At 67.3% G+C, this 57671-nt stretch carries 39 protein-coding genes (1 of these 39 running past the window's edge); 18 read left to right on the forward strand and 21 right to left on the reverse strand.

The genetic code is table 11. The features are described 5' to 3' along the window. Positions 1-188: 188 nt before the first annotated feature. The 5 genes from DFR50_RS25250 to DFR50_RS25270 are packed head-to-tail and all read left to right on the forward strand — an operon-like array spanning position 189 to position 5109. Positions 189-1421 (forward strand): branched-chain amino acid ABC transporter substrate-binding protein, encoded by a 1233-nt coding sequence (locus tag DFR50_RS25250; protein WP_113892043.1) that lies wholly within the window; start codon positions 189-191, stop codon positions 1419-1421. A 52-nt stretch (positions 1422-1473) separates the two neighbouring features. Beyond that, positions 1474-2409: a branched-chain amino acid ABC transporter permease gene (locus tag DFR50_RS25255; protein ID WP_113892044.1), complete on the forward strand. Its 936-nt coding sequence runs from the start codon at positions 1474-1476 to the stop codon at positions 2407-2409. After that, positions 2406-3656: a branched-chain amino acid ABC transporter permease gene (locus tag DFR50_RS25260; protein WP_245428134.1), complete on the forward strand. Its 1251-nt coding sequence runs from the start codon at positions 2406-2408 to the stop codon at positions 3654-3656. Before DFR50_RS25255 ends, DFR50_RS25260 begins: the two co-directional genes overlap by 4 nt. Continuing rightward, complete coding sequence (locus tag DFR50_RS25265) at positions 3653-4405, forward strand: ABC transporter ATP-binding protein (RefSeq protein ID WP_113892045.1); 753 nt, start codon at positions 3653-3655, stop codon at positions 4403-4405. Before DFR50_RS25260 ends, DFR50_RS25265 begins: the two co-directional genes overlap by 4 nt. Positions 4406-4413: 8 nt before the next feature. Further along, complete coding sequence (locus tag DFR50_RS25270; RefSeq protein WP_113892084.1) at positions 4414-5109, forward strand: ABC transporter ATP-binding protein; 696 nt, start codon at positions 4414-4416, stop codon at positions 5107-5109. Between the two features lie 982 nt (positions 5110-6091). Here the strand turns inward: DFR50_RS25270 and DFR50_RS25275 are convergent. The 3 genes from DFR50_RS25275 to DFR50_RS25285 form a co-directional block, all read right to left on the reverse strand. Continuing rightward, positions 6092-6868 carry a carboxymuconolactone decarboxylase family protein gene (locus DFR50_RS25275; RefSeq protein WP_113892046.1) on the reverse strand — a complete coding sequence of 259 codons (777 nt, stop codon included), beginning with the start codon at positions 6866-6868 and terminating at the stop codon, positions 6092-6094. Positions 6869-6933: 65 nt separating this feature from the next. Continuing rightward, positions 6934-7935, reverse strand: a complete 1002-nt coding sequence (locus DFR50_RS25280) for an aldo/keto reductase (RefSeq protein ID WP_113892085.1) — start codon at positions 7933-7935, stop codon at positions 6934-6936. Positions 7936-8360: 425 nt separating this feature from the next. Further along, complete coding sequence (locus tag DFR50_RS25285) at positions 8361-9437, reverse strand: NAD(P)-dependent alcohol dehydrogenase (protein ID WP_113892086.1); 1077 nt, start codon at positions 9435-9437, stop codon at positions 8361-8363. A 124-nt stretch (positions 9438-9561) separates the two neighbouring features. On the opposite strand from DFR50_RS25285, the gene DFR50_RS25290 reads away from it, so the two are divergent. From DFR50_RS25290 to DFR50_RS25300, 3 genes are all read left to right on the forward strand, one after another. Further along, positions 9562-10455: a LysR family transcriptional regulator gene (locus DFR50_RS25290; RefSeq protein ID WP_113892047.1), complete on the forward strand. Its 894-nt coding sequence runs from the start codon at positions 9562-9564 to the stop codon at positions 10453-10455. Positions 10456-10606: 151 nt separating this feature from the next. Beyond that, positions 10607-12370: a B12-binding domain-containing radical SAM protein gene (locus DFR50_RS25295; protein WP_113892048.1), complete on the forward strand. Its 1764-nt coding sequence runs from the start codon at positions 10607-10609 to the stop codon at positions 12368-12370. 226 nt (positions 12371-12596) lie between these two features. After that, the gene (locus DFR50_RS25300) at positions 12597-18995 is read left to right on the forward strand and encodes a beta strand repeat-containing protein (protein WP_113892049.1); all 6399 of its coding nucleotides are present in this window, start codon (positions 12597-12599) and stop codon (positions 18993-18995) included. A 121-nt stretch (positions 18996-19116) separates the two neighbouring features. Here DFR50_RS25300 and DFR50_RS31685 read toward each other — a convergent pair whose 3' ends face one another. Then, a complete protein-coding gene (locus DFR50_RS31685; RefSeq protein ID WP_147262915.1) occupies positions 19117-19521 on the reverse strand; it encodes a hypothetical protein in 405 nt (134 codons plus the stop codon). A gap of 358 nt (positions 19522-19879) precedes the next feature. Here DFR50_RS31685 and DFR50_RS25305 point away from each other — a divergent pair, with 358 nt between their 5' ends. The 5 genes from DFR50_RS25305 to DFR50_RS25325 all read left to right on the forward strand — a co-directional run bounded on the left by DFR50_RS25305 (position 19880) and on the right by DFR50_RS25325 (position 25134). Then, positions 19880-20533, forward strand: coding sequence for an ABC transporter ATP-binding protein (locus tag DFR50_RS25305; protein ID WP_113892050.1), 654 nt, complete (start codon positions 19880-19882; stop codon positions 20531-20533). Between the two features lie 18 nt (positions 20534-20551). Continuing rightward, positions 20552-21808, forward strand: a complete 1257-nt coding sequence (locus DFR50_RS25310) for a KpsE/RkpR family capsule polysaccharide export protein (RefSeq protein WP_113892051.1) — start codon at positions 20552-20554, stop codon at positions 21806-21808. Further along, a complete protein-coding gene (locus tag DFR50_RS25315; protein WP_113892052.1) occupies positions 21805-22884 on the forward strand; it encodes a hypothetical protein in 1080 nt (359 codons plus the stop codon). The genes DFR50_RS25310 and DFR50_RS25315 overlap by 4 nt, the downstream gene beginning before the upstream one ends. Next, on the forward strand, positions 22884-24170 hold the full coding sequence (locus DFR50_RS25320; protein ID WP_113892053.1) for a KpsE/RkpR family capsule polysaccharide export protein: 1287 nt from the start codon (positions 22884-22886) through the stop codon (positions 24168-24170). The genes DFR50_RS25315 and DFR50_RS25320 overlap by 1 nt, the downstream gene beginning before the upstream one ends. Positions 24171-24327: 157 nt before the next feature. Continuing rightward, the gene (locus DFR50_RS25325; RefSeq protein WP_113892054.1) at positions 24328-25134 is read left to right on the forward strand and encodes an ABC transporter permease; all 807 of its coding nucleotides are present in this window, start codon (positions 24328-24330) and stop codon (positions 25132-25134) included. Between the two features lie 215 nt (positions 25135-25349). Here DFR50_RS25325 and DFR50_RS31690 read toward each other — a convergent pair whose 3' ends face one another. Further along, positions 25350-26327 carry a hypothetical protein gene (locus DFR50_RS31690; RefSeq protein ID WP_147262916.1) on the reverse strand — a complete coding sequence of 326 codons (978 nt, stop codon included), beginning with the start codon at positions 26325-26327 and terminating at the stop codon, positions 25350-25352. Positions 26328-26529: 202 nt separating this feature from the next. On the opposite strand from DFR50_RS31690, the gene DFR50_RS25335 reads away from it, so the two are divergent. Continuing rightward, the gene (locus DFR50_RS25335; RefSeq protein WP_113892056.1) at positions 26530-27888 is read left to right on the forward strand and encodes a right-handed parallel beta-helix repeat-containing protein; all 1359 of its coding nucleotides are present in this window, start codon (positions 26530-26532) and stop codon (positions 27886-27888) included. Positions 27889-27957: 69 nt separating this feature from the next. Here DFR50_RS25335 and DFR50_RS25340 read toward each other — a convergent pair whose 3' ends face one another. From DFR50_RS25340 to DFR50_RS25350, 3 genes are all read right to left on the reverse strand, one after another. Continuing rightward, positions 27958-29832 carry a rhamnan synthesis F family protein gene (locus DFR50_RS25340; RefSeq protein WP_113892057.1) on the reverse strand — a complete coding sequence of 625 codons (1875 nt, stop codon included), beginning with the start codon at positions 29830-29832 and terminating at the stop codon, positions 27958-27960. 3 nt (positions 29833-29835) lie between these two features. After that, positions 29836-31230, reverse strand: coding sequence for a glycosyltransferase family protein (locus DFR50_RS25345; RefSeq protein ID WP_147262917.1), 1395 nt, complete (start codon positions 31228-31230; stop codon positions 29836-29838). Positions 31231-32005: 775 nt separating this feature from the next. Next, positions 32006-34948, reverse strand: coding sequence for a hypothetical protein (locus DFR50_RS25350; RefSeq protein WP_147262918.1), 2943 nt, complete (start codon positions 34946-34948; stop codon positions 32006-32008). Between the two features lie 233 nt (positions 34949-35181). Between DFR50_RS25350 and DFR50_RS25355 the strand changes: the two genes are divergently transcribed. Continuing rightward, positions 35182-35913: a sulfotransferase gene (locus DFR50_RS25355; protein WP_113892060.1), complete on the forward strand. Its 732-nt coding sequence runs from the start codon at positions 35182-35184 to the stop codon at positions 35911-35913. Between the two features lie 17 nt (positions 35914-35930). Here the strand turns inward: DFR50_RS25355 and DFR50_RS25360 are convergent, their stop codons facing one another. The 3 genes from DFR50_RS25360 to DFR50_RS25370 all read right to left on the reverse strand — a co-directional run bounded on the left by DFR50_RS25360 (position 35931) and on the right by DFR50_RS25370 (position 39211). Further along, positions 35931-36704, reverse strand: a complete 774-nt coding sequence (locus tag DFR50_RS25360; RefSeq protein WP_210209042.1) for a sulfotransferase family protein — start codon at positions 36702-36704, stop codon at positions 35931-35933. A gap of 193 nt (positions 36705-36897) precedes the next feature. Next, entirely contained in the window at positions 36898-38421 is a 1524-nt protein-coding gene (locus DFR50_RS25365) for an acetate--CoA ligase (protein ID WP_113892062.1), read from the reverse strand. A gap of 64 nt (positions 38422-38485) precedes the next feature. Next, a complete protein-coding gene (locus DFR50_RS25370) occupies positions 38486-39211 on the reverse strand; it encodes a DUF8198 family protein (RefSeq protein ID WP_113892063.1) in 726 nt (241 codons plus the stop codon). 111 nt (positions 39212-39322) lie between these two features. Between DFR50_RS25370 and DFR50_RS25375 the strand changes: the two genes are divergently transcribed. After that, positions 39323-40729 carry a wax ester/triacylglycerol synthase family O-acyltransferase gene (locus DFR50_RS25375; RefSeq protein WP_113892064.1) on the forward strand — a complete coding sequence of 469 codons (1407 nt, stop codon included), beginning with the start codon at positions 39323-39325 and terminating at the stop codon, positions 40727-40729. Positions 40730-42068: 1339 nt separating this feature from the next. Here DFR50_RS25375 and putA read toward each other — a convergent pair. Continuing rightward, on the reverse strand, positions 42069-45761 hold the full coding sequence (putA, locus tag DFR50_RS25380; RefSeq protein WP_281017437.1) for a trifunctional transcriptional regulator/proline dehydrogenase/L-glutamate gamma-semialdehyde dehydrogenase: 3693 nt from the start codon (positions 45759-45761) through the stop codon (positions 42069-42071). Between the two features lie 361 nt (positions 45762-46122). On the opposite strand from putA, the gene DFR50_RS25385 reads away from it, so the two are divergent. Continuing rightward, entirely contained in the window at positions 46123-46758 is a 636-nt protein-coding gene (locus DFR50_RS25385; protein ID WP_113892066.1) for a DUF2239 family protein, read from the forward strand. 182 nt (positions 46759-46940) lie between these two features. Continuing rightward, positions 46941-47858 (forward strand): alpha/beta fold hydrolase, encoded by a 918-nt coding sequence (locus tag DFR50_RS25390; protein ID WP_113892087.1) that lies wholly within the window; start codon positions 46941-46943, stop codon positions 47856-47858. 730 nt (positions 47859-48588) lie between these two features. Here the strand turns inward: DFR50_RS25390 and DFR50_RS25395 are convergent. From DFR50_RS25395 to DFR50_RS25435, 9 genes are all read right to left on the reverse strand, one after another. Then, on the reverse strand, positions 48589-50724 hold the full coding sequence (locus tag DFR50_RS25395) for a multicopper oxidase domain-containing protein (protein ID WP_113892067.1): 2136 nt from the start codon (positions 50722-50724) through the stop codon (positions 48589-48591). A 489-nt stretch (positions 50725-51213) separates the two neighbouring features. Then, complete coding sequence (locus DFR50_RS25400; protein WP_113892068.1) at positions 51214-51876, reverse strand: PEP-CTERM sorting domain-containing protein; 663 nt, start codon at positions 51874-51876, stop codon at positions 51214-51216. A 54-nt stretch (positions 51877-51930) separates the two neighbouring features. Next, positions 51931-54018 carry an alkaline phosphatase family protein gene (locus DFR50_RS25405; RefSeq protein ID WP_113892069.1) on the reverse strand — a complete coding sequence of 696 codons (2088 nt, stop codon included), beginning with the start codon at positions 54016-54018 and terminating at the stop codon, positions 51931-51933. A gap of 217 nt (positions 54019-54235) precedes the next feature. Continuing rightward, on the reverse strand, positions 54236-55135 hold the full coding sequence (locus tag DFR50_RS25410) for a type II secretion system minor pseudopilin (RefSeq protein WP_147262919.1): 900 nt from the start codon (positions 55133-55135) through the stop codon (positions 54236-54238). 8 nt (positions 55136-55143) lie between these two features. Beyond that, positions 55144-55803 carry a general secretion pathway protein GspJ gene (locus DFR50_RS25415; RefSeq protein ID WP_147262920.1) on the reverse strand — a complete coding sequence of 220 codons (660 nt, stop codon included), beginning with the start codon at positions 55801-55803 and terminating at the stop codon, positions 55144-55146. Between the two features lie 83 nt (positions 55804-55886). Beyond that, on the reverse strand, positions 55887-56294 hold the full coding sequence (locus DFR50_RS25420) for a PulJ/GspJ family protein (RefSeq protein ID WP_281017425.1): 408 nt from the start codon (positions 56292-56294) through the stop codon (positions 55887-55889). Next, entirely contained in the window at positions 56266-56724 is a 459-nt protein-coding gene (locus DFR50_RS25425) for a GspH/FimT family pseudopilin (RefSeq protein WP_425376093.1), read from the reverse strand. Before DFR50_RS25425 ends, DFR50_RS25420 begins: the two co-directional genes overlap by 29 nt. A gap of 7 nt (positions 56725-56731) precedes the next feature. Next, positions 56732-57184: a type II secretion system major pseudopilin GspG gene (gspG, locus tag DFR50_RS25430; RefSeq protein WP_113892074.1), complete on the reverse strand. Its 453-nt coding sequence runs from the start codon at positions 57182-57184 to the stop codon at positions 56732-56734. Between the two features lie 20 nt (positions 57185-57204). Then, positions 57205-57671 carry the final stretch of a type II secretion system F family protein gene (locus tag DFR50_RS25435; RefSeq protein WP_113892088.1) on the reverse strand. The gene runs 751 nt beyond the window's last position, so the window shows 467 of its 1218 coding nt (coding positions 752-1218); the start codon falls outside the window, past its right edge; its stop codon occupies positions 57205-57207.

Below are 57671 nucleotides of genomic sequence, written 5' to 3' on the forward strand. Positions count from 1 at the left end.
GCGGGGTGTCCATGGGGAGTCTCCGAATCAGGAGCGCCCATGGAGTCAGCCTTCGCGCAATTCGTAAATCCCGTTAACCCGAGTTCGGAGCCCTGGGGTCTGCGCAAGGAGACTGGACAACTTCCGGCCGCGCGATCATGGTTGGGGACAAGGGCCGCGGTCAGGCGAGAGCGGCTAGGGAGGAACGTATGAAGTTGAGGACGCTGGTCGCCGCGCTGGGCGCGACACTGTTGGTCGCGCCCGCGCTCGCGGACGAACCCTTGAAGCTCGGCTATATCGACCCGCTCTCCGGCGGCGGCGCGTCGATCGGCGCGATCGGCCTGAAAACATTCCAGTACCTCGCGGACGAACTCAACGCCGGCGGCGGCGTGAACGGCCAGAAAGTCGAGATCGTCCCGCTCGACAACAAGACCAACCCGCAGGAGAGCCTGATCCAGGCGCAGAAGGCCGCCGACCAGGGCGTCCGCTTCATCACCCAGGGCAACGGCTCGTCGGTCGCTGCGGCCCTGACCGACTGGGTGGCGAAATACAACGACCGCAATCCCGGCAAGGAGATGCTGTATTTCAACTACGCGGCGGTCGATCCGGTCCTGACCAACGACAAATGCTCGTACTGGCATTTCCGCTGGGACGCCAACTCCGACATCAAGATGGCGGCGCTGACCACCTATATGAAGACGCAGCCGGAGATCAAGAAGATCTATCTAATCAACCAGGATTATTCCTTCGGCCACTCGGTCTCCCAGACGGCGCGCGCCATGCTGAAGGAGAAGCGCCCGGACATCGAGATCGTCGGCGACGAATTCCATCCGCTGCTCAAGGTCACCGATTTCTCGCCCTACATCGCCAAGATCAAGGCGTCCGGCGCCGACAGCGTCATCACCGGCAACTGGGGCCAGGACTTCGCGCTGCTTCTCAAGGCGGCCGCCGACGCCGGCCTGCAGGCCAACTGGTACACCTATTACGCCGGCGGCGCCGGCGGCCCGACCGCCGTCAAGCAGACCGGCCTGTCGCACCGGGTGTTCGAGATCACCGAGGGCGTTCCCAATGCCGCGACCCCGGAGGCGCAGGCCTGGGAGGCGGCCTTCCGGGCGAAGGAAGGCGTCACGCTGTTCTATCCGCGGGCGGTCAATGAAATGCGGATGCTGGCCAAGGCGGCGACGGAGGCCAAGTCGACCGACGCCAAGGCCGTCGCGGCGAAGCTCGAGGGCATGAAGATCCAGGTGTTCGACGGCGGCGAGGGCTTCATGCGCGCCGAAGACCACCAGTTCTTCCAGCCGATGTACATCTCGAGTTTCGGCGTCCAGGACCCGGGCGCGAAGTTCGACGAGGAAGGCACCGGCTGGGGCTGGAAGCTGGTCGGCGCTGTCAAGGCGGAAGACACCGTCCTCCCGACCACCTGCAAGATGGAGCGGCCCTGAAGGCCCGGGGCCGGAGCGACGCGCTCCGGCCCCGCGAAGGGGGCGGCTTCCCATGCTGGAGATCCTCGCGTTCTCGACGCTGAACGGCGTTCTGTACGGCATGTTGCTGTTCATGCTGGCGAGCGGGCTCACCCTCGTGTTCAGCATGATGGGCGTGCTGAACTTCGCCCACGTGAGCTTCTACATGCTCGGCGCCTATTTCGGCTTCGAGATCGAGCGCCGCCTCGGCTTCTGGCCCGGGTTCGTGATCGCGCCGATCGCCGTCGGCGCGATCGGCGCGGCGGTCGAGCGGTTCGGCCTCAGGCGGCTGCACCGGCTCGGCCACGTCTCGGAGCTCCTGTTCACCTTCGGGCTGGCGTTCGTCATCGAGCAGCTCGTCGAGATGATCTGGGGCAAGCTGCCGGTCGACTATCGCGTGCCGCCGTCGCTCGACTTCGTCGCCTTTCGGCTGTTCGACACCACCTACCCCGCCTACAAGGTGTTCATGCTCGCAACGGCGGTGGCGATGTTCGCGGCGCTGTTCGTGGTCCTGAAACGGACGCGGGTCGGGCTCGTCATCCAGGCGGCGCTGACCCATCCCGAGATGGTGGCGATGCTCGGCCACGATGTCCCGCGCGTCTTCATGCTGGTGTTCGGCGCCGGGGCGGCGCTCGCCGGGCTCGCCGGCGCCATCGCCGGCCCGGCGCTGGTGACGCAGCCGACGATGGCCGCCCTGCTCGGCCCGATCCTGTTCGTGGTCATCGTCGTGGGCGGGCTCGGCTCGCTCGCCGGCGCCTTCGTCGCGTCGCTGCTGATCGGCCTCGTCCAGACCTTCGCCGTGGCGATGAACGGCTCGCTCGCCGCTCTGTTCGGGCCGGTCGCGCCGCCCGGGCTCGGCGACCTCTGGCAGGTGACGGTCGCCCAGCTGGCGCCGATCCTCCCCTATCTCCTGCTGGTCGTCATCCTGATCGTCCGGCCGACCGGCCTCATGGGGACGCGCGAAACGTGAGGGCGGCGGTCCAGTTCTTGTGGCCCTGGGCGGGTCTCGCCGCGGCGTTCCTGCTCGCCCCCGTGGTCTTTTCCTCGCCGACGGCGCTGACGATGGAATCGGTCATGGGAATCATGATCATCTTCGCGCTGTCCTACAACATGCTGCTCGGGCAGACGGGCCTGCTGTCGTTCGGCCACGCCGTCTATTACGGCCTGGGCGGCTTCGTCGCGATCCATGCGATGAACGCCGTCATCCACGACCGGCTCGCCGTCCCGGTGGTCGTCATTCCGCTGGTCGGGGGCCTCGCCGGTCTCGGCTTCGGAATCCTGTTCGGCCTCGTGTCGACGCGGCGCGCCGGCCTCGTGTTCTCGATGATCTCGCTCGGGCTCGGCGAACTCGTGTCGTCGAGCTCGTTCATCTTGCGCGGGTTCTTCGGCGGCGAGGAGGGCGTCACCACCAACCGGGCGAAGCTCGCGCCGCTCCTGGGCCTCAAGTTCGGGCCGCAGATCCAGGTCTACGGGCTGGTGGCGGTCTGCTGCTTCCTCTGCATCGCCGCAATGTACGCGCTCACCCGCACGCCGTTCGGACGCATCAGCAATGCGGTGCGGGACAATCCCGAGCGGGTGCAGTACATCGGCTATTCGGCGCGGCGGATCCGCCTGATCGCCTTCAGTCTGTCCGCCTTCTTCGCCGGCGTCGCCGGCGGCCTCGCGGCGATCAACTTCGAGATCATGAACGCCCAGCAGCTCGGCGCGCAGCAGTCGGGCGTGGTGCTGTTGATGACCTATATCGGCGGCGTCGACACGTTCGTCGGCCCGATCCTCGGCGCGATCATCGTCACGTTCCTGCAGATCAATCTCTCCGATCTGACGAGCGCCTGGCAGCTCTATTTCGGCCTCATGTTCATCGCCGTCGTGTCCTTCGCCCCGGGCGGCGTCGCGGGACTGCTGTTCCGCCATTGGGAGGCGGCGCGCTCCGGCGCGTGGCATCGTCTCGCTCCCGCTTACGCGATGGTCGCGCCCGGCCTCGTCGCCGCGCTGATCGGCGTCGTGATGCTGATTGAACTCGGCAATCGCCGGCTGACGGACGAAGGTTCGCCCATGACCATGTTCGGCGTGGCGATCGACCCGTCGTCGATCGCGCCCTGGGCGACGGCGCTCGGCCTGTTCGCCGTCGGCGCGGCGGCGACCCGGCTCCTCTGGCCGAAGGTCGCCGACGCCTGGGCCCTGGTCGACAAGGGGCTTCAGGCGAGGGGGCGCGCATGAACCCGGCGCTCGAACTGACCGGCCTCACCAAGGCGTTCGGCCTCGCGCAGATCATCCGCGGCGTCTCGCTCGAGGTCGCGGCGGGGGAACGGCACGCGATCATCGGCCCCAACGGCGCCGGCAAGTCGACCCTGTTTCATCTGATCAGCGGCCGCATCCGGCCGACGTCGGGCGAGATCCGGCTCGACGGCCGGCGCATCGACGGCCTCGAGCCGTTCGAGATCTATCGGCGCGGCCTCGCGCGCAGCTTCCAGATCACCAACGTCTTTCCGAAGCTCACGGTGTTCGAGAACCTGCGCTGCGCCACCCTGTGGTCGCTCGGTTACCGCTACGACTTCTGGCGGCCGGTGGAGCGCCTGCGCGACGCCCGCGAAAAGACGGACAGGCTGATGGAAGAGATCGGGCTCGGCCCGCGGCGCAACGTGCTGGCGGGCGTGCTGAGTTACGCCGAGCAGCGCGCGCTGGAAATCGGCGTCACCATCGCCGGCGGCGCGAAAGTCATCCTGCTCGACGAGCCGACGGCCGGCATGAACGCCGCCGAAAGCGCGCATGCGGTGGCGCTGATCCGCAAGGTCGCGGCGGGCCGGACGCTGATCATGGTCGAGCACGACATGGGGATCGTGTTCGATCTCGCCGACCGCATCTCGGTGCTGGTCTACGGCCGGATCGTCGCCAGCGACACGCCCGAGCGGATTCGCGCCAACGCCGAGGTGCAGGAGGCCTATCTCGGCCAGGCGGCGGGCCCATGACGGCCCCCCTGCTCGAGGTCGCCGACCTCAACGCCTGGTACGGCAAGAGCCACATCCTGCACGGCGTCACGTTCCGGATCGAGGCCAACGAGATCGTCAGTCTCCTCGGCCGCAACGGCGTCGGCCGCTCGACCACGATCAAGGCGGTGATGGGCGACGTCCGGCCGAGGGGCTCGATCCGGTTCAAGGGCGAGGAGGTCGCCGGGCTCAAGCCGCACGAGACGGCGCGCCGCGGCCTCGGCTACGTCCCCGAGACGCGCGACATCTTTCCGGGGCTGACCGTGCGGCAGAACCTGATCCTCGGCGAGAAGCCGGGCCGGGCGAATCGGCGCTGGACGATGGCCGACATGTTCCGCATCTTCCCGCGGCTCGAGGAGCGCGCGGACACGCCCGGCGGCGTGCTGTCGGGCGGCGAGCAGAAAATGCTGGCGATCTGCCGCACGCTGATGGGCGACCCCGATCTGATCATGGTCGACGAGCCGACCGAAGGCCTGTCGCCGATGATGGTCGAGCATATGGGCCGGCTTCTGGAGGAGATCGCCCGGCGCGGCGTCGCGATCCTGCTGGTCGAGCAGAAGCTGACCATCGCGCTGAAGATCAGCCACAGGCTGTATGTGATGGGCCATGGCCGGATCGTCTGGGAAGGCGCGCCCGCGGCGCTCGAGACCGCGACCGACGTGCGCAGGGAATGGCTGGAGGTCTGATACGCCGGCCGGATGACGGCTTCGAGCTGCTAGGCTCGAATGCGGCGCCCGAAGGGGGCGGGCAAGCAGAGCGCCCGGCAGACAATTCGTTGCGAAAAAGAGAAACATGGACTATGGTAATTTCGATTGGGCGTGAATCGCTTGCGACGAAGGCGCCCGGCTGTCTGACATCCGGAAGCAGAGCCTGCGACAGGCCCGCGCCCGTCGTCCGCCCGCCTGAAGACGCGGCCGCTGACCGAGCGTCGGGCTCGAGGCGCGCGGCGACGGCCGGGTCGCCCGCAACGGCCAGGGCATGCGTAAGAGCGGTGGGCGCGACGTTCGACAGAAGGGCGGCGGGGCCGCCCTCCCGGGGCGCGCCCTGTCCGGCTCCTCGCGCACAACCGCCCAGGCGGTTACAATCGCCCGTAACTGCCAAGCCGGCGCCGCCCTCTCCCTCAGGGAGAGGACAGGCCGCGAAGCGGCCAGGTGAGGGTGCGCCACGCCGACTGTCGGCGTTGCGAGCCCTCACCCTGCCGGGCTTCGCCCGGCTATCCCTCTCCCTGAGGGAGAGGGATTGCCCACTGCCTCACCCCGGCTTAGAAGTTACTATCGCCCGTAACTCCCAAGCCGGCAGCGAACAGCGCCGTCATCGCGAGCGAAGCGAAGCGATCCAGGGCCGCTGGGCCGCTGTTGCGCCCTCTGATCGTCCCGCCGCCCTTCGTTGCGAGCAGGAGACGGAGCGATTTTTTCCGCAGGAGGCAAGCGGCGGCATGGGTTGCTTCGTCGCTTCGCTCCTCGCAATGACGGGGTTGGGAGTAACTATCGCCCGAAAAACTCGGCGCAAACTGTTGAAGACGCTCAAAACCGGCCGACATCGGGGCGCGCTTCCGCGCTCGGGCGCGGCGTTCGGCTCCGGATCCGCCGCTGCGATCCCGTGGAAACCGTATGACAGTTACGGCTTTGGAAATTGCGCCTCGGATGGATCCGGCCTCACAGCTGCCGGTCAGGTCGAAGGCTCCGAAGGTCCCGCCTCCGGCAGGACTTCGTTCAGGCAGGCGATGGCGTTCAGGGCTCTGGGATAGCCGATGAACGGCAGCAGCTCGGTCACGGCCGCGAGCAGGAACGCCTTGTCGTTGCCCACGTTGACGTTGCCCTGGATGTGGCCCTTCAGTTGCGGTTCGCAGCCGCCGAGCGACAGCAGAATCGAGAACGTCAACAGCTCCCGCGTCTTCACGTCGAGGCCGGTTCTGGTCTGGTGGTCGCCGAAGCAGTTGGCGGAGAGCAGCCGCTGAATGTGGATCTCGCTCTCGGGCGCGCGCTCGTACAGCTCGTCGATGCGGTCGCCAAAAATCGCCTTCTGCAGCGCGAGCCCCTTCTCGAACCGGTCGGCCGGCGTGGTCGTCGACTGGCCGGGGAGAGGAAGCGCCACGCCGTGCGCCGTCAGAACCTCGTTGGTCGCATGGATGAACGCGAACGCCTTCGCGATCCCGACATACGGAACCGCGTGATAGAGGATTTCCCTGGCCTCGACCGGCGTCACGCCGGCGGCGAGAGCGGCGCCGAGCATGACCTCGTACTCGGCGAGCGTCTGCTGGGCGATCAGGGAGGCCAGGATCGCCATCAGCCGGGTCCTGGCGCCGAGGCCGCCCGGCCGGAGCACTTCGTCGAAGGCGAAATTGTCGAAGACTTCGATCAATTCCGGGTCGGTGGTCGCCAGCGTCGAGCGATGGTTCGGGAACAGCGCCTCATGATTTTTCCGCGCGGTCTCGGTCAAAGGCATCGGTTTTCCTCTCGACTTGGCTGTGCGCCGACGGGACGGCTGTCTCAGTCGCCGCGCTCTTCGGATCAGCGGCCGGTGGTCGCGAGCAGCGCCGGCGGGTAACGCTCGCCCTCGACCGAGATCGCGCTCGCAGCGCGCTCGATGTCGGCGAGGTCTTCCGCAGTCAGGTCGACCGCCGCCGCGCCGAGGCTCTCCTCGAGGCGAGCGAGCTTGGTCGTGCCCGGGATGGGGACGATCCACGGCTTTTGCGCCAGAAGCCAGGCGAGCGCCACTTGCGCCGTCGTCGCCGCCTTCCGCTCTGCGATGCGCTTCAGAAGGTCGACCAGCGCCTGATTGGCGGCCATCGCTTCGGGGGTGAAACGCGGCAGGATCGCGCGGAAATCGTCGGCCGCGAGCGTCGTCCCCTTGCCCATCGCCCCGGTCAAAAACCCCTTGCCGAGCGGGCTGTAGCAGACGAAGCCGATCCCCAGTTCCTCGCAGGCGACGAGAATGCCGTTGGTCTCCGGCCCCCGGGTCCAGAGCGAGTATTCGTTCTGGAGCGCCGCGACCGGCTGAACCGCATGCGCCTTGCGCACGGTGTTCGCGCCGGGCTCCGACAGGCCGAAATGCTTGACCTTGCCCTCGGCGATCAGGGCCTTCACCGTCCCGGCCACCTCCTCGATCGGCGTCTCCGGATCGACGCGGTGCTGATAGAGGAGATCGATCGTCTCGACCTTCAGGCGCCTGAGCGAACCTTCGACCGCGGCGCGGATGCGCGCCGGGCTGCTGTCGATGCCGATCTGCTTGTTCGTCTGCGGATCGAAGCGGAAACCGAACTTGGTCGCGATCACGACCTCGTCGCGGAACGGGGCCAGGGCCTCGCCGACCATGTCCTCGTTGGTGTAGGGCCCGTAGACCTCGGCGGTGTCGAAGAAGGTGACGCCGCGCTCGAAGGCGGCGCGGATCAGCTTGATCCCCGTCTCCCTGTCGACGCTGTTCTCACGGCCGTAGCCGAAATTGAGCCCCATGCAGCCGAAGCCGATGGCCGAGACTTCCAGGCCGCTGCGGCCGAGTTTGCGCTTTGTCATCATGCTGCTCCTCGTCGTTTGGCCCCCGAATGCAAACCGCGGGCGCTCAGTCATTGCCTGGGCGGGCGGCTCGCGCCGGCGGAGGCCGAACTCGGGCGGACCCCGCCGGAACGCTGATTCTTGACCGAGCCTCCGCGGTTTCAAACCCGTAACGGGCGGATGGCGAGACGATACGATCTCGATTGGTTACGCTGGACGTCGGGACAACCGGGGCGGATTCCCGGACAATAGGACAAGCCGTCATGGCCACGCGGCCGCCGGCCGCGGAACGCCCTCACCGAGCGCGGCGACAAACAACGCCGACGCGCTCTCGAGCGCGGACGAACGGGGCGTTTCTCTTTTCCACAAGATATTGCTTCACGGCCTCGCCACGGAGTCCGCGTTGCGCTCGGCGCCGACCGTCCCGTCGGCGCCGAGGCCGTCCGTCAGGGGGCGACGGCGGCCGGCCGGCCCAACGTCGCCATGTCGATCACGAAGCGGTACTTGACGTCGCCCTCGACCGTGCGGTCGTAGGCTTTGTTGATCTCCTCCATGGCGATCGTCTCGATGTCGCAGACAATGGCGTGCGCGCCGCAGAAATCGAGCATCTCCTGGGTCTCGGGCAGTCCGCCGATCAGCGAACCGGCCATCGAACGGCGCCGAATGATGAACGGCACGCCACTGACGTTGGTCAATTTCTCGACCGCCCCGACGATCACCATCGTCCCGTCCCGTTTCAGCAGGTTCATGTAGGGATCGGTGTCGTGCCCGACCGGAATCGTGTTCAGAAGAAAATCGAAGCTGCTCGCGGCGGATTTCATCGCCTCCGCATCCTTCGAGATCAGCACCTCGTCCGCGCCGAGCTTCCTGGCGTCCCGACCCTTCTCGGGAGACGTCGTGATCATCACCACGTGCGCCCCCATCGCATGCGCAAACTTCACGCCCATGTGGCCGAGACCGCCGAGGCCGATGACGCCGACCTTTTGTCCCGGCCCCACCTTCCATCGCTTCAGCGGCGAATAGGTGGTGATGCCCGCGCAGAGCAGAGGCGCGGCGGCGGCCGGGTCGAGGGTGTCCGGTATGCGCAGCACGAACCGTTCGGCGACCGTGATCTTGTCGGAATAGCCGCCGAGCGTGGTCTGGTGGGGCGTGCCGCCGACCTTGTCCTCGCTGCCGTAGGTCAACGTGAAGCCGTGATCGCAATATTGCTCGAGCCCGTCGTCGCACGACCGGCAGCGACGGCAGCTGTCGACGAGGCACCCGACTCCGACCAGATCGCCGACCTTGAATTTGGTCACGTCGCCGCCGACCGCCGACACGCGTCCGATGATTTCGTGGCCGGGAACGCACGGGTACTGCGTCCCGCCGCCCCATTCGTTGCGCGCCGTGTGGATATCCGAGTGGCAAACGCCGCAAAACAGGATGTCGATGGCGACGTCCTCGGCGCGCGGCGCGCGGCGTTCCAGGGCGAAGGGCGTCAGTGGCGAGTCCGCCGATCGGGCGGCGTATCCGAACGCTTTCATGAACTCTCTGTCCTCGATGAATGGCTTGCGGTCGCCCGAAGCGCGCCGGACCACATTGTTAGCCTCCATGCGTCGCGCGGACTAGCTGCTATAGAACGCATGAGCTTATGTCTGGAGTTCATGAATGCGCCGCGAGGACCTGGTCGACCTCAACGCCTTCGCGACCGTGGCGCAGGAACGAAGTTTTACGCGCGCGGCGGCGAAGCTCGGGACGTCGCAGTCGGCGCTGAGCCACACGATCAATCGGCTGGAGGCGCGCGTCGGCGTTCGCCTGCTGACCCGCACGACCCGCAAGGTCGCCGCGACGGAAGCCGGGGAGCGGATGCTGCGCGCGCTCGGGCCGGCGTTCGACGCCGTCGCCGAGGCGCTGGGGTCGGCCCGCGAACTGCGCGACAAGCCGGCCGGGACGATCCGCATCACCACCCTGAGGCAGGCGGCGGACGCCGTGCTGTGGCCGGCGCTGGAACGGCTGCTGCCCGACTACCCCGACATCCGCGTCGAACTGCTCGTCGAGCAGAGTTTCACCGACATCGTCGCGGAGCGCATCGACGCCGGCGTGCGACTCGGCGAGTCGATCGCCAAGGACATGGTCGCCGTCCGCATCGGACCGGACCTGCGCATGGCGGTGGTGGGCTCGCCGGCTTATTTCGCGGCGCATCCGGCGCCGCGAACGCCGCAGGATCTGGCTCAGCATCAGTGCATCAACCTGCGCCTGCCGACCGCCGGCGGTCTCTATGCGTGGGAACTGCAAAGGGGGCGCCGTGAACTCCACGTTCGCGTCGACGGGCGGCTCGTCTTCAACGACGCCGCGATGATGCTGCGCGCGGCTGCGGCGGGCTTCGGCCTGGTCTGCCTCCCCGACGACCACACGGCGGCGATGATCGCCGACGGCAGGCTCGTCAGGGTGCTGGAAGAGTGGTGTCCGCCGTTCGCCGGCTACCACCTCTACTATCCCAGCCGCCGCCAGCCTTCGGCCGCGTTTTCGCTGCTGGTGGACGCGCTGCGTTACCGGGTTTGAGCGCGAGCGCGTCGCCGTCTCTCGGAACGCCACGCGGTTCCCCGTGTCGATTGTGCCGCCGTGTCCGGCCTGCTAGATCTGGCGTCTCAAAGCGTTTGCCGAACCGACGACCGTAGCCCGACCGAGACGTCTTCGAGGAGACGATTCGACCATGCCGGACATCGCCAACCGCCGCAGGTTTCTGCTCTTTCTGATCAAGCCGTCGCACTACGACGACGACGGCTATGTGATCCAGTGGTTCCGGTCGGCGCTGCCGTCGAACTCGCTGGCGTGCCTCTACGGCATCGCCCGGCCCGCCGTCGAAACCGGCGCACTCGGGCCGGACGTGGACGTCGAGATCTTCCCGATCGACGAAACCAACACCCGGGTCCGCCCGGGCCGCATCGCGCGGGCGATCGCCGAGGCCGGCGGACGGGGTCTCGTCGGCTTCGTCGGCGTGCAGTCGAACCAGTTCCCGCGCGTGATGGACCTCGCGAGGCCGCTGCGCGCGGCCGGCGTGCCGGTCTGCATCGGCGGGTTTCACGTCTCGGGCTGCCTCGCCATGCTGCCCGAGACGCCGCCTTCGCTCAAGGAGGCGCTCGATCTCGGAATTTCCCTGTTCGCCGGCGAGGCCGAAGGCCGCTTCGCCGACGTCCTGCGCGACGCCGCCTGCGGGACGCTGAAGCCGGTCTACAATCATCTCGACGCCTTGCCGGCCCTCGACGGCGCGACGGTCCCCTATCTGCCGCGGGAAAAGGTCGAGCGGTCGCTCGGCATGATCTCGAGCTTCGACGCCGGCCGGGGCTGTCCGTTCCTGTGCTCGTTCTGCACCATCATCAACGTGCAGGGGCGCAAGTCGCGCTACCGCACCGCCGACGACGTCGAGCGGATCGTGCGCGCGAACCACGCCAACGGCGTGCGCTATTTCTTCATCACCGACGACAATCTGGCGCGCAACCGCAACTGGGAGGCGATCTTCGACCGGTTGATCGTCTTGCGCCGGGAGGGCCTGAACGCGCGCTTCGTGATCCAGGTCGACACGATGTGCCACAAGATCCCGCGCTTCGTCGACAAGGCCGCGGCGGCGGGGGTCAAGCGGGTGTTCATCGGCCTTGAGAACATCAATCCCGACAGCCTCACCGGCGCGCGAAAGAAGCAGAATCACATCGCCGACTACCGCGAGATGCTGCTGGCCTGGCGGAAGGCGCGCTGCGTCACCTACTGCGGGTACATCGTCGGATTCCCGAACGATACGCCGGAGTCGATCGTGCGGGACGTCAAGGTCATCCAGCGCGAGCTGCCGCTCGACATCCTTCAGTTCTCCTGCCTCACTCCCCTGCCGGGGAGCGAAGACCACGCCAGAATGACGGCGTCCGGGGCCGCGATCGACCCCGACCTCAACAAGTTCGATCTCGAGCACGTCGTCTGCGATCACCCGCGCATGAGCCGCGCGCAGTGGCAGGAGGCCTACCGTCTCGCGTGGCGCACCTATTACACCGACGAGCACATCAGGACGGTCGTTCGTCGCGCGGCCGCCGGCGGCCCCCGGCCGGACACGGTCGCCTTCCTGATGGTCGCGTTCTGGGCGGCGAGCACGCTCTACAACATCTATCCGCTCGAGGCCGGGCTGCTGCGCCGGAAATATCGCAGGGACCGCCGGCCCGACCTCGGGCTCGAACATCCGCTGGTGTTCTATCCGCGCGAGGCCGTGCGGTTCGCGGCCAATCACGCCAGGATCGCGATCAAGTTCGCGAGAGTCTGGTGGTTCCTGCGCGGCGCGCTCGCCGATCCGAACGCCAAGACCTACACGGACGAGGCGCTTTGCCCGTCCGGACCCGTCGACGGACGGGAACTCCATCGCCTTTCCGAGTCCGCCCGCGCCGCCGCCGCGATGGGGAAACGGCGGAGCCGGTCCGGCGCCCAAGCCGCCGGGTAGGCCGCCGCACGCACGCGCGGCGCAAGCCCTTGCGCTCCTTCGCCGGCGCCCCCGGCGGTCAGCCGCCGACCCATCGAATCACGCAGCGCCGGTCCGCCCCGTCGGCCGCCGCCGCAAGCCTAAGTCGGTTCGTTATTAAAAGTAAATTTATCGATTGCGCTGTTTTCAACACCGAGATGATATGGTTAACTATTGAGGCGTCGCCGTCAGGGTCAGGAGATTGACGATGGCGGGTCTTCCTTCCGGCGCCGTCTACCTTGGCGGCGCCGGCGCGGTCAGCTTTTCCTACGACGTGGTCGACCAGACGGGATTCGTTTACGCGGTCCGCCAGCCCGCCGACGCGGTCACGCCGGTCATCGAAGTCGCCTGGCTCCAGATTCAACCGGCGGCGACCGTCACTTATCTGACGACGTGGGACAGTCTCGGATGGATCGAAGTCGAGTGCGGCGGGGCGCTGCTGCTCTATAGTTCGGACGGTTCGGAGGCGGGCACGCAGTTGCTGGCTCGCCTGTCCGGCTCGCCGCAGTCGAATTCGGCATGGATCCTCGGATCGCTCGGCGGGCGCCTGCTGCTGGCGGCCGAGACGGACGACACGCTCGAAATCTTCGGCGCCGACACCACGGGATCGGCAACGCTTATCCTGGAGCAGGCCTGGGATCCGTCTTCGAGCGCGAGCGCAACCGTCGCGACGTTCGGCGACGTGGGCGGCCGCGTCGTCTTCGCCATCACGAGCGCCGACACGGTGTCGGTCTATGGCTCCGACGGAACCGCATCCGGGACGGAGACGCTGACCCAGCTCTCCTGGACATCGACCTCGACCGTCGGAGGGGTTGCGCGATCCTTCGGCTGGATCGACGGACACATGCTGTTCTGGGTCGGCGACGGCGACACGCTCGGGGTCTACGGCTCCGACGGCTCGGCCGCAGGCACGCAGAGGCTAGCCCAGTTCCCGGGACAGACGACCATCGTCACGCTGGCGACGCTCGGCCAGGCCGCGATTTTCGTCGCGAACGTCCCCGGGGGCGGCGCGCTGGTCTACAGCACCGACGGCGCCGGTTCTGGAACCCGCCTGCTGGAGACGCTCGCCTCCGGGGCCGTCGTGACGAGTCTCGGCGCGGTCGGGCAGAGAGCGCTTTTCCTCGCCTCCGACCCGCGCGGCGGCGCCTGGATCTACGGAACGGACGGAACGCTCGCCGGCACGGCTTCGCTCGAACTGTTCTCCGGCGGCGCGACGGCGAATTGTGTCGGCCTCGTCGGAGGCCGCATGGTTCTCCTCGCCGACACGGCGAGCGGCGCCGTTCTTTACGGCGTCGACGGGACCGCCGCCGGCAGCCAGATTCTCGGGACCTTCGCCATCGGCGCGACCGTCTCGACCCTGGGAACCCCGCAAGCCGGCGCCGTTCTGCTCGAGGCGCGCAGCGGAGGCGATACCGTGGTCTACGGGACCGACGGGACATCCGCCGGCACACGCCTGCTCATCGACGCCGGGAGCGGGTCGGTGCAGGTGATCTTCTCCGGTTCGGGTCGAGACCCCTGGCTTTTCACGGTGACGACGGGCGCGCTGGTCACCCTCTACGCGACCGATGGGACGACGGCCGCGACGGTTGCGACCTACAGTCCGGGAAGCTCGGTCACGGTCGTGTCCGACAGCGGCAAGGACGACGTCGGCGTCACGCCGGCCGGCGCCGCGACCCGGCGGTTCTGGGTCAACGAGGCGACCGGCGCCGTCTCCGCGGCGGGAGACGAGTACCTCTGGACGGGTCCGATCTCGGGCGGCTGGAGTGCGGCGTCGGATTGGACCAACGAGACGGCGAGCGCAAATCCTGCGCCGACGGCGCCGGGAGCGAACGACTCGGTCACGATCGGGACCTCCTCGGACGCGGCGACGCAGGCGGTCGCCGGGACGGGCGCAGCCGCCTATCTGACGATCGCCGGGCCGACGGCGCTCGAGGGGCTGTTCGTCGCGGGCGCCCTGAGCGCGACGGCGGCGCTGACGGTCGGCTCGGGCGATGCTCTGACGGTGTCGGGCGCTGCGACCCTGGCCGCCACCGGCGACGCGCTGACGGTCGACGGTTCGCTGACGGCCGCCTCGATGGTCATGAACGGCGGCGTCTACACGGTCGAGACCGGCGGAACGCTGTCGGTCTCCGCAAACGTCACGACCACCGAGGCCAACGCCTGGTCCACGATCGCGGTGTCGGGCGGCCGTTTCACGGTGGGCGGAACGCTCTATTCCGACGGAGCGACCGCCGATTCGTCGTTGTCGGCGACCGCCGACGCGGAGGTCCGACTCGGCGGCCTGTGCTACGGCCAGACGTCCGCAGGAACGGATTCGCCGCTCCTGACGGGGGTGGGCCTGGCGACGGACGCGACCTCGTCGATCGAGATCGGCTCGGCGGGCGGCGCGGCGGCGGGCGCGATCACGATCGACAGCGGCGTGACGGTGGACGAGTTCGGGACCTTCGCCGCGGCGAACGTGATCGACAACGGGGTGATCGCGGTCACGCCCGACCGCACGTTGACGCTGTCGGGAACGGGCGCCGGCGGTCTGGCCGGGAACGGCGAGGTCGCGATCGTGGCGGGTTCGACGCTGATCGTGACCGGCTTTCCGAATTCGTCGGCGGCCGTGACGATCGCCTTCGACGGCGACGGCGGGGCGTTGTCGCTCGCGCCGAGCGACCTCGTCAGGGGCGCGTTCTCGCCGCGGATCATCGGGTTCGACGGCGGCGACTCCATCGTATTCCAGGGCGTCGTCACCGCAGCCGCCTACGCGTCGGGCGTCCTGACCCTGCTCGACGGCGCCTCGACGGTCGCTCAGCTCGCGCTGTCGGCGCCGCTTTCCACGCAGTTCTCGACCGTCGAATTACCCAGCGGAGCCACGCAGATCAACCTGCGCAGCGGCGGCGACACCACGACCGGTCCAGCCGGAACGGCGGGCGCGGACGCATATCTCTGGACGGGTCCGGCCTCCGGCAGCTGGGACGCAGCGTCCAACTGGACCGACGAGACGGCGAACCAAAATCCTGCGCCGGCGGCGCCGGGAGCGAACGACGCGGTCACGATCGCGGCTTCGGGCGCGGCGACGCAGGCGGTCACCGGGACAGGCGCCGCGGCCTGTCTGACGATCGCCGGCCCGACCGCGCTCGAGGGGCGGTTCGTCGCGGGGACCTTGACCGCGACGGCGGCGCTGACGGTCGGCTCGGGCGATGTCGTGACGGTGTCGGGCGCCGCGACCCTGGCCGCCACCGGCGACGCGCTGTCGGTCGAAGGTTCGCTGACGGCCGCCTCGATGGTCATGAATGGCGGCGCCTACACGGTCGAGTCGGGCGGAACGCTGTCGGTCTCCGGAAACGTCACCACCACCGAGGCCAACGCCTGGTCCACGATCGCAGTGTCGGGCGGCCGTTTCACGGTTCTGGGAACGCTCTATTCCGACGCAGCGGCCAGCGGTTCGTCGCTGTCGGCGAGCGCCAACGGGGTGATCCGGCTCGGAGGCCTGATCCACGGGCAGACGTCCGACGGAACGGGATCGCCGCTCCTGACCGGAGTGGGCCTGGCGGCGGACGCGACCTCGTCGATCGAGATCGGCTCGGCAGGCGGCGCGGCGCGGGGCGCGATCACCATCGACAGCGGCGTGACGGTGGACGAATTCGGGACCTTCGCAGCGGCGAACGTGATCGCCAACGGCGTCATCGCGGTCACGCCCGGACAGACCCTGACGCTGTCGGGAACGAGCGCCGGCGGTCTCGCCGGGAACGGCGTGGTCGCGATCGGGGCGGGTTCGACGCTGATCGTGACGGGCTTTCCGAATTCGTCGGCGGCCGTGACGATCGCCTTCGACGGCGAGGGCGGAACGCTTTCGATCGAGCCCGGCGACTTCGCCGGGGGAGCGTTCTCGCCCCGGATCACCGGCTTCGACGGCAGCGATTGCATCGTAGTCCAGGGCGTCGTCACCTCGGCCGCCTACGCGTCGGGCGTGCTGACCCTGCTCGACGGCGGCTCGGCGGTCGCCCAACTCACGCTGCCCGGCGGCTTCGCGCCGAACGGGTTCGCCGTCACGGCCGACGACGACGGGACCAGTCGAATCACGCTCGCCCGGAATACCGCGCCACCGCTGACGGTCACCTTCGCCGGCCTCTCGTTCGACGGCGGCGGGCTCTCCGGCGGCCAGCCGACGACCGGCGACCCCGTCATCTTCCGGGGAACCGTCGCCGGCGCGCAGCCGCTCGCGCGCGTCGAAGTCTACGACGGCGCGCAGGATCTCGGCGCGGCGACGGTGACCGGCGGCGCCTGGTCCCTCACCGCGACTCTCGACGCCGGGCCGCACGCCGGTTTCACGGCGATCGCCGTCGATCTGGCGGGAAATTCCGCGGCCGCCTCTTTCACCCAGGCGGTCGACGTCGCTCCCTTGCCCGTCGACGTCTCGCAGACGACGCCGTACACGCTGAGCGCCTCGCAAGCCGACTTCATCTTCGGGCCGTCCACGAACATCGCCGTGTCGTCGTCGGGTTCGATCGCTGCGGTATCCGGCGCCCTGGGCGTTGTCGCGGGCTGGAACGTGACCAACGAAGGGTTCCTTTCGGCGGCCGGCGGGCCCTATCCGCCGGCCGGCGTGATGTTCGACTCAGACGCCAGCGTCACGAACGCCAAGGGCGCCACGATCACGGGCGGCTCGTTCGGAGTCGACATTTTCGGCGCGGGGTCGGTCGTCAATTCGGGCGCGATCTCCGGTCCGACCGCGATCGGCGCCGCCGGAGGCGAGGGCGTGTCGATGTCCCTCGGCGGCTCGGTCACGAACAATTCCGGCGCGATCATCTCCGGCGCGCGCATCGGCGTCGCCATCAGCGGCGCCGCCGCCTCGGTCACCAACGCAGGCAGCATCGGCGGCGGGCTGGCCTCGATCGTCTTCAGCGGCGCGTTCGCCGACACGCTGAGCATCGCGCCCGGTTCGACCCTCTCCGGCGATGTCGTCGTTGCGGGCGGCGCGTCCCTGACCGTCACGGGCCTCGCAGCGGGCGCCTTCGTGATCGCGAACGGCGCCTCGATCGCGTTTGCGACGCCGGACGGTTTCGGTCCCGGCGATGCGGTCGACTTCCAGGGCGTTCCCTACGCGTCCGGCGACGTCGTCGTCGTCGCGGGCGTCGGGGCGAACCAGACGGTCGAGGTCGTCTCGGCCGCAGGGGTCGAGGCGGCGGCGTTCGCCGCGCAGGGGAATGAGGCGGCAGCCCATTTCGTCGTCGGCCCGGACGGGAGCGGCGGCCTCGACGTCGTCCGGGCGGCGACCATCGCCGACTTCCTCGCCGGTCAGTCGAGGCTGGACGCCATCGCCGGGGGCTTCGCCGTCTCCGACGCCGCGGCGACCCTCGCGGCCTATCTGACGGCGAGCGTCCCGGCCGGCCCCTCGGCCCTGGCGCTGGACGCGGCCCGCATCACGGCGATCACGGCCTCCGACGGCAAGCCGGTGACGGTCGGCGGCGGCGTGTTCGCGGCCGATCAGGCGGCGCTCGACAAAATCGGCGGCGGGTTCTCGCTCTCCGGCCAGGCGAGCGTGCTGAACGGCTTGCTCGCCGGGCTCGAGGCCGACCAAAGCCGCATCAACGCGGTCGCGGCCAGGAACCCCCAGGGCCAGATCGTCGGGCTCACGGCGACGATCGCGCAATTCGCGGCCGACGCGCAGATCCTGAACAAGTCGACGGGCGGCTTCGCGATCTCCGACGCCGCGGCGACGATCGCGGCCTATCTGACGGCGAGCGTCCCGGCCGGCCCCTCGGCGCTGGCGCTGGACGCGGCCGCCGTCGCGGCGATCACAGCTGCCGACGGCAATCCGGTGACGGTCGGCGGCGGCGTGTTCGCGGCCGACCAGGCGGCGCTCGACAAAATCGTCGGCGGGTTCTCGCTCTCCGGCCAGGCGAGCGTGCTGAACGGCTTGCTCGCCGGGCTCGAGGCCGACCAGAGCCGCATCAACGCGGTCGCGGCCAGGAATCCCCAGGGCCAGATCGTCGGGCTCACCGCGACGATGGCGCAGTTCGGGGCCGACGAACCGATCCTGAACAAGTCGACGGGCGGGTTCGGCGTCACCGACACGGCGGCGACCATCGCGGCCTATCTGACCGCGAGCGTCCCGGCCGGCCCCTCGGCGCTGGCGCTGGACGCGGCCGCGATCGGGGCGATCACGGCTTCCGACGGCAGTCCGGTGACGGTCGGCGGCGGCGTGTTCGCGGCCGATCGGGCGGCGCTCGACAAAATCGGCGGCGGGTTCTCGCTCTCCGGCCAGGCGGGCGTGCTGAACGGCTTGCTCGCCGGGCTCGAGGCCGACCAGAGCCGCATCAACGCGGTCGCGGCCAGGAATCCCCAGGGCCAGATCGTCGGGCTCACCGCGACGATGGCGGAGTTCGGGGTCGACGAACCGATCCTGAACAAGTCGACCGGCGGGTTCGGCGTCACCGACACGGCGGCGAACGTGGCGGCCGGCCTCGACCTGCTCCAGGCCGATGTCGCCGCCATCGTCTCGATCACGCTCACCGACACGACCAGGCCGACGCTCACCCTGACGGCGGCGCAGGCCGCCGCCGATCACGCGGTCCTCGCCAGGATCGCGACCCCGTATACGCTGACTCTGGTGTAATAACGTCTTCCCGAGGATGGCTTCGAGCCGCGGGGCTCGGATGCGGCGCCGAAGGGTGGCGAAGCCGAGCGCTCGGCAGACATTTCGGCAGACATTTCATTGCGAGAAAGAGAAATGTACACTATAGTGACTTCGATTGAACGCGCATCACTTGCGATGAAGCGCTCGGCTGTCTGACATCCAGAAGCAGAACCTGCGCAGGCTCGCGCCGGTCGTCCGCCGGCCGAGCGCCGCGCTCAACGCGCGCGGCGATGGGAGGGTCGCCCGTAACTCCCAAGCCGGCAGCGAACAGCGCCGTCATCGCGAGCGAAGCGAAGCGATCCAGGGCCGCTGGGCCGCTGTCGCGCCCTCTGGTCGTCCCGCCGCCCTTCGTTGCGAGCAGAAGACGGAGCGATTTTTTCCGCAGGAAGCAAGCGGCGGCATGGATTGCTTCGTCGCTTTGCTCCTCGCAATGACGGGGTTGGGAGTTACGGTCGCCCGGAAAATCCCGCGCAAACTGTTGAAAACGCTCAAAACCGGCCGACATCGGGGGGCGCGCTCCGTCGAGCCCCCAGTTCCTTCGGGAGGGTTCGAGGCTCGGACCGCCTTGAAGCGCGTCACCACGGGAGCGGAGCCGGCTCGCCCGCGACACCCCGGCGGTCGCAGACAGCGGAGGCGGTTCCGGATTCGCCGCTGCGATCACACGGAAACCGTATGAGATGCGAAGGGCGCACGGGTGTCGAAGCGGCGCTGCGCGCGCCCGGCCGCCGGGCTCGACGTGACCGCCCTCGAAATCGAGGAGGTTTCTGTGTAGGCATTGGCGGCGTTGCGGATCCCGCGCCCGCGCCAGGCGCCGAGGGCGCCTTCGGACGCGCGGTCGAGTCAGTGACAATGTCGGGAATCGCATGATTCGCCTTGACGGGGTGTTCAAGTTCTATCGCACGGATCGGCACACGAAAATCGTGCTCGACCACGTGACCGCGGACTTTCAGAGCGGGCGTTCGTACGGGCTGCTCGGCGTCAACGGCGCCGGCAAGTCGACGACCCTGAGATTGATTTCCGGCGTGGAGCTGCCTAATTCCGGGCGCATTCGTCGGACTGTGAGAGTGTCCTGGCCGCTGGGCTTCGCCAACGGGTTCCATCCGCTCATGAGCGGGCGCGAGAACGTCAAGTTCGTCGCGCGCGCCTATGGCGAAGACGTTCGCAAAGTCCTCCTGTTCGTCGAGGATTTTTCGGAGTTGGGCGACTATATCGACGCTCCGGTCCGCACCTACTCTTCGGGGATGATGGCGCGGCTCGCTTTCGGGTTGTCGATGGCGATCGAGTTCGAGTGCTATCTCATCGACGAGATCACGGCGGTCGGAGACGCGCGGTTTCAGGCCCGGTGCGCGGCGGCGTTCGAAAAGCGCCGGGCGAATTCGGACCTCATCGTCGTGTCGCATTCCATGCAGACGATCCGGGACTACTGCGACAAGGGGGCGGTTCTGGTCGACGGCCAGTTGATCATGTTCGACTCGGTGGATCGGGCGGTCGAGTTGTACAATCGGCTCAACCGCTGAGGGCGCTTGCGAGGGGATATGCCGATCGATCAGGACGAAAGGACGACCGCCGGCGCCCTGGAACGGGCGCGGGTGATGTCTCAGGCGCTCGCCGACGCCGCGCGCCGCGCCCGCTTTTCCACGCGCAGCCGCCGCGCGCTCGCTTCCGGCGGGTTTCAGGCCCGCCGCGGCGCGCGCGCGATGCGAATGTTCCGCATCGCCACGTTCGCGCTCGTCGTGTTGGTCCCGAGCATCGGGGCTGCGGCCTATTACGCCTTCATCGCGTCGAACCAGTATGTCGCCGAGGCGCAGTTCACCGTCATGGGCGGCGAGGTCCCGGCCCCCGACGCGATCGCCTCCATGACCGGCATACCCGCGGCGGCGATCATTCAGGACACCCAGATCGTCACCAACTTCATCGAGAGCCGCGCGGCGGTCGAGAAGCTCGAGGCGAGCGTGGGCCTGCGCCAGCTCTATTCGGGCGGCGACATCGACTATCTGGCGCGCTTCGACCCGTCGAAGCCGGTGGAGAAGCTGGTGTCTTACTGGCGGCGCATGGCGGACGCGTCCATTATCATGCCGGCCGGTATTGTGGATCTCAAGGTGCGCGCCTTCACCCCCGAGGACGCCCGCGCCATCGCCGACAGCGTCCTCGATCTCAGCGAGCAGCTCATCAACGACCTGAACGCCCGCATGAACGCCGACGCGGTCAGGGACGCCGAGCAGGAGCTGCAGCGCACCGCGGAGCGTCTCGCGGCCGCGCGGGCGGCGCTGGAAAAGGCGCGCAACGACCAGGGGGTGATCGACGCGGTCAAGCAGGCCGACGCGATCAACAAGCTCGCCACGGACCTGCGCGGCCAGCTCGCCCGCATGCAGCAGGAATACGACGCGCAGCTTCACGCGGTGCTGTCCACCGCGCCGCAGATGCGGACGCTGAAGGCGCGCATCGAGGCGGGCCAGGCGCAGATCGCCGAACTCGAGGCGAGGCTCACGGCCGCCGATCCCGCGGAATCGAGCCAAACGCTTTCCAACTCGATGACCCGGTTCGCCCAGCTCGACCTCGAGCATCAGATCGCGGAGCGCCTCTACTCGGGCGCGGCGGCCTCGCTCGAGCTCGCCAGGCTCACGGGCGAGCACAAGCTCATGTACCTGAACACGTTCGTGAGGCCGGTCGCCCCCCAGGAGCCTCGCTACCCGAAACGGATTCTCTATACGGCCGCGGTCGTGGTAGGGTCGCTGGCCGCGTGGGGCGCGCTCGTCGGCGGCGTGGCGGTGGCGCGAAACCATATGGCGTGAGGCGTCTGGCGCTGGCGATGTTGTTCAATATCGAGCAGGACTCCGGCGATCGGGTGGTCGGCTACTGTGTGCCGGACGGCTTCGAGTCGACCCCGAGCCTGGCCGTCGAGGCTGACGGGAAAACGATCGCGCGGTTCGAAGCCGGCGAACTCAGGCAATCCCTGGTCGACGGCGGCCGGCACCAGACCGGCCGGTGCGGTTTCACGATCACCGAGGCCGAGGTTCCGGGCCTCGCCGGAATCGAGGATCTGACGATCATCGACGAAGAGACCGGCATTCTGGTCTATCGTCGGGCGCGGCCCGGCTTCCTGCAGCGCAAGGTGGTGCGCCTCGAAACCCACCTGTTTCCGCTTTGGCGGCTCGACGACGCGGTGAGCCCGCGCTTCCAGCATTTCCTCCGCGGCGCCGAGGCGCACGGCCGCGAGACGGTGACGCAATTGCTGTTGCTCAACGACGTCGGGTCGAGCTATCTGAGCGGTCGCATATTGTACAAGAACTACGCCTATTTCATCGACAACGGCTTTGACGTCTGCATGTTCGTCCAGGACCCGCATACGGAGTTCGCCGAGCGGCTGCTGATCCTCGGCCGGGTCCGCAAGGCGGGCCTGCCGGTGCTGGGGCCGCGCGACACCATGGTCTACGAGCCGGCGATCGACTTCGCCGAAAGCCTGCCGTTCGACAGCGACCGCGGGCTGAAGCGCGCCCTGCGCTCGATGCCGGGCGAGGTCGCCCAGCGTCTCGCCAATCCGCTCACCCGGCTGATGACGGCGGCGACGCCGGACGAGATGCCGGCCGGGGCGGCGGTCGCCTCCGCCCTCGACGCCTTCGCCTCGTTCGCCGCGATCGGGCTCAGGACCGAGCCGGACGCGGCGCTCGCCGGATTCTCGGCGCTGACCGGCGTCGCGAGCGAGGCTCTGCCCCGCCTGCCGCATGCGAAGGCGGCCCAGTCGTTCGGCCGGATGCTGGCCGAGACGCGCGCGATCGACTCGCTGATCGAGACCGACTGCGAGCTGTTCCACCATCTGAACGAGGCCGCCCGCCGCGCATCCGCCTCCGTCGCCGCGGGGTCCGCCTGATGGAGCTCGAGCCCCCGCCGGAGCTGAAGGACGTCGCGCCGCTCGCCGAGGCCGCGCCGCCGCGCGGCCGGCTCGAACGCGTCTTCGGCCGGGCGGTGGTCCGCCCCGAGGCCGGCGGCGTGCGCGACCTTCCCGGGTTGGCGGCGGCGCCGGGCTTTTTCGCCCAGGCGCTGGCCGCCGTCTTCAGCTACAGGTTCAGCTTCGTCGCCCTGGTGCTCCTGCCGGCCCTCGCGGCCGCAGTCTATCTTGTGGCGCTCGCTTCCGATCAGTACGCCGCCGAGGCGCGCTTCGCGGTCCGGGCGGCGCAGTTCGACAGCGCCAAGTCGAGCAGCGACGGCCCCAAGACCGCCCTGTCCGCCGGCGGCGGCATCCCGTCAATGGCGAGCCAGGACGCCTACGTCATCGCCTCCTACATCCGCTCGGCGGCGGTGTTCGCCGACCTGCCGGCGTCGCTCGACCCGCGCGTGATCTACAGCCGCCCGGAGGCGGACTTCTGGGCCCGCCTCCCGGCGAAGGCGAGCCTCGAGACGCTCGCCGACTACTGGCGCTCGATGGTGACGACCTACGTCGACGGGCCGTCGGGGGTGGTCACCGTGAGCGTGCGCGCCTTCCGCCCCGACGATGCGCGCGATCTGGCGGCCGCGGTGGTGGCGGCGAGCGAAAAGCTGGTCAACGCCATGAGCGCGCGCGCCCGCCGCGACGCGATGCGCGACGCGGAGGCGGAGGTGAAACGCACCGAGGCGATGGTGTCGGAATCGCTCGCCGACGAGCGCGCCTATCGCAACCGCTCGGGCTGGACCGACCCGGCCGCCCAGGCGACCGCGGTCTCGACCCTGCTCATGCAGGCGATGGCGGAGCGGATCCGCCTGCAGAACGACTATTTCGTCGATTCGCGCGCCATGTCGCCCGAGGCCCCGACGCTGGTCACGCTGAAGTCGCACATCGACGCGCTCGACGGTCAGATCGCCAGGCTCAAGGACCAGCTCACCAGCGCCGCCGGCGACAAGGGCGCCGTTTCCGCCTCGATCGCCGAGTTCGAGACGCTGGAGATCAAGCGGATCTTTGCGGAAAAGCTCTATACGCTCTCGCAGGAGGCGCTCGAGCGCGCCCGCCAGCGCGCCGAACGCCAGATGGTCTACATCTCCGTCTTCGCCCCGCCGCTGACGCCGGAGGAAGCGCGATATCCGGAGCGGCTGAGTCTGAGCGCCATCATTTTCATCAGCCTGCTCGCGGTGTGGGGGATCGGCGCGATGACGGTCGCGACCGTCGCGGACCATACGATCTGATGCGCCGCGCGCGCTACCCGGTCCCTCGACGCGCTCTTCACGGGCGGTTCCATCCGTGCGAGGGCTCGAACCGGCCCGACAGGGTTCGCGCCGCGTCGTTCGTATTCGCAAGGCCCACATCCGTGATTGCCGATGATCCCGCCAGCGTGCCGACTGCATGAGCGCCCTGCCTGCGGAACGCGTACCCGGGCTGCGCCAACTGCTGGCCGCGCAGGGCGCCGTCCTCTACGCTTTGATGCTGCGCGACATCCGGACGCGGTTTTTCGGCACCGCGCTCGGGTTCCTCGTGACCATCGCCTGGCCGCTGTCTCACCTCGGGGCGATTATCCTGATCAACGCCGGTCTCGGCCGCGCAGCGCCTTACGGCCAGTCGAGCGCGCTCTGGTTCGCCACCGGAACCGTGCCGTTCATCGCCTTTTCCTACGTGTCGCGGTTTTGCGTCTGGGGAATGGTCACCAACAAGCCGATGCTCGCCTATCCGATTGTTCGGGTGACGGATATCCTGTTTTCCCGCATGATATTGGAAATCCTGAACTCCGTCATTGTCGTCGTGATCCTCGCGGCGGCCTTCTGGTGTTTCGGAATCGATTTCATTCCCGCCAACTTGACGGTAGCGGCGAGCGCATTTCTCGCGGCGGTGTTGCTCGGAGTCGGCTTCGGCATCTTCAATTCTATAATCGCGGCATTCATGCCGATGTGGTTTACCGTCTACAGCCTGTCGATGATTGTATTTTGGATCGCATCGGGAATTCTTTTCGTCCCAGACGCCTTGCCAGATCAAGCGGTCTACTGGTTGTCCTACAATCCCGTTCTTCAATGCGTGGAGTGGATGAGATCGGCGTACTACGATGATTACGGCGCCCATGTCCTCGACAAGCAGTACACGCTGGTTTGGGCAGCCGGCAGCATTCTCGCGGGACTCGCTTTGGAGAGGGTCGTGAGAGGCAAGATATTGTCAGGTTGAGAGCATCACGCCTCAAAATGCGCGCCCGCAATGAGAAAGCGGGCTTTCAACCATAAGCTGCCCTCCTGCCACAATTGTTCACAAAGCTGCGTAGACGTTCCAACTCCGAGAGCGGAACAATCGAGAGTCCCGCGCGGAGTGGAAAGTACTACGAGCCACTGCATTGATAATGCTGAGATTGATTGAATCATGGTGGTTTGACCCGATGTCGTCCACTACGATGTCACCTCGTCCACAGCGGCCCGGGGCAGCACCCAGTGGCGGCCCATCCTCTCTTCACTGTGACCCGTGGCGAAGAAGTGGTGTCGGCCCGATTGGACATGTCCGAGTTTCACGGCGTTCGCCACGTCGGGATTGGAATCCAAGTACACTTGTTCGTCGAAATTGTCGAAAGTGAAGGACCTCCCGCCGAGCAGCGCGGGCCGAACCGGCGCGCGCGCTTCCGCAGGCCAGGACATGCGCTTGACGGCGTCGTAAAGACGGTAATCGTGCCGGTGGCGATGGGCGAGAAATTCCCGCACCTGCGGACTGTCGAATATCGCTGTGTCGATGTAGCGACGGGCGACGTTTTCCCGCAATTGCTCACAGCCTTCCGGCAATTCCGCAAAACCGAACGCCGAATAGAGCTTCCCGACCGTGTCTTCCGTCGCCACGCAGGCATAACACTCGAGCCTGCGCCGAACCTCCTGATCGGTAAGGCTTTCGAAATCGTCGCCGAGCAACAATCGAGATTGCATGTTGAGATGCTGCCCAAAAAGATTGACGAGGAGATTTAGCACCGACGCCGGATTGGAAAAATCCGTCGACATGACAATCATATCGGTGACCTGCTCGTTATGCGAATGTTGATCGTAGTAATTTTTGCGATGATATCTTTCAAAGCTGAAGTTAAGCTGCGACGCGAGTTGCGCGGTTGGCTCGCGAACACTGGAAAAAAATTCCACAGGCCGTCCAACCCATGTCAGCCGACTTGACAAAACTTCGATTGGGAGGTGACCGGCAATCCAGTCCGAGCTACGAGCAAGATCAAGAAAAGCGCTCTTGTCGTGTATGACCTGCTCGACATAGGCGTGTCCGCGAGGCGTACAAAGCCCAAGGACTTTCTTGATTGCGCTGCCGGCAGTCTTGGGCACATGGACATAGACAATCAATGGATTCGCATCGACGTCGGTAACGGCGTTCTCGGACCACATCTCAGACCCAGTCTCGTACACTGATCACAAGCACCGAGGTAAAGACATTTTCCCGCGGTGGCAAGGGACAGTCATCCGAATGTCACGCGCCCCCCGCTGGCCGTCTCGCCCGCGCGGGCGCTCGCGCTCGTGTCCCGGCGCGCCCTCGACCGTCGATCGGAACCGGGCAGCGGGTCACACTATCGCCTGAAATCTGGCCGCAATGGCGCGTCAGGCGCCGTCAGAACCCAAGAGCGGTCGACGGCGTGGCGCGATGCGCAAATCCATGAGGCGCGACCGCTGGGAGGCAGTCCCGATGCGCAAATCTCTCCGTCTCTTCGCCGTGATCGCCCTTGCGACCGCATTCGCCGCGGCGTCGCAAGCGGCGCGCTCCGAGAGCGTTTCCTACAGGAGCGCGCAGGACTTTCAGATCCTCGCCGATGGAAAGACCGACGTGGGCGCGGACCTCGAGCGCGCGATCGCGACGACGGCCCGGCAGGGTCAGGGTCTGCTGCTCCCTTGCGGGGTCTATCTGGTCAATTCGAGGTCAGTCGCCTTGCCGAGCCACGCCAGACTGAAGGGCTCCGGCGCCTGTTCGATCATCAGGGAGGGCCCGTCGCTATCGAACACGCAACACGCCGTCCCCGACCCCCATGGCGTGACATGGAAGCTGGTCTTCACCAACGACGACTGGGATCACGGGAATTCCGACATCTCGATCGCCAATGTCGCCTTCGACATCCGCGCCGCGCCGCGGGGAAAGGGAGTCACCGTCGCAATCATGTTCACCAATGCGTCCGACGTCAGCCTCGACCAGATCGACATCGAGGGCGGCGCCTCCAAAGGCGCGCGATCGGATGACGGAATCGCTTTCGTCAATTCGAACCATTACCGGGTCGCCAACAGCCGTGTCACGGATATCGTCAACGCGTGCTATGACAACTGGGGCAATAGTCATGATTTCGTGATCGACCACAATACTTGCGACGGCGCGTCGAACCCGTGGCCCGTGGGCATATTGATCACAGGCATGAATACCGATCTGACGCCGGCCGTGATCGAGAATGCGAACGTTACGAACAACACCATCAAGAATGTCGGCGCGACCGGCATTTGGGTGGAAGGGGGATGGAACCAGAAAAAGGGAGCGGACGCGACCTACGGCATCGTCAGGAACGCCCGGATCGTCGGCAATCTTGTCGAGGGCGTGACTCGGTTTCACGGAATCCGCGTCTCCGACGCCGACAACATAACGATCTCCGGGAATATGGTCAGCGGCGTGGCGGCGGCCGGTTTCGTTTCCGTAACCGAGTACCAGGGAACACAGTCCAATCTGACCGTCACCGACAACAGGTTTTCCGACTGCAACCAGCAAGGCGGCATGTACCCTTGCGTACAATTTGAAAAAACGACGCACGGGGCGCTCTTCGAAGGCAACCGCATCGGCGGCGCCTCGTACCCCTATGGAGTGGTGGTCAATCCAGGGTCCAGCAACGTCAGAATTCTAGGAAATTCGATCGAAAAGGGGTCCCGAGGCACGGTCGGCGACGCGGGGACGAACGATGAAGTTTCGAACCCTTGAGTGTCCCGCCCTGCGAGAATGCCCCTATTGCTCGGCGACCTCCGCCCGCCAGTCCACCTCGCGGCTTCTTCAGGCGGCGATGTCGCTTCGGGGCGCAAATCGATAGGTCTCGTTCGCGACGAGCGCGAGATCGTCGCCCGAGCCCAAGGCCAGAGCGGGCTTGGCTGCGACTCTCAACCCCGCGGCCGCGGCGCTGTAGGCGAAAGCCCTCTCGACGGCGTGCGCGAGCGTTCCGTCCGTTTGCCCCGACTCCGGCTCGAAAGCCTCGGGCGACAGGCGCAACGACGCGATGGGCGCGAGCGCGGCGGTTCGCGCCACGAACATCGACCCCGCGACGAAGGCCTCGGGTTCCCCGCCGGCCTGTGCGACCCCCATCCGTTGCGCCAGGACGCGCGTCCTGGCCTCGTTGCTTCCCCAGTAGGCGGACAGCTTCAGGACATGCCCTTCCGGCGCGACCATGCCGACGTCCGGGCGTCGCTGGAGGCGGCCGATCGTCCATTGCAGCTCAAAGGGCTCGGCCAATCCGGTCAGCAGCTCGCGCCGCCACCGCCCGCCATCGCGGCGATGGGTCGACTTCTTCGTGTGAAGTTTCAGGATGAAGTCGAACCCCTCGGCCATCAGCCGAGGCAGGGTCAGCAGGAACGGCAGCACGTCTCTGCCGCGATTTTCAAATATCCCGACCTCGTACGGATGGGAAAAGCCTCGCAGGGCGACTCCGACGGCGTCGGCCTTGTCCCGGGTCGTCGTCACGAACAGCTTCAGCGGGCCGGTGTAGGCGGTCAGGAGGTCGCGGATCTCCGCGAGGAGTTCGGGATAGAAGACGTGGACGACCGCGGCGACGGCGTCGCCGCGAGCGCCTTCGATTGACCGCGCATTGTCGGCCGGGAGCGCGGGTTCGTCATCCCCGTCCCGACGGGCGGTTTCGCGGCGGTCGCACCAGGACTGATAGCTGTCGGGCCCCGAAGCAAAGGGGTCTGGGAAGCAGGCCATGAGTTCGGGCCTCGTCCGCCACACGAGGCGCGCCGCCCTTGGAATCGCCGTCCCATCCTCGAATTGGCCGTAGCGCCAATATCTGTTCGGTATGGTTTCGAGCTCCATGCCCCGAAGCTCGCGCTTGTACCAGTTCCATACCTCGTAGACCGCGAGGTTGGTCCCGGCATAGCGTTCGGTCATCGAATCGCCGTCCGAATTGATCTTCGTGAAATGATAAAAGCGAAGCCGCGATCCGTTCACCAGAATTTCGCCGCCCGGTGAAATTTCGATGTCGCGACGGCTCAAATTCCAGCTCGCCACATTGTATCCGGGATCCCGCTCGACGTGAACGCCGCCGAAAAGTCCCGGGACAATATCGAAATACTTCTGGTCGGTGAAGATCCCGTTGGTCACGTCGTCGTAGCACGCATGGTACAGGCGAGTGGCCCACCACTTGGCCATCCTCACCGCATTGCCGTCGTTGCGCACGGCCAGAAATCCGAGATTGTATATGCCGTACTTCATCGACGTGAGTTCGTTATCGGCGATCTCGCTCTCCGCCAGGTTTGGATCCAGTTGATGCGGCGTCAGAACAATCGAGTGGGTGTCGAGCTTCGAGACCAGGTCGCCCAGGTCATGGAAGACCGCGATGTCCGGGTCGAGATAAATGACTTTCTCCGCTCCGAGCGAGAGCAGATGCAGCAGGGCGTGACCCTTGACTGCGGTGCAGGCCTCGACGATATGATGCTTGAATATCCATTGTCGCCACACGCCCGGGAACAGATCGGCGGCGTCCAGAACGTGGTCGAATTCGCCTTCCCACAGCCTGTCGTCGAAGCCCGGCGGCGGTCTGTCGACGAGTACGGCCCAGAGAGTCCAGTCAGGGTGTCGTCTTCGGACGCTCTTCGCCAGAACGCGGGCTCGGGACAGATAGGAATAGGTAAAACTGGTGAAGACATGAACTCCGGACATTTTTCACCCAATTGAGCCGTCGGCGACGAGCGCCGCCGTCGTTCCGCAATGGACGATCGAACTGACCGCGTTCGGCTGGCTCGCCCGGATCCGGACGAGGTCGACGACTTGATGACTTGTAAAAAATCCGACCAGGGATTCCTCGTCGGGGAACACCCTTCCGCGCTGGCTCGACGAGACTTTCGCGGCGACGTTTCCACTGTCGGCAAGCGTCAGGACGTCGCACCCCGCGGCCAGGGCCTCGAATGTCGTGTAGGAAAAGGTTTCCGGCCAGAGCGCGGGAATGACGACGACGTCAATGGCGTGCGTCGTCAGCGCCCGGGTCATTTCATCCCGCCTGTCCCTGCTCACGTCGACGGCGACACCCTCGATCCGCGTGGTGGACACGATCGCCTTCGCGGAAGCGAAATGAAAGAATTGATAGGCGCTGTCGCCTCGGGTGGCGCTCACGATCCGCTCGAACACGGTCCAGCCTTTGTGCATGACCGGGTAACCCAGGAACCCAACGCGCACCGGGGGGCCCGGCCGCACATCGCGGTGCGGGCGTCGCGCCGCACCGACGAGCCGGCAGTGCTCAACGACGACCACGGACCGCCGGGGCAGGTCGGACGCGCGGCTCCAGATGTCGCGCGCGGCCTCGGAAGGGGCGACCACGACGAAATTTGCGATATCGAACAAGGCCTTCAGACTGCCGACGTGCCGTTCGCGGTCCCCACCGAAGATGCAGATGTCGCATGCGACGGAGCCGATCGGCGGCGCCTGGCAGAACAGGATGTTGTTCCTGAGCAGGTTGTCGCCATAGCAAACCGACGAATAATTATGAAGCCAATAATAAGCGTGGGCGGCGTCCAGGGCTTCGCAAATCGCGATCAGGCCGCGCGTGGAATGCCCTTGCGCAGAGTGAACGACAAATATCCGTCTCATGGAGGCGCGTTGGGCATGCGTGCGCAAGGCTCGCGCGATCGTCGCATAGCTTGCGACGCCGATTTTTTCCCCGTCGATGACGATCCAGCATTCGTCAGCGGCGGATCCGTCGAAGGTCATGTTCGATGGATAAACAGGAGAAATGTGTATATATGTGAAACCATCGCTGTTCAGTCGCGCTTGCTCGTCGCCTATGAACAGTTCGGTCCCTGCCGTCACGCTTGGATAACAAGTATGGCTGATCGAGCAAACAATCCCCGAAGCGGATTGCAACGCCGAGACTAGCCGTTGATCGAGTCGATCCTCGTCGATTCGATCCCTGTCGGGAACGAGGACCCGTTTCCGTTCCGTCTCCGGGAAATCGAGATGCTCCAGGAGACGTCGCCGGGCGTCCGTCTCCCTCCTGGCCGGACGTCCTTCCTTGGCGCCTGACGCGATGTAGTGCCAAAACGGGTTGACGCCCGCCGCCGCCACATCGGCGTTCGCCTTGAGGTAGTAGCGCGTTCCGAACCAGGGCGCCGGATCGCGGCCCTCTATCCAGCCGTTATCGAGATAGTGGACGATCGGGTTGATCCCGGCCTCGCAGACGTCCGGGTTGCTCTCGAGATAGAACTCGACGTCGAAACCTCTCGCGAACTCTTCCTCTTCGGGAAGCGGTCGACCTGGCGAAGCGGCGGCTTCGGTCGCCCCGGCTGAACGTCGGGCGACGAGCGCGTCAAGAAACTCTCTTCTGAGCGCGTCGGGACTTCGAACCCACTGCTGCCGAACTTCTTGCCCGGTCGGCGGGCCGGACGCGACGCCGGCCTTTTGCCCGTGCAATATGAAATGCACAAGCGGATTCAGGCCCGACGAGGCCGCGTCCGGATTGTTCTGCAGGTAGAAAGCGGTGTTGAACTGCGGCCCCGGATTTCGCCCTTCGGCCGCCCCGTGTTCGAGATAATGTCGCGCAACGTCGGTCGGCGTGTCGCGAAGGTCGGGGTAAGACTGCCGATACCAGACCGGATCGAGAAGCGGAGACTTGCGCAGGATCGCCACGTCTTCGTCCAGGCGCCTCGCGCGCCGCCCCGGACCCGGGACAATCCTGCCAAGAATACCTATCAACCGAAGACCCCGTCGTGGGAAACCACCTCGTCCGCACGCGCGACCGCTGGTCGAGCGATTGGCCAGTCTCTGGTAGCGGAAATACACATCGTGGACAAGCGTCCATTGTGGCCGCGGCGGCGGCGGCGCCCACTTGCTCCCGCCGCCTTCAGCGCGCGGGCGGAGGCGGCCGGCCTTCGTGCCGCCCGTCCTGAAGATAGTGCGAGAGCGGGTTTCGCCCTGAGGCTTTCACGTCGAGGTTCTCTTCGAGATAATGGCGGGTGCTGAACTCCCGGCTCGGATCCCTTCCCTCGCGCCAGCCGTGCAGCAGGTAGTGGACCAGCGGGTTGAGGCCGGAGCGGCGGACGTCCTCGTTCTGGTCGAGATAGAAGCGGGTGTCGAAGTAGGGATTCGGCTTGTAGCCCCTGGCGAAGCCGACCGTGAGGTAGTGCGCGGCGGGGCGGAGGCCGCTTCCGGCGACGTCCGGGTAAGTGTCGGCGTACCACTCGGGGGCGATGAGGCCCGCGCGGACGAGCTTGCGCGCCATCTGCGCCCGCCACAGCCCCGGCAGCAGCCCGCCGTCCTTTCGCCTCGCGGCCGAAAGCGCCGCTTCCGCGTCGACGAGCCGCGTCTTCAGGCTCAGGGCTTGGGCCGCCTGATCGCGCCGGGCGGCTTCCACCGCAGCGGCGGCTTCGGCCGCGAGCCGGCGCTGGCCTTCCAGTTCGAACGCGAGTCGGTCGCGGTGGAATGCAAGTCCCTCCCGGTCGCGCTGCGCCTGAACGAGGTCCGCGGCCGTGCGGACGCGCTCGGCCTCGGCCCAGGCCTTTTCCCGGCGAAGGCGTTCCACGTCGACGAGCAGCGCGTTGCGCTGGTTCGCCGCGCCGTCGAGCGCCTGCTCGAGCTCCCCCTTGCGATCGGCGAGCGCGTTCGCCAGTTCCTCGCCTGCCGCAAGGCCGGCGGCGAGCCGCGCGCACTCGTCGGCGAGCGCCCGGCGCTCCGCCTCCAGGGCGTCGCGCACGGCGACGGTTTCGCTGCGCACTTCGGAAAGCGCCCGCTCGTACGCGGTCGCCCGCGACGCCCCGTCCGCCCGCAACGCGTCGAGATCGTCGGCGAGGCGCTCATGCCGCTCCGCCAGCGCCGCGCGCTCCGCCTGCGAGGTCGCCAGCGCTTCGGCGAGTGCCTGCCGGTCGCCTTGCGCGTCCCCGAGCGCCCGTTCCAGCTCCGCCGCGCGTCGGGCCAGAGCGGCGGATTCGGTCGCCAGCCGCCGCTGGCCTTCCAGCTCCGACGCGAGCCGGTCGCGCTGGGAAGCCAGTTCCTCTCGGTCGCGGCGCGCCTGAACGAGGTCCGCGGCCAGGCGGCCGGCTTCCGCCTCGGCCTCGGCGCTTTCCCGGCGAAGGCGGTCGATGTCGGCAGTCAGCGCGGCGTGCTGCTCCGCCGCATCGGCGAGCGCTCGCTCGAGCTCCGTCTGGCGGGCGGAGAGACCGCTGGTCAGCCGCTCCCCGGCGGCGAGGTCGGCGGCGAGGCGCGCGCACTCGTCGGCGAGCGCCAGGCGCTCCGCTTCCAGGGCTTCGCGCACGGCGCCGGTTTCGCCGCGCGCCTCGGCGAGCGCCTGCTCAAATGCAGCCGCCTGCGACGCGTGGTCCGCGCGCAACGCGTCGAGATCGCCCGCGAGGCTTCGCCGCCCCTCCGCCAGCGCCTCGCGCTCCGCCTGCGAAGCCGCCAGCGCTTCCCCGAGCGCCCCCCTGTCGGCTTGCGCTTCGCCGAGCGCCCGCTCCAGTTCGGACGCGCGCAGGGCCTGCTCGGCGGCGCGCGCCGAACCTTCCTCCAGCGCCAGCTGGACCTCGTCGAGGCGGACGCCGAGCCGGGACTGCTCCTGCGCGAGCGCGTCGCGCTCTCGGCGAAGCTCGGCTCGCGCCTCGGCCTCGGCGTCGGCCTCGTTCTCCGCCCGGATGAAGGACGCCTCGAATTCCGCCGCGCGCGCCGCCTGCTCGTCGAGACGCCGGCGCGTTGCGACGAGTTCGTCGGCGAGGCGTCGCGCCTCGGCGGCGGACGCGTCGCGCTCGGCGCGGGCGGACCGGGCGGCGTCGGACAAGGCCGCTCGCTCGCGCTCCGCCTCGACGCGCGCACGCTCGACCTCCACCTCGATGGCGCGGGCGCTGGCTTCGGCGCGCGCGGCGGCCGCGTCGGCGAGGGCGCGCAGGCCGTCGCGTTCGCTCGCCAGCGCGCCGGCCTCGTCCTTCAGCCGCTCGATGTCGACCTCGTGGTCGATCAGCAGGCGGCCGAACAGCGCGCTCGAATCGTCGAGCAGCGCTCGGATCCGGTCGAGTGTCGCGAGCGCCGAGTTGGACTGCGGGTTCCTGCCGAGCTCGAGCAGCGCCTCGTAGGCGGCGAGCGTCCATGCGTGGACGTCCGGGTTGGCGCGCAGCGTGTCGAGGTCGGTCTCGTGGTGAATGAGGGCTTCCGACAGGAACCGGTCGATCTCCAGTCCGGCGCGGTCGGAGAGCCGCGGCCAGGCGAGGCGCGTGTCCGCCGCGATCCGGTCGCAGACGCCGCGCCAGCCGGCGGCGAAATCGCTCCACGCGAAAATCGAGCGGGCCTCGCCGCGGCTGTGCGCCTCGGCGTCGAGGCAGTGCCTGAGCCACAGCAGCAGGCCCTTGGTGAGGGAAAACCCGTCGCGGCGCTTGAGCGACAGCGCCGAGTCCAAGGGCGAACGGACGGGGATGACCACGTGGGGCATGCGCCCACTCTCGCGCAACAGGTCGAGCCAGAACGGAGCGAACCGGCTGATTCGCGGGTCTTTCAGGACGGGAAGGGGCGAGGCGCCGAACTCCGCCTCGAACAGGTCGAGCGCCCGGCGCCGGAACGGCGCCGCCGCCGGGGAGCGCAGCCAGCCCGGGCTGAAGGCGCGCCAGTCGTCCCAAGTCGTACCCGCCGACGCGAGCAGTTCGTCGTGAAACCAGTACAGGACGAGGGATTCGTAATAGCCCCGCTCGTTGAAGGAATTGGCCGGCATCAGGGTCTTAGGCGCGCCGCCGCCGAGCTTCGTGAGGGCGCCGGCGACCGCGCTCGTGCCGCCGCGATGCATGCCGAGAACGAGAATAGCGTCGGACACACCAATTCCCTGCGCAGAAAGGGGTGCGTTACCAGAGTCAACGCACAGTGTCACCATCCGGCGAGGGAGGCTGAATGGCCTCGGCGGCGCCGGGGCTCGCCTTCGGCAGCCGTTTTGTTTGAACGACGTTGACCGGGCGCTCCGTCAACGACCATACCGCGCATGAAGAACGGTGGGCCGTCGCCTCCGCCCGAGGCGGCGCGTCCTGTTTCCGACGGAAGGAGGCGGAACGGATGGAGGCGAAAGACCTTCCCCTGCTCGTGATCGGCGCAGGCCGCGGCGGCACGTCGATCCTGGCCGCCTGCCTCGACGGGCACCCGCGCATCGTCATGAGGAGCGAGTATCGATCGGCCGGCCTTCTCATGGGCGACAGCTTTCCCATCGCCGCGACCGCGAGCCTGATCGACGACAGGCTGACGGCGTTTCGCGCGGCCTGCGACGACGAGGTTCTGAAGCATCCCGGCCGGGTGTGGGGAAACAAGATCACCACCGAGCAGATCGGCGGGCTGGAAGAGCACAACGCCCTGAATGATGCCCGCGTCGACGTCGTCGAGCGGTTCGTCGGCGCCATGACGGGCTACCGCATCGTCTTCATCCTCCGTCACGGCGCGTCGTGCGTCGATTCCAAAGTCCGCAGAACGGGACAGCCCCCCGTGCGCGCGGCGATCAAATGGTGTTATGCGGCCAGGCTGTTCGAGCGGCTGAGGGCGGCCCGCGCCCTCGCGTTCTGGTGCCGATACGAAAATCTGGTGTCCGATCCGAAGCGCGTTCTCGCCGAATTGTGCGATTGCCTCGGCCTGCCGTACGACGCGGCGATGCTGTCGCAGACCGACAACGGCGACCTCCTCTTGCCCGAGTACCGGCACGGACGCTTCCTCGCCGAGAAAGCGACCGAGATCCCCAGCCTGTCCCCGGAGCTCGGCGCTTTGCTTCGGCCTTGGCTCGAGCGGCTCGGCTACGCGTAGGGCGATGGCCGAACCGGCTATTCCATGGGTTCATGGTAGGCCGATTTGGGATCGAGCCAGTCGCTGAGGTCCAGCCCGGTCCGGGCTTGCGTCCTTTCGATATCCTGAGCGTAGAGCTCGCAGAGGCGCTCGGCGTCGGCCGACGCGAGCGGCGCGCTCTTGTCGGTCTCGATCGCGACGACGCGGCGCCGCTCGACGGCCGGGCCAGCGTCGAGTCCGAGAAAAGCGTGAATCGCGTTCAGCGTCGCGGGTAGATCTCGCCACATCGCGTCGGTCCGCAGGAACAGGACCTGTCCGTCCGGAAACAGGTCGAGCAGTCGCTCGACCTGGGGAGCGTAAAAGCCACGTTCGACATAGGAAAAGACCCGGTGCGCCCCGTTCGCCGCGGCGCGGACCCGCGCCCGCGCCGGCGGGCGAATGGCCTCGGCGAAGGACAGGGTTTCGGCGCCCCGCGCCGTCTCCATCCGCCAATGCGACAGCGCCCGAAGGACCGGATGGCGCAGCGCCACGATCAGCTTCGCCGACGGATTGTAGGCGCGCAGCCGTTCCATCGCGTTCGGCCAATAGCTGTAGATCGGCGTCGCCTCGCCCCGCAATCGCCTGGATCGGTCGGCGTCGAACCAGGCGTGCAGCTTGTCGTAGTCCGGGTGGGTCCAGTCGACCGACTCGTCGTCGAAGAAATGCGTCTCCTTGATCTTCGCCATCTCGATGTCGGGGTGACGGCGCAGGAAGGAATCCAGGGCCGTCGTGCCGCCTTTCTGGACGCCGCAAATGAAAAAGTCGACGATCACGCGCGTCCGTCCGGAGTGCGCTTCAGGTTCGTGACTGATGTTTACCATGTCCCGGTGAGATTCGGTATGGCGCTCACGCTCGCCGTGTCGGGCTCGGCGCGAGCGACGAGGCTCGCGCTTTCAAACGCCGCCTTTTCGAGCTGCGGGTCTCGTCGAGCAAGCGGGGCGGATCGCCGCGCTCGACTCGAGCCTGTCATGCGATCAATTGCGGCAGCAGCCGGCGGCTGACCTTGCCGTTCGGCGTATGGGGAATCGCGTCAACGAACACGATCCGGCGCGGGCGCTTGTAGACGGCGAGGCGCGCCGCCGCGTGGGCGAGGAGCGCCGCCTCGTCGGGCGCCCGCCCGGGCTTTCCGACCACGAAAGCCGCGATCACCGACACGTCCCCGGAAACCGTGCGCTCCGCCACCGCGACGTCGGCGACGTCGGGGTGGGCGGCGAGCGCCTTCTCGACCTCGAGCGGCGACACCCGGTAGCCGAAGGCGTTCATGATGTCGTTGTTGCGGCCGCGGTGCCAGACCCAACCGTCGGCGTCGAACTCGGCCAGGTCGCCGCCGAGGAACCATTCGCCGCGGAACGCGGCCGCTTCCTCCTCGGGGCGATTCCAGTAGCCGAGCATGAGTCCGGGATCGCTGCGGTGAACCGCCAGCAGCCCGATCTCGCCCGGCCGCAGCGGGTCGGTCCCGCCCTCGACCGGCAGCACGGCGACCCGCCGGCCGCGCTGCGGCCGCCCCGGCGAGCCGGGACGGACCGGCTCGTCGGGCCTGCTCGACACATAGGTCGAAATCTCGCTCATGCCGAGCGCCTCGTAGAGCCCGGTCCCCGTCGCCTCGCGCCAGTGCGCCAGGAGGTCGGGCGACAGCGCCTCGCCCGCCGTGACGCCGTGGCGCAGCCGCGTCGGCCACATGCGCGACGGATCGCCGTACTTGAGCGCCTGCCGATAGAGGCTCGGCACGGCGGCGAAGAGGGTCGTCCCCGTGGCCTCGATCAGCCGCGGCCAGACTCCGGGATCGCGCGGGCCGGCGTACAACACGCCCGTCGCGCCGCGTGCAAAGGGGTCGAGCACGCCGACGCCGAGCGTGTAGGTCCAGTTGATGTTGCCGGCGTGCAGGACGACGTCGTCGCCGGTCAGGCCCAGCCAGTCGGCGTGCATCGGCTCGCGGCCGATGACCACGCGATGGCCGTGCAGCACGCCCTTCGGCTCGGCGGTCGAGCCGGAGGTGTAGACGAGGTAGGCGGGATCGTCGGCCGCAGTCGGGGCGTAGTCGGCGGGCGCGCTTTCCGCCGCGAGGCGGACGACGTCGCCGTGGTCGAAGACGACGAGCGACGCCAACGCCGCCCGCACCGCCGGATCGGCGTCGTCGAGCACGATCGCCGCGGCGCCGGAATCGGCGGCCAGCGCCCGAACCTCCTCCACGGTCAGCATCGGCGAGGCCGGCTGGGCGACGCAGCCGATCGCGATGGTGGCGAAAATGGCCAGCACCGCCTCGACGTCGTTGCCGGCGCGGATCATCACCCGGTCGCCCTTGCTGAGGCCGCTCGCGGCGAGGCCGCCGGCGAGGCGGCGGACCTTGGCGTCGAGTTCGGCGTAGGTCCAGGACTCCATCGTGTCCGGATCCTCGGCGATGATCAGCGCGATCTTGCCGCCGCGCGCCCGCGCCTGCCGCCCGAGGCAATGCCAGGCGAGGTTGAAACGACCGTCGGCGGGGATAGGCATGGTGCGGCGATTGTGACGGCGCGGCCGCCGCGGCTCAAGCGTTTTTGCGAAAATCTGTCCCGGTTCAACCGGCCGCGGCCGGCGGCCGGCTCAGCGCCTCGTCGTCGCCCGCGAGCACCGCAATCGAGATCGCCCGCTCGCGCGAGACCACGAGGCTCACGAACTCGCCCGCGCCGCCGCGCATCGCCCCGAACGCCGAATAGCCGCGCTCGAGAAAGGCCTGCAACGCGCCGAGGCCCGCGAGTTGCGCCGGCTTGCGCATCATCTTCAGCGTCGCCCCGATGAGATGGATATGGGTCAGGGTGTCGAGCGCTCCGCCCAAAAGCTCGATCAGGTCGATCTGGCGCGCCCGCTCTTCGGCCCGCCCGACGCTGCGATAGGCCGCGCCGTAGGACGCCTCGTCGAGGAAGACGATTCGCGCGCCGAGGATTTCCACCATCGCCCCGTCCAGGCTCTCCGACAGGGCGTTGAGTTCGACCGCGTGAGCGACCGCCGCCAGGCCGGAATCGGGCAGCACCCGCGTCATCAGCGGCACGATCCGGCGCACGTCCTCGACGTGGCGGCTGATGTCGGTCGGCCCGTAGAGATCGGTCAGGAAGAATTTCGCCGCCGCCGCGAAGCGGGGGCTCTCGAGGAGGTCTCGATGGGTGCGCCCGAGTCGCCCGGCCTGCCAGTCGCGCAGCAGGCTACGGCGTCGGGCGAACGCCTCGTCCTCTTGCGCGCGCGCGCGCAGCGCCTGCGAGCGATCGAGCTCGGTGATGAGGAGGTCGCGGTAGGTGTCCTTGGTCATCGCGGCGCCTTCTATACCGGATCGTGTTAGGCGATTCGCCCTAAGTCCCGCCATGGCGCTTTTTGCGCCGCCGCAAAGGCGCTACAACAGCGGCGAAACGGGAGGACAGGGATGAGCCACAGGGAGCGCATGTCGCCGGTCGACACGACCTGGCTGCGCATGGACCGGCCGAACAACCTGATGATGATCATCGGGGTGTGGATGCTGGAAGGGCCGGTCGCGCTGGACGAGGTCGAGGCGCAGATCGCCGACGGGCTCCTCGGCTACCGCCGCTACCGGCAGTTGGTCGAGCGCACCGCCTCGGGCGTGTTCTGGCGCGACGACCCGAACTTCGACCTCGGGCGACACATCCATCGCATCCGCCTGCCCGGACGCGGCGGCAAGCACGCGCTCGAGCGGCTGGTCGGCGAACTCGCCTCCGAGCCGCTCGATCCCAACCATCCGCTGTGGACCGTGCACGTCGTGGAAAAATACGAAGGCGGCGCCGCCGTGATCTTCCGCATGCACCACGCCATCGCCGACGGCATGGCGCTGATGGACGTCACGATGAAGCTCGTCGACGGGCCGCAGCATCGCGCGGCGAGCCCCGGCGGCGATCACGAGGAGGAAGGCTTTCTGCAGGGCCTGATGGCGCCCGTCGTCGCCGCGATCAACTCGGGCGCCGAGGTGTCGGGCTCGGCGGTGAAGACGGCGCTGGGCCTCGTCCGCGATCCGCTGCGCGCCGCCGGTCTGCTGCGCGACGGCGCCGGAGTCGCCGCCGAGCTCGGCTACCTCCTGATCATGGCCAAGGACAGCGCGACGCGGTTCAAAGGCAAGCCCGGCGGCACGAAGCGCGTCGCCTGGAGCGAGCCGTTGCACCTGCCCGAGGTCAAGGCGGTCAGCCGGGCGCTCGGATGCTCGATCAACGACATTCTCCTGTCCAGCGTCGCCGGCGCGATGCGGCGTTACCTCAGCGATTGCGGCGACAGGACCGCGGGGGTCGAATGCCGGGCGCTGGTGCCGATCAACCTGCGGGCGCCCGGCGACGTCGAACTCGGCAACCGCTTCGGCATCATCGGCGTCGAATTGCCGGTCGGCATCGAGGACCCGCTCGAGCGGCTGGCGACCGTCCGTCGCCGCATGCTGGCGCTCAAGACCTCCTACGAACCGCAGACGACGCTCGGCCTGTTCGCGGCCCTCGGCGTGCTGCCCAAGATCGTCCAGGACAAGCTGTTCGACCTGATCGTCAGCCGCGCGACCGCGGTGATGACCAACGTCCCGGGCCCCGCCGAACCGCTGACCGTCGCCGGCAGCCTCTTGAAACAGTCGCTGTTCTGGGTGCCGCAGACGGGAGACACCGGCATGGGCGTGTCGATCCTGTCCTATGCCGGAAAGGTCCAGTTCGGCCTGATTACCGACGTGGCGCTGACGCCGGTCCCCGAGGCGGTGGTGCGCCATTTCCACGAGGAGTTCGAGAAATACCTGTATTTCGTGCTGCTCGATGCGGCGGGGGAGGACGAGGCGGAAGCGGCGCAGTAGGGGAGGTCGCAGAGCGTGGGCGCGGGTCGTGGGCCGGTTCCAAAGATCCCGGGCGTGTTTCTCATGAATTCAAGACCTTCCGCCGGATTTTCCGGGCGGCTGTAACTCCCAAGCCGGCAGCGAATAGCGCCGTCATCGCGAGCGAAGCGAAGCGATCCAGGGCCGCTGGGCCGCTGTCGCGCCCTCTGGTCGTCCCGCCGCCCTTCCTTGCGAGCAATTTCTTCCGCAGGAGGCAAGCGGCGGCATGGATTGCTTCGTCGCTTCGCTCCTCGCAATGACGGGGTTGGGAGTTACGGGCGGCCGCCGCTGCCGGGCCGCGTCTCCCCTCTCCCCTTCTGGGAGAGGGACAGCCGGGCGGAGCCCGGCAGGGTGAGGGTCCGGAACACCGACGGTCGGCGTTGCGAACCCTCACCTGGCCGCTTTGCGGCCTGTCCTCTCCCACAAGGGGAGAGGGGAATCAGCGACTCCAGGCGAAGTGGAGATCCGCGCGGCCGCGGATTGGCAGACTCGGGCGGCCGGAACGCCCGGGGAAGCGCTGAGCCGATGCCGTCGTCGCGAGGCGCGCCCTCCTGCGGAGGCGGCGGCGGGCGGGCCGGCGTCAAAAATCCCGGGCGCGTTTCTCATGAATTCAAGACCTTCCGCCGGATTTTCCGGGCGGCTGTAACTCCCAAGCCGGCAGCGAATAGCGCCGTCATCGCGAGCGAAGCGAAGCGATCCAGGGCCGCTGGGCCGCTGTCGCGCCCTCTGGTCGTCCCGCCGCCCTTCCTTGCGAGCAATTTCTTCCGCAGGAAGCAAGCGGCGGCATGGATTGCTTCGTCGCTTTGCTCCTCGCAATGACGGGGTTGCGAGTGACGGGCGGCCGCCGCCCCCGGCGGGAGGCACAGCCCTCGCCCCGGGCTTGCCAAAAAAACCACACAAGAGACCGCGCCATGTCCAACTGCGGTTCTGCGAAACTCTTTTCGCGTCGCAGGCGACCCGTTGCGCGGCACGGTTTGGGCATGCGGCATTCCGCTTTCTGGGATGTCAAACAGCGGGGCGTCGTCGCGGGAGGCGGATGCTCGCCCGATCGAAACACCATAGCAGGAATTTCCGAATTATCAACTCCTGGCTTGCGAAATATATAGAGGGCGACGCCGCTCTATCCAACCGGAAGGGCGGGCGGACGGCGGCTTCCGAGGGTATCGGTCTCCTTCATTGAGCTCCACCATCGAGACAAGACCGCGAGGGTCAGTGCGTATTCCGGTCTGAACGGTCAGCGGTCAGCGGGTAACGGTTCGATATGGCTTCTCAGCCGAGGGGTCTGCGTTGGCCGGATCGGAATCCGCCGTCTCCCGGACCCTCACCCGATCGTCATCAAACTCGCGTTCCCGCCCGCCGCCGCTGTGTTGGTGGTCAGCGCGCGCTCCTCGACCAGCAGTGACAGATCGTAGTCCTCGCCGGCCGCGACCCGCTCGGGGCTCAGCGCCTGGACCCGAACGATCGGGCCCGGCCGGGCGGCGACTTGGGCAAGCGCGGCCGAGACCGCTTCGCTTTCGCCCGCGATGAGCGCGCCCGCGAGGCCCGGCGCGTCGAGCGGCGCGGGCGCGGTCTCGATGCGGCGGGCGAATTCCGGCGGCAAGCCTTTCAGCGCCTGCGCGAATCCCGCGCCGACGATCGCGTCGTTGCCGGTGGCGAGAATCGTCCCGATCTGGATCAGCATCGCGCTTTCGCCGTCCGCGATCGCCGCGATGCGGCCGCGCCGGCCGAGCGCATAGAGGTTGCGCTCGCCGACCGGCCCGGGAAGCTCGACGCGCGCCCCGAGCGGCGAGCGCGTCATCAGCCCGACGCAGCGCTCGGCTTCGGCCGGCCGGCCGGAGGCGCGCAGCCAATCGATGAAGCTTTGCAGCGTGCGCATCGCGGCGCGGTCGCCCTCGAGCCCTTCGAGGACGCCGGGCGGCGCCTCCGCCAGCAGGCGCGGCAGGTACAGCGGGCCGCCGGCCTTGGGTCCGGTCCCGGACAGCCGCGAGCCGCCGAACGGCTGGACGCCGACGGTCGCGCCGATGATGTTGCGGTTGACGTAGATGTTGCCGGCCCTGATCCGGTCGGTGACCCGCGCGATGGTCTCGTCGATCCGCGTGTGCAGGCCGAAGGTGAGACCGTAGCCCGCCGTGTTGATCGCGTCGATCAGGGCGTCGAGCCCGTCGCGGCGATAGCGCAGCACGTGGAGCACGGGGCCGAACACTTCCCGGTCGACGTCGGCGACAGACTTCACTTCGATGATCGCCGGCGCGAGGAAGTTTTGGCCTTCCGGCGCCCCGACTTGCGTCACCGCGAACCCGCGCCCGCGCATCTCGTCCACGTAACCCTGGATCGCGTCGCACGCCTCGACAGAAATGATCGGCCCGACGTCGGTCGAAAGACGGCGCGGATCGCCGACCTCGAGTTCCGCCATCGCCCCCTTCAGCATCGCCAGCATCGCGTCGGCGACCTCCTCCTGCAGGCAGAGCAGGCGCAGCGCCGAGCAGCGCTGCCCGGCCGAATCGAAGGCGGAGGCGATGACGTCGGCCGCCACCTGCTCGGACAGGGCGGACGAATCGACCACCATGGCGTTGATCCCGCCGGTCTCGGCGATCAGCGGCAGCGGCGCGCCGCGCCCGGTCAGCCGTCCGGCGACCTGGGCTTCGAGGATTTTCGCCACCGCCGTCGATCCGGTGAACACGACGCCCTGGACGCGCGGGTCCGCGACGATCGCCGCGCCGACCTCGCCCGCGCCGGGAAGCAGCGCCAGCGCGTCGGCGGGAACGCCGGCGCCGTGCAGGATCCGCACCGCCTCGGCGGCGATCAGCGGCGTCTCCTCGGCCGGCTTGGCGATCACCGCGTTCCCTGCCGCCAGCGCCGCCGCGACCTGGCCGGTGAAGATCGCGAGCGGAAAGTTCCACGGACTGATGCAGGCGACGATCCCGAGCGGGGCGGCGCCGGGGCCGAGCAGGCGGACCGCTTCGGCGGCGTCGTAGCGCAGAAAATCGACCGCCTCGCGCACCTCGCCGACCGCGTTGGCGTAGGTCTTGCCCGCCTCGCGCACCACGAGCCCGACGAGGTCGTCCAGCGCCGCCTCGAGCGCGTCGGCGGCGCGGCGCAGGATCGCCGCGCGCTCACCGGGCGAGGTTGCGCCCCATGCGGGGGCCGCACGCGCCGCCGCCTCGATCGCGGCGGCGACCTCCTCCGGCCGCGCCGGGCGCCAATGGCCGACAACGTCGGCGGGGTCGGCCGGATTGAGCGCCGGATCGCCCGGCTCGTCCGCCGCCGCGCCCGGCGCGAAGGCGCGGCGGGCGACGTGCGCGCTCGCCTCCAGCCGATCGGCCAGCGCTGCGAGCCGGCGCTCGTCGCAGAGGTCGAGCCCGCGGGAATTGAGCCGCTCCGCGCCATAGAGGTCGCGGGGAGCGCGGATCTTGTCGTGCGGCGCGCCGACCGGCTGGATCGCGCTCGCGAGGGCGACAGGATCGGCGACCAGGTCGTCGATCGCGACGCCGGCATCGGCGACGCGGTTGACGAACGAGGTGTTGGCGCCGTTCTCGAGCAGCCGGCGCACCAGATAGGCCAGCAGCGTCTCGTGCGACCCGACCGGCGCGTAAACGCGGCACGGGCGGTCGAGCTTGTCGCGGCCGACCACGGCCTCGTACAGCGGCTCGCCCATGCCGTGCAGGCACTGGAATTCGTACTGGCCGCGATAGAAATTCGGCCCGGCCAGGGTGAGGACGGAGGCCAGCGTCTGGGCGTTGTGGGTGGCGAATTGCGGGTAGACCGCGTCCGGCGCCGCGAGCAGTTTTCGCGCCGCCGCGAGGTAGCAGACGTCGGTGTGGACCTTTCGCGTGAACACGGGAAACCCGTCCTGGCCGTCGACCTGGGCGCGCTTGATCTCCGCGTCCCAGTAGGCGCCCTTGACCAGCCGGACCATCAGCCGCCGTTTCGCGCGCCGGGCGAGGTCGACCAGCCAGTCGACGACGAGGACGCAGCGCTTGCCGTAGGCCTGGACGACAAAGCCGAGCCCGTTCCAGGCCGAAAGGTCCGGGTCGAGGCTCAGCGCCTCGAGAAGGTCGAGCGACAGGTCGAGGCGGTCGGCTTCCTCCGCGTCGATGTTGAGGCCGATGTCGTAGGATTTCGCCAGCGCCGCGAGCCGTTTTATCCGTGGCAGAAGCTCGCTCATCACGCGCGCGCGCTTCATCCGCTGGTAGCGCGGATGCAGCGCCGACAACTTGATCGACACGCCCGGGCCCTCGTAGATGCCGCGCCCGCGCGCAGCCTTGCCGATGGCGTGCACGGCGCGCTCGTATTCGCCCAGATAGCGCCGCGCGTCCTCGGCCGTGGTCGCGGCCTCGCCCAGCATGTCGTAGGAGAAGGTGAAGCCGCGCGCCTCGCGCTCGCGGCTGGCGGCGATCGCCTCCTCGATGGTGCGCCCGGTGACGAACTGCTCGCCCATCAGCCGCATCGCGACGTCGACGCCGGCGCGGATGATCGGCTCGCCGCCGCGCCCGATCAGCCGCGTCAGCGCCGCGCCGAGCGTTTGCTCGCTGCTGGTGCCGACGAGCTTGCCGGTCAGCACGAGGCCCCAGGTGGCCGCGTTGACGAACAGCGACGGGCTCGCGCCGACGTGGGCGCGCCAGTCGCCCGGCGCGAGCTTGTCGCGGATGAGGGCGTCGCGGGTCGCCGCGTCCGGAATGCGCAGCAGCGCCTCGGCGAGGCACATCAGCGCCACGCCCTCCTGGCTCGACAGCGAATATTCGTGGATGAGCCCTTCGACCCCGCCCGAACGCGTCTTCTCGCGCAGCCGCATGACGAGGCGGCGCGCGAGCCGCTCGACCCGCTCCGCCTCGTCCGGGGTCAGCGCAGCGAGCGCGAGGAGCGGCGGGACGCACTCCGGCTCGGGGCGACGGGCGGCCGCGGTGATCGCGGCGCGCAGCGGCGTCTCGGCGACGATCTCGGAGCGGAAGACTGCGAACGGACTCTTGGACATGGGCGTTGGAAACCGGCGCTGGCGGGACGAAGCGTCGGCGATCGTACGCCGTCTCGGCGTCCCCGCTCAATGTGAAAAGGACGTGGGCGCAGGGCGGGAGACGCCGCGCTGTTCGGCCTGCCTCTCGGGCCGGACGCCCGCGCGAGGCGGGAGGCCCGGCTCGCCTGGGCGCTTGCGGAAGGCTCTCGCGGAGCCGGAGGCGAAAGACCCCCGGGCGTCCTGGGCCGGGGAGCTCATTTCGAATGGGTTGCCGGGCCGCGCCCCTCGACCTATCGTTCCGCGCCGCGGCCTGGCGCTGGCGTCGACCTGGTCGAGTGGGTGCGGGCAATTTTTACCCGGGTATAATTGACGGCATTCTTGCAACCGGGTAGGGATCGCGCCCATCCGTTTTGGCGAGCGCGACATGGTCGACCCCCCGAGCAAAGCCTGCACGGCGTTCCTGGGCCATGGATTGCTGCTTTCGGGACCGCTCGCCGATGTGGCCATGGCCGTCAGGCGCTCGGCCGGGACGACTGCGGCGCTGCTCGTCTTCGACGATGCGACGGGCCGCGTCATCGACCTCGATCTCCGCGGCGGCGATGCCGAGCGTCTGGCGCGGCCGGCGCGGGCGCCGACCGTCGTCGGCCGCCATCGCTCCGAGGCCGGTGAGACGGCGGGCGCGGTCCCGGAAGACGGTCAGGACCAGAGGAGCCGCGGGCGGCCGAAGCTCGGGGTGGTCGCGCGCGAGGTGACCTTGCTGCCGCGACATTGGGAATGGCTGGCGGACCAGCCGGGGGGCGCGTCCGCGACGCTCAGGCGGCTCGTGGACGACGCTCGCAAGGCGGTTGACCCTCGGAGCCGAAGGCGGGCGGCGCACGAGGCGGCCTATCGGTTCATGCACGCGATCGGAGGCGATCTGCCCGGATACGAGGAGGCGACGCGCGCCCTGTTCGCCGACGACCGGCCGGCGCTGGAGGAACGGATCGCCGCCTGGCCCGAGGACATCCGGGCCTATGCCCTGCGCCTCGCCTTCGGCGCGGCCGACCCCCCGAATTCGTGACGACGCCCGAACGGAACCGACATGACCCGCCCCGAACCTCTCTCCCCAATCGACTTCCTTTCCCTCGCCAGCCGCAAGCCGCGGCTCCCCGGCCTCGCCCGTCGCACGGCGGACGTCGAGGATTCCCGTATTGTTCCGTGGGCGGGCATGCGACTTCGCCCGGGTTCGGGACAAGCCCGGTGGTGACGGTAACAAGGGTCAATCGCATCGAAGTCGCGTGGGAGAGTTTCGGCGACGCCTCCGATGAGGCGATCCTGCTGATTTCCGGGCTCGGGACCCAGATGATCCGGTGGACCACGCCGTTTTGCGAATTACTCGCTGCGAGGGGCTATCGCGTCGTCCGCTTCGACAACCGGGATACCGGCGGCTCCACACATTTCAGCGCTTCCCCCGCACCGGATTTCGCCGCGCTCACGGCGGCGCTGACGGCGGGGCGTCGACCGGAGACGCCCTACACGCTCGGCGATATGGCGGCCGACGCGATCGGACTCCTCGATGCGCTCGGCATCGCGCAGGCTCACGTCGCCGGGCGATCGATGGGCGGCATGATTGCCCAGGTCCTGGCGTATGACCATCGCGATCGGGTCCTCTCCCTGACCTCGATCATGTCGAGCGCCGGGAATCCAGGTTCGCCGCAGGCGTCGCCCGACGTCATGGCGTTGATGACGCGTCCGGCGCCCGATCCCGCCGTCGACCCGGAGGGATTTCTGGCGGCGCGTCTTGCTTTCGCGCGCCGGATCGCCGGGACGGGCTACCGGTTCGACGAGGGCGCCCACCGCGCCCTTCTGCGGGAAGAAGCGCGGCGCGGACATGATCCGGGCGGCGCGGCGCGCCAGCTCGCGGCGATGGCGGCGGCGGGCGACCGGCGCGGCCGTCTGGCGACCATCACCGCGCCGACGCTCGTCATCCATGGGCGCTGCGATCCGCTGATCCCGTTCGCCTGCGGCCAGGACACGGCGGCCGCGGTCCCCGGCGCAACCTTCATGCCGATCGAGGGCATGGGGCACGATCTGCCGGCCGAACTCGAGGAGACGGTGGCCGAGGCCATCTGCGGCGTGGCGAGATCGGGACGACCGCCTGTCGCGGGCAAGCCCCGCTGAAACAACCCGCCGGCCGCCCGCGGCTGCGAGACATAGTCCGGCGCTTCAGCGGCTGACCAGGCTGTCATCGCGCGCCCGCGCCGAGCGCCGCCCGGCGTGCAATGGCGCGCCTTTTCGGCGGAGGTCCGCGGACGGTGGGGCGGCCCTGGTTCTTCAGGGCGGACGCGGCGAGCGGTTCGACGGCGAGCGCCACGATAAGCACGGACGACTCGTCGTGCGGTATTCACACGCCGCGGCCCGTGGACGTCACAGGATCGGCTCGAAATCGGCGCGGCGCGCTCGAACTGCTCCGAATGAGCTGGTTTTTTGGCGATTTCCTATTATCCCTCCGGCCGGCAGGGATCGGCGTTCGCCTCGTGTGGCGTCGCCTATTCGTCGGCGCCTGGTTTTCCTTGCGGGCGCGCTTCATTCGCCAGCCGTCCGCAACGGCGTCGGTTTCAGCCGTTCCGGGCTGAGATGCTCCCCAAGGCCGGGCGGCATGACGGCCCCGGCCGTGCGCGCCGGTCGGAACGCCGCCGATCGCCGCGGACTGAATTTGGCGGCCTCGTCCGCTCCTGCGACACTCGGCGCACACAGTCCCAGACGGGGATAAAGAAGGTAGCCCGGCTCGGACGACCGGGGCAGGAGCGGGGCGAGCCCGCCCATCGCCGCCATGGCGAGCGGGGCGCCCGCCGCGAGCGAGGCAATCGCGACGAGGCGGATACTCCATCGGCGGGTCATCGCCGGCGACTTAGTTATGGCCGAGAATACGCACGCGGATTCGCGCCATCATACCCCCGTCCTCGTGTTCCAGGATGTGGCAGTGAAAGACATAATCCCCGGCGACAAAGAACGGGATTCTCACGACTGTCGGCGCGGACGGGCAGGCGCCGCTCCTCCACGCGTCAACGCTCGAGCAACCGCCCGGCGTGTTCGGATTGAAGTTTGGCGAATTCGGATCCACCGCGCCATTGGCGTGAAGAACAGGCACGTTATCCACGTAGGCGAACGTTCCCTCGGACGGAGCCCTGGTTCCCGATACCGGAGGCGACGAAACCACCTGGAACTTGGTCTGGTGGATATGAAAGTTATGTGTCTCGCCGGAAAGGTTGACCAGTTCCCAGGTCTCCGGCACGGGCCGGTTGTCAGGACCAAGCGTCAGGCAGACGGTCGGCATGGCGCCATTGAATTCGGTGACAGGCCTGTAGGTGTTGGGAACGGCCGGGTAGATACCGAATCGATTTGGAGGTTGGTTGGCGTCCACCTCCTCATAACCGAGCCCAAACAGATCCGGGTAATCGGCGCCGACATTGAAGAAGATGCGCCGGCGATGCCCAGCGGCGAGCGGGACGCAGTTGGCCGCCATCACCCCTTGGTCAGGCGAGGTGGCGGCCGTCGTCTGGTCCTGGTCGACGTCCTGGGTGAAGCGGAGCGGATCGGAGATCGTCAGGGGGGTTCCGCTCGTTGTCAGAAAAAGCGGCGAACGGGTTGTGCCGGCGGGAGTGAAGTTGACCTGGGCCAGGTTGACCGCTGGCCAAGTATCGCCTGCCGGGCCGGTATTGTAGCCGCTGTCGAGCAGGATCGCGCCTGACCCGGCGGGAGGCGAGGTCAAGTTTCCGGCGCCGTCTCGATAGGCGAACCAGATTTCGACCCGCGAACTCGGCATCATCAAGATCTGGTCGGCGCATAAAGGATATTGGCCGACTGGCGACCAGGCGGGGAGCCCTGGGCAGGACACCACGTGAAATCGTCTCGCGTTGTCGCCAGCGACATTGGGAGGCAATGTGACCCCGTCGACCGACAGGACCTGGAAAATCATATTTTGTCGCGTGACCGGGTCATAGAGGGACAGATTGTGGGTCGCGCTGCCGGACTCGTTAGCCAAGCGCCAGATTTCGCCGCCTGGCGAGGTGATCGGCACGGTCGGAAATTGCTGCCCGTTGATCGTCACAAACCATTTCGCCCCAGTATAGTTCGGGCCGCCTGCCCCGGAAAAGTTCTGCCCGGCGCAATAGCCGTTCAGCGGCGGCAACACCAGACCGCCGGTGCTGGGCGACAGGCACATCATCGAGTCCTGTTCGTCCATCCGCGCGCCGTTCGCCAGCACCTGCAAATCCTTGATCACCAGATGCCGGATCGGCAGCTTCGCCAGGAAACTCGAGCAGGGATCGTTGTTGCAGACGTAGTCGCCGACGGCGCCGACGGAGATCGTCCCCGAAAGACCCGACGAGATCTGGTTGAGCGAAATGCCGTGGATATGGGAGTGTATCCAGAACAAACCCGACGGATGATTCGGCGGGATCGTGATCGAATAATCGGTTGAGTGTATCCGAACATCGGCATGCGCAGCGGCAAGCGCTGGCGGAGTTCCGTTTTTGGGATTGAACGTATAAACATAGATGTTATCGCCATAAGTGGGAACGGCGGCGGTCGGATAGTGGGCCGAAACCATCATCCCATGGAAGTGGATGTTGGTCGGGTCCATCGACAGAAAGGCCTCCGTCGGCTCCTCGGGGTTCGACGCATGAAACGAGTCCGTCAGAGGCGGCAGATTGTTGACCAGGTGGACGTTTACGACATCGCCCTGTTGCAGTTTCAGCAAGGGGCCGGCGTAAGGAATGATGTTCGCGGGTGGCGGCGGACACGTCTCAGATCCGTTCGAAGGTCGAATGCAGACGCTGTAAACCAAGCCCTTTGGATTGAGTGGGGACAGAGTTGGAACGGTCTGCTCTTCCGCGACCATCAACAAGTTCAGCACGCCTTTCGACGAAGACAGCGTATAAGGCTCCTGGATCGTGGCGGCTTGGGCCACGCCGGCGAGCATCATGCAAGCGGCGCCCAGGGCGCGAATGGAAAAGGAGCCAATACTGGAAATTCTTGCGGACATATCCTCTCCCCCAAAAGGAAACCTTAGCTAGCGAATCGTCGCTTCGCGGCAGTCGCGTAGTATGAAAATAGTTTTAGTTAACCCTGGTCACTATATTCCGGTTTGCGGGCTGTGCGCCGCGTCTCTATCGTCTTTCTTGCCGGAATCGCCGCAATTGTAAATAGAATAGATCTGAAGACGACGAGCCAATATGCTGAAACGGAAAAAGCGGTAATCGGCGGAGCCGATCGTCGATATCGGCGCCCGCATCCGAGGCCAGTTTTGGCCCTTTCGTCAGACAATCGTCCGCGAGACGCCGCTTCGCGCCAGCGGTGGCGGTGGCGCCAAACGTGTCCCGGAGCGGCGAGGGATCGAGGCGAATCGCGTCTCCGGACGCTGCCGATCCCCATGAGCGCGACGCCAAGGTTCGATCCTGACGCCGGAAATCGTGCGGCCAATGCAGCGGAAAAGGGAAAGCCGCCTCTTGGCGGCTTTCCCCCGTCCCGTCGATCAGGCGATCGAGATCCTCGCGCGGGACTTGCGATAGCCCGCGACGCCGAAGCCTGCAAAGCCAAGCAAGATCATTGCCCAGGTCGAGGGTTCGGGTACGGACGCGGCGACAAAGTCAAAGTCGCCTGGCCCTTGCGTGTTGGCCGCCAATAGCTTGCCAGTGATCGCATTGGCGCCAGGAGAGAGATAGAACGTCCCGGAGCTAAAGGACTTGTTTCCCAGAGCGGCATTGATGTCGGCCCCTACGTAAGCGCCGACGGTCGAAGCCGAGGTGAAGCCCCCGGCTTGTCCGCTCTGTCCCGGATTCTGACCCGGGCCGGTGAAGGGACTTGCCGCCGGGGTCATCGCGACGCCGTTGTCGAACAGCTCGAATTGGTCGCCTGATGCTTGGACGTCGGTGACCGTAAGCGTCCCCGGGTGCGTCAACGAGATGACCCAGGGCGACGCCGGCGCGGCGACCGCATTCGCGAAGCCGGTCGGAAATGTCGGTCCGTCGGTCCCCAGGCTGGTATAGACGCCGCCCGTCAGTGGCCCCGGACTGGAGAACTGGCCGCCATACCACTGATTGAGAACAAGATTGTCCGCAAAGGCGGCGCTCGGCGCCACGACAGAGACGATCGCCCCCGCCACGATCGCTGCTGTCACAACATGTGAGGTCGTCATGAAGGCATACTCCTTCCAGAGTGACGTCTTTTATCGAAATATACCTATCGATGCTCACTTCGTGGTGAAGGAGAACATATCCATAAGGTCGCCGATCGCCGGCGAGTTGCCGGGAACGTAAGGGGTAGGCCCCACGGTCGGGTTGGGCAAAGCATCGCGGCCGGTAGGGGTAATCGGAGGAAGTCCCCAATTGGCTTCGATGAACTTCGTAACCGAGACGTGGTCGGTATAGGTGTGCGAAATGTGCCCGCCGACGCTGTATGACGACACAACGATCATTGGGATGCGGGTGCCGTCGCCGAAGAAGTCGAGCGGTTGTACATAGCCCGTGTCCCAGTAGCCGCCGCCTTCGTCCATGGTTATCATGATTGCCGTGTCAGACCACAGACTCGGATTGGCCTTCACGGCGTCGACGATTTTCTTGACGAAGCCCTCGAACAAAATGAGCTTGGAAGACGCTGGGTGGCCGTCCACAAACCCGCTCGGCTTGACAAAGGACACCGCCGGTAATGTGTTGTTCGCGATCGCCGCGTAGAGGTCCGTCGTGTCCTTGAGGTGCGCGGTACGGACCGCGGCATTGGTCATGATCTGCGTGGAATACTGTGCCCAATTGCAGATATTGCAATATTGATTGATTGGGCTGAGGTCGTACGGATCGGCGAGGTAACGATCGAACTGGTCGCCGTAATAGGCCCAAGTGATTTTATTGTTCGTCAGATCTTCGTCGATATTTGGGACGTTGGACGGAGGGATGGTGAATACATAGTTGTTTGGGTTTTTATCGGTAAACGCGTTGCGGCCATCGCCAAAATATCCTGGGTTATAATTGTTGACGAGATAATATTGCCCGGCTTTGCATTTTGGATCAATCTTGGTCGCGAGCGCGTTCAGATAGTTCCGGACGGCCTGTACTCCCGGCTGGTTGGTATTATCGCAGTCGACGTACGATCCGCCGCCATAGTTCGCCTTGGGCGGGAGCGCGGCAGGCGACCCGGACCCGCCGCCGTACCCATCCTGCGTATACCAGTTGTTTGTGCCCGGTTGCGGATCGGGGTTTTCGATTTGGCTCAAGGCGTTGGTCGCGCCAGCGGGCGGCGTTCCCGGCATCGCCGGGTCGACCCGAACGTGCGGCGGCGTTTCCGGAGTTCCCGCCCCATTCGAGTACCAAATCCCGAAGCCGTAGCCGAGCATGATGTGATTGGCGCCCGTGCCGCCCATCACGCCCTGATGGTAATTGTCGCTCATCGAATACGTGTCGGCGAGGGACTTCAGATACGACGCGTCGCCGCTCTGAACATTGTAGAATCCCATGGCGGTCGCGCCTTCGCCGGTCGATTCAGGGGTGAACGGCGCCGGCGGCGCCGCCCCGTTGGAGCCGGCGCCGACCGAAACCTCGACCCAAGGGAAGAGATCGGCCAGACAGCCTGACGGGTTGTCCGTCGTCGCCGACGCGGCGCCACAATCGAGCTGCTGGCGCATTTGGAAGAAACGATGCACCGGGCTCGCGTCATAGGCGTCGTAAGGGTGCTTTGGCCCCGTGATCTGGAACGGACCCGGCGGAAGCGTCGTGGGGCCCTGTCCATCATACTCGATCCGCTGGTCCGGTGTCCTTGCGGTCTGACCCGTACCCCCGGTCAACAGATATTGGACATAGGTGGGGGCCAGCCCGTTCTCGATGGCTCGCGCCTGAGCCAGGTTCGCTGGGGTAGCCGGGCAGGACGTGCCCGTCGTGATCGGCGGTTTCAGGAGCTGGCAAACATAGGGCGTCGACGGTCCCCCGACCAATGCGGGCGGCAAGACGGCATACGGCGTCTTCGGCGGCGTCAACTGATAGATCTTGCTATCGTCACCTTGATATTGCCGGGCTTTGGCGTAGTTGGCGCCGGGTGAGCCGTCCGCGTTGACGATGTGTTCCGACAGCAGGTTCCAAACGGTTTCGCCACGGTTGACCGGCCGATAGGTCGCGAAGACATGATCAAACGTTCGATTTTCGCCGATGATGAGGATCACGTGCTTGATTGGCGTCTTGGCGCTCGTCTGCGCCAGGGCGGGCGCTACTGAATTGGCCGCCAATGCCCCGGCTGCGACGCAAGCCAGCAGATTCCGCCGAAATTCCTTTGTCATCAAAGCCACTATCTTCATGGCGCGCCTCCGATTGGTAACGGTTGTCACCATCAATAGGCTTATCCTATTAACTTCTCGCAACAGTGAACAATAAGTGATTATTATGTGACAGTGGGAAATCTCTGTATACTATAAGAAAGACAAGGCGTTGCTCAAAATTGACTGTGTAAGCGGCACTTGACGGTTATCTGTTAGCATGTCGCGAACGAATAGCCCGCGGGGAGTCGCTGCTGATCTAGAATGCCCCGTCGCTGTCGTCGCGCCATGAGAGAACGCGAAACGGCTCGTCGTCGTCCGGCGACACGAGGATCACGACCTCTGCCCGTGCGGTACGACCGTTGTCGAGGCGTATTCGCAGGTCGATGCGGGCGGCCGGATTGGACGCGGCGTTGGCCCACGAGCGGGCGGATCCGAGCAGACCCAACAAAGCCTCGCCGTCCCCGGGGCTTTGCGCGCGGGCCGCGAGCAGCCGTTGCAGCAGATCCGGCGTGACATTCGGCAGAGCGGAAAGAACCTCGGGCGGGGCCGCGCGAATGTCGATTTCCCCATGCCCGTTGTAGATGGTCACGAGCGGCAGAATGCGGTCGACGATATACGGGGGGAGGCCGAGCACCAGCGCCAGTTCGAGAACGTTCTGAAACGGGGCCTGGCGAGGCGCATAGCCGACACCCCCTTGCTTGTAGGCCTCGGCTTCGCTGTTCTGAGCGGGGTTGGACTTGTCACGCCAACCGATCACGCGCTCGGCGAAGCCCGCGGCCTGCGTGGGGGTGGCGCCGACGGCGGCGAAAAGACCCGCCAGAAGTTCTTTGGGCGCGGCATTGAGATCGATACGGGCGGCTTCAGAAACAAACCTGGCGTCAATCGTTGACCGGGCCAATCGAACTGTGAAGGCGCCTTGCGGCGGCCGGTCTTTTTCCGGCGCGGCGAGGAGCTGGTACGCCGTCAGCTCGACTCCGGTCGATATCGCGTTTCGTATCCGTAATCGGTCGTCGTTGACCTGGGCGGCGAACGCGTCGGCGCCGACATAGACCGAGTAACTCGAGGCGAGTGCGGCGAGCGCGGCGAGGACCCAGAGGACCACGACCAGGATGAACCCGCCCTCGCTCTTTGGCCTCGAGGCTTTCGGGTTCGCCACTGCCGACCTCATGGCCCATTTCCAACGCCGGCCGTCGTCTTCGGCGGTTGGGTGGACGTTTGCCCTCGCATTTCCTCCAGGCATTGCCGGACAGACTTTTGAGTGACGCACTCCGCGGGAAGGTCTACGTGCAGCAGGGTCGCGGTCGAGAGCGCGAGGACCTTGTCGGTCGCCGCGTCGCGCACCTCGATGCGCGCGGCGGTCGGCAAAAGGCCGGAATCCGCCCACGAACCCCGCCAAAGCCGGTCGGCTCCGGCGAATGCAAATGAAACCCGAAAGGGCGCCCTTATCAGCACCACGGGGTCGGCGAAATACAGCTGCGCCTCGATCGGCCTGCCGGGATCGAGCGGCTTGAAAGGCGCGCGCGAGCGGACGAGCGCGAAACCGCGCTCGTCCACGGTCTCCGCCAGTCTGATGAATTCGAGGTGTGGGTCCGTTCCCGGCGCGTTGGAAACCCGAACAAACGTCACCGTCTTTTTGTCGCCGAAGAAAATCGGCGCTTTGGCGACGCTATTGGGCGTGACGTATTCGGCCGACTCGAGATCTTCGGCCAGGCGCTGGAGACCGACGTCGAGCGTCTCCAGGCGCTGAACCCGGCCGAAGCCGCGATGCCAGTTGGGCAACCACTGGCCGGCGACGGCCCCGAGCGATAGGACGATGGCGCCCATCAAAGCGACGGACAGGAGCGCCTCAAACATCGTAAAGCCGGCAGTCCAGCGGTCTGCGGGCCTCCTGCTCCGGTCCCTCCCGGTCATTTTGCGCCGGTCTTGACGAGCCGGACCATATCGAAACGCAAGGGAACGCCGCCCGGTCCTTGCACGGTCAGGACGATCGTTTCCGGCGCCCAGCGCGTTGGCGCATGCGGATCGACAAATTCGGCGCTGAACGGCGCGACGTCGAGCCGCCACCGGCGCCCGGCCAGTTCGCCGGTCGCCGCTCCGTTCGCAAGGTCGTTGCGTCCGGGCAGGACGGCCAGGATCTGCTGGACGTTTTCGATATCCGCCAGATGGCCTTCGACATAGCGACCCGCGCGAAGCGACGACGCGCCCAGCCGGCCGATCGCCGACAGGACGATCATCATGACCGTCAGAGCCACCAGCGATTCGACGAGCGTGAACCCGCGCGAACAGCTACTTGGGCGCGGCGACGAGTGAAACAACCTCGGTCCCTCCGGTGAGCCAATTGACGCGAATCTGGTAGCCGGTATTCCCGCGCCGCAACTCGATGGTCCCCCCGCAGGACATGCCGCTGGGAAAAAAGTCGATCGTCGCGCCTGCATGGCGCCCGTTGCAGGTCTGGGCGAGCAACGCGGCAAAAGAAACGTCGCGCGGCAATTGAATCCGTTCGCCGCTGGCGCCCGAGCGTATGGTGCGCTCGGTCGCGTCGAGCGCGGTTGCCACCTCTGTGTGGCGTCGGATCGCGGCGTTGCGGTCCGCCGTCAACAACGCCGCAGTTTCGAGGGCATAGGCTTCGAGACGAGCGCGGGACGTTGCGCGCGGGATGGCAGGCAGAACCAGGCTGGCGAGTAAAGCAATGATCGCGAGCACACATACGACCTCGATCAGCGTAAACCCCGCGCCACGTCTCACGGTTTGGCTACTGGGACGTGCTCTTGATCTCTGCGACGCCGGCGGCTCCTGGCTCGGCGGCGGGGCCGGTCGAAATGACCTCATAGGGCGCATGATCCGCCGGGGACCGATATCGGTAAGGCCGGCCCCAGGGGTCGGCCGGCACCGATGCGGTCTTGAGATAGGGCCCGTTCCATGACAGGGAGCTCGCCGGCCGCTGCACCAGCGCCGAAAGGCCTTCCGAGGACGTCGGATACCGGCCGTTGTCGAGGTAGAACAGGTCGAGCGCCGTCGAGAAGCTCTCGATTTGAATCTTCGCCGTCTTGACCTTCGACTCGCTCAGGTAGTTCAGCACGCGCGGCGCCACCAGCGCCATGATCAGACCAATGATGGTAATGACCACCAGCATTTCGACGAGGGTGAACCCCCCCTCGCCGTCCCTGGGTGAACTCTTTTGAAAAAATCGACGAATGTCGTCCATGTTCGGCCCTCCCGGTGGCTCTATCCGACGACTTGATTGACCGACAGCAGGGCGGTCATGACCGACACGATAAGACCGCCGACCACCATGCTGATGACGATGATCGAGGCCGGACCGACGATGCCGACCAAGCGGTCGAGGCTGCGCTGCAGCTTGGCGTCGTAAAAATCAGCGACGCGGCCAGCCAGCATCGCCAATTGTCCAGCATCCTCCCCGAGGCGCAAGGTGCGCACAGCCATCGGAGGGAGCGCCTGCGTCTGCGCCAGAGCGTCCGACAGCTTTCCGCCCTGTCGCACCTTGTCGACGACCTGGCTCCAAATCGAGCCGTCGTTGGATGACGACATCATCTCGGCGAGAACACGCAGACTGGTCGGCAAGGTCACCCCGCTCCCCAGAAGCAGGCCGAGGTTGCGGCAAAAAAGGGCCGTCCTGCGGTATCCCAGGATCGGGCGGACGAGCGGGAGGCGAGACACCGCGTCGATTGCGC

The sequence above is a fragment of the Roseiarcus fermentans genome (genome assembly GCF_003315135.1).
GTDB classification, from domain to species: domain Bacteria; phylum Pseudomonadota; class Alphaproteobacteria; order Rhizobiales; family Beijerinckiaceae; genus Roseiarcus; species Roseiarcus fermentans.

Bases quoted from the DNA above. Each gene is read 5' to 3' on its own strand.
- DFR50_RS25325 (WP_113892054.1), top strand. From the start codon at position 24,328: ATGAGCGCCCTGCCTGCGGAACGCGTACCCGGGCTGCGCCAACTGCTG.
- DFR50_RS25370 (WP_113892063.1), bottom strand. From the start codon at position 39,211: ATGACCAAGGACACCTACCGCGACCTCCTCATCACCGAGCTCGATCGC.
- DFR50_RS25415 (WP_147262920.1), bottom strand. From the start codon at position 55,803: ATGGGCGCCATCGTCCTATCGCTCGGGGCCGTCGCCGGCCAGTGGTTG.
- DFR50_RS25400 (WP_113892068.1), bottom strand. From the start codon at position 51,876: ATGACGACCTCACATGTTGTGACAGCAGCGATCGTGGCGGGGGCGATC.
- DFR50_RS31685 (WP_147262915.1), bottom strand. From the start codon at position 19,521: ATGTCGGCCGGTTTTGAGCGTTTTCAACAGTTTGCGCGGGATTTTCCG.
- DFR50_RS25405 (WP_113892069.1), bottom strand. From the start codon at position 54,018: ATGAAGATAGTGGCTTTGATGACAAAGGAATTTCGGCGGAATCTGCTG.
- DFR50_RS31690 (WP_147262916.1), bottom strand. From the start codon at position 26,327: ATGTGGTCCGAGAACGCCGTTACCGACGTCGATGCGAATCCATTGATT.
- DFR50_RS25385 (WP_113892066.1), top strand. From the start codon at position 46,123: ATGGTCGACCCCCCGAGCAAAGCCTGCACGGCGTTCCTGGGCCATGGA.
- DFR50_RS25275 (WP_113892046.1), bottom strand. From the start codon at position 6,868: ATGCCTTTGACCGAGACCGCGCGGAAAAATCATGAGGCGCTGTTCCCG.
- DFR50_RS25285 (WP_113892086.1), bottom strand. From the start codon at position 9,437: ATGAAAGCGTTCGGATACGCCGCCCGATCGGCGGACTCGCCACTGACG.
- DFR50_RS25280 (WP_113892085.1), bottom strand. From the start codon at position 7,935: ATGACAAAGCGCAAACTCGGCCGCAGCGGCCTGGAAGTCTCGGCCATC.
- DFR50_RS25365 (WP_113892062.1), bottom strand. From the start codon at position 38,421: ATGCCTATCCCCGCCGACGGTCGTTTCAACCTCGCCTGGCATTGCCTC.
- gspG (WP_113892074.1), bottom strand. From the start codon at position 57,184: ATGGACGACATTCGTCGATTTTTTCAAAAGAGTTCACCCAGGGACGGC.
- DFR50_RS25335 (WP_113892056.1), top strand. From the start codon at position 26,530: ATGGCGCGTCAGGCGCCGTCAGAACCCAAGAGCGGTCGACGGCGTGGC.
- DFR50_RS25255 (WP_113892044.1), top strand. From the start codon at position 1,474: ATGCTGGAGATCCTCGCGTTCTCGACGCTGAACGGCGTTCTGTACGGC.
- DFR50_RS25265 (WP_113892045.1), top strand. From the start codon at position 3,653: ATGAACCCGGCGCTCGAACTGACCGGCCTCACCAAGGCGTTCGGCCTC.
- DFR50_RS25375 (WP_113892064.1), top strand. From the start codon at position 39,323: ATGAGCCACAGGGAGCGCATGTCGCCGGTCGACACGACCTGGCTGCGC.
- DFR50_RS25355 (WP_113892060.1), top strand. From the start codon at position 35,182: ATGGAGGCGAAAGACCTTCCCCTGCTCGTGATCGGCGCAGGCCGCGGC.
- DFR50_RS25340 (WP_113892057.1), bottom strand. From the start codon at position 29,832: ATGTCCGGAGTTCATGTCTTCACCAGTTTTACCTATTCCTATCTGTCC.
- DFR50_RS25395 (WP_113892067.1), bottom strand. From the start codon at position 50,724: ATGTCCGCAAGAATTTCCAGTATTGGCTCCTTTTCCATTCGCGCCCTG.
- DFR50_RS25300 (WP_113892049.1), top strand. From the start codon at position 12,597: ATGGCGGGTCTTCCTTCCGGCGCCGTCTACCTTGGCGGCGCCGGCGCG.
- DFR50_RS25320 (WP_113892053.1), top strand. From the start codon at position 22,884: ATGGAGCTCGAGCCCCCGCCGGAGCTGAAGGACGTCGCGCCGCTCGCC.
- DFR50_RS25295 (WP_113892048.1), top strand. From the start codon at position 10,607: ATGCCGGACATCGCCAACCGCCGCAGGTTTCTGCTCTTTCTGATCAAG.
- DFR50_RS25310 (WP_113892051.1), top strand. From the start codon at position 20,552: ATGCCGATCGATCAGGACGAAAGGACGACCGCCGGCGCCCTGGAACGG.
- DFR50_RS25250 (WP_113892043.1), top strand. From the start codon at position 189: ATGAAGTTGAGGACGCTGGTCGCCGCGCTGGGCGCGACACTGTTGGTC.
- DFR50_RS25305 (WP_113892050.1), top strand. From the start codon at position 19,880: ATGATTCGCCTTGACGGGGTGTTCAAGTTCTATCGCACGGATCGGCAC.
- DFR50_RS25290 (WP_113892047.1), top strand. From the start codon at position 9,562: ATGCGCCGCGAGGACCTGGTCGACCTCAACGCCTTCGCGACCGTGGCG.